Origin of the sequence: Thioalkalivibrio sp. ALJ24, from assembly GCF_000377785.1 — a bacterium.
Lineage (GTDB): Bacteria > Pseudomonadota > Gammaproteobacteria > Ectothiorhodospirales > Ectothiorhodospiraceae > Thioalkalivibrio.
Window position 1 is genome coordinate 279,268 of the sequence record NZ_KB898724.1, and the last position, 56,158, is coordinate 335,425.

The 56,158-nt window shown below is 69.4% G+C and carries 54 protein-coding genes; 19 read left to right on the plus strand and 35 right to left on the minus strand.

Going from position 1 to position 56,158, the window contains the following annotated elements:
• Positions 1-2 precede the first annotated feature (2 nt).
• From D571_RS0101325 to lipB, 3 genes are read left to right on the plus strand one after another with little or no spacing between them, the layout of a single operon-like run.
• Positions 3-914, plus strand: coding sequence for a D-amino acid aminotransferase (locus D571_RS0101325; protein WP_018934876.1), 912 nt, complete (start codon positions 3-5; stop codon positions 912-914).
• Positions 907-1,182, plus strand: a complete 276-nt coding sequence (locus tag D571_RS0101330; protein WP_018934877.1) for a YbeD family protein — start codon at positions 907-909, stop codon at positions 1,180-1,182. The genes D571_RS0101325 and D571_RS0101330 overlap by 8 nt, the downstream gene beginning before the upstream one ends.
• Positions 1,179-1,883 (plus strand): lipoyl(octanoyl) transferase LipB, encoded by a 705-nt coding sequence (lipB, locus tag D571_RS0101335; protein WP_038046592.1) that lies wholly within the window; start codon positions 1,179-1,181, stop codon positions 1,881-1,883. Before D571_RS0101330 ends, lipB begins: the two co-directional genes overlap by 4 nt.
• Positions 1,884-1,926: 43 nt before the next feature.
• Here the strand turns inward: lipB and lipA are convergent, their stop codons facing one another.
• From lipA to D571_RS0101365, 6 genes are all read right to left on the minus strand, one after another.
• A complete protein-coding gene (gene lipA / locus D571_RS0101340) occupies positions 1,927-2,895 on the minus strand; it encodes a lipoyl synthase (protein ID WP_018934879.1) in 969 nt (322 codons plus the stop codon).
• A 28-nt stretch (positions 2,896-2,923) separates the two neighbouring features.
• Positions 2,924-4,147, minus strand: coding sequence for an HDOD domain-containing protein (locus tag D571_RS0101345; protein ID WP_018934880.1), 1,224 nt, complete (start codon positions 4,145-4,147; stop codon positions 2,924-2,926).
• Positions 4,140-5,351, minus strand: coding sequence for an HDOD domain-containing protein (locus tag D571_RS0101350; RefSeq protein ID WP_018934881.1), 1,212 nt, complete (start codon positions 5,349-5,351; stop codon positions 4,140-4,142). The genes D571_RS0101345 and D571_RS0101350 overlap by 8 nt, the downstream gene beginning before the upstream one ends.
• A gap of 101 nt (positions 5,352-5,452) precedes the next feature.
• The gene (locus tag D571_RS0101355; protein ID WP_018934882.1) at positions 5,453-5,962 is read right to left on the minus strand and encodes a hypothetical protein; all 510 of its coding nucleotides are present in this window, start codon (positions 5,960-5,962) and stop codon (positions 5,453-5,455) included.
• Entirely contained in the window at positions 5,959-6,363 is a 405-nt protein-coding gene (locus D571_RS0101360; protein WP_018934883.1) for a hypothetical protein, read from the minus strand. The genes D571_RS0101355 and D571_RS0101360 overlap by 4 nt, the downstream gene beginning before the upstream one ends.
• Positions 6,364-6,381: 18 nt before the next feature.
• Positions 6,382-6,624 carry a BolA family protein gene (locus D571_RS0101365; RefSeq protein ID WP_018934884.1) on the minus strand — a complete coding sequence of 81 codons (243 nt, stop codon included), beginning with the start codon at positions 6,622-6,624 and terminating at the stop codon, positions 6,382-6,384.
• 276 nt (positions 6,625-6,900) lie between these two features.
• Here D571_RS0101365 and D571_RS0101370 point away from each other — a divergent pair, with 276 nt between their 5' ends.
• The 5 genes from D571_RS0101370 (at position 6,901) to D571_RS0101390 (ending at position 10,495) form a co-directional block, all read left to right on the plus strand.
• Positions 6,901-7,653, plus strand: a complete 753-nt coding sequence (locus D571_RS0101370) for an MBL fold metallo-hydrolase (RefSeq protein ID WP_018934885.1) — start codon at positions 6,901-6,903, stop codon at positions 7,651-7,653.
• Positions 7,654-7,844: 191 nt separating this feature from the next.
• A complete protein-coding gene (gene ribE / locus D571_RS0101375) occupies positions 7,845-8,330 on the plus strand; it encodes a 6,7-dimethyl-8-ribityllumazine synthase (RefSeq protein ID WP_018934886.1) in 486 nt (161 codons plus the stop codon).
• Positions 8,331-8,340: 10 nt separating this feature from the next.
• Positions 8,341-8,880, plus strand: coding sequence for a transcription antitermination factor NusB (gene nusB, locus D571_RS0101380; RefSeq protein ID WP_018934887.1), 540 nt, complete (start codon positions 8,341-8,343; stop codon positions 8,878-8,880).
• 31 nt (positions 8,881-8,911) lie between these two features.
• On the plus strand, positions 8,912-9,907 hold the full coding sequence (gene thiL, locus D571_RS0101385; protein ID WP_018934888.1) for a thiamine-phosphate kinase: 996 nt from the start codon (positions 8,912-8,914) through the stop codon (positions 9,905-9,907).
• Between the two features lie 54 nt (positions 9,908-9,961).
• The gene (locus tag D571_RS0101390) at positions 9,962-10,495 is read left to right on the plus strand and encodes a phosphatidylglycerophosphatase A (RefSeq protein ID WP_018934889.1); all 534 of its coding nucleotides are present in this window, start codon (positions 9,962-9,964) and stop codon (positions 10,493-10,495) included.
• 17 nt (positions 10,496-10,512) lie between these two features.
• On the opposite strand, the gene D571_RS0101395 is transcribed toward D571_RS0101390, so the two are convergent.
• From D571_RS0101395 to D571_RS0101405, 3 genes are all read right to left on the minus strand, one after another.
• Positions 10,513-11,406 carry an MBL fold metallo-hydrolase gene (locus D571_RS0101395; protein ID WP_018934890.1) on the minus strand — a complete coding sequence of 298 codons (894 nt, stop codon included), beginning with the start codon at positions 11,404-11,406 and terminating at the stop codon, positions 10,513-10,515.
• On the minus strand, positions 11,403-12,275 hold the full coding sequence (locus tag D571_RS0101400; protein ID WP_018934891.1) for an HDOD domain-containing protein: 873 nt from the start codon (positions 12,273-12,275) through the stop codon (positions 11,403-11,405). Before D571_RS0101400 ends, D571_RS0101395 begins: the two co-directional genes overlap by 4 nt.
• A 220-nt stretch (positions 12,276-12,495) precedes the next feature.
• A complete protein-coding gene (locus D571_RS0101405; protein ID WP_018934892.1) occupies positions 12,496-14,136 on the minus strand; it encodes an HD family phosphohydrolase in 1,641 nt (546 codons plus the stop codon).
• Positions 14,137-14,296: 160 nt separating this feature from the next.
• On the opposite strand from D571_RS0101405, the gene D571_RS0101410 reads away from it, so the two are divergent.
• Positions 14,297-14,794 (plus strand): HPP family protein, encoded by a 498-nt coding sequence (locus D571_RS0101410; protein ID WP_018934893.1) that lies wholly within the window; start codon positions 14,297-14,299, stop codon positions 14,792-14,794.
• An 8-nt stretch (positions 14,795-14,802) separates the two neighbouring features.
• Here D571_RS0101410 and D571_RS0101415 read toward each other — a convergent pair whose 3' ends face one another.
• The 8 genes from D571_RS0101415 to dksA all read right to left on the minus strand — a co-directional run bounded on the left by D571_RS0101415 (position 14,803) and on the right by dksA (position 25,682).
• Positions 14,803-18,654: an AAA family ATPase gene (locus tag D571_RS0101415; protein WP_369773850.1), complete on the minus strand. Its 3,852-nt coding sequence runs from the start codon at positions 18,652-18,654 to the stop codon at positions 14,803-14,805.
• 63 nt (positions 18,655-18,717) lie between these two features.
• Positions 18,718-19,203 carry a hypothetical protein gene (locus D571_RS0101420; RefSeq protein ID WP_026287491.1) on the minus strand — a complete coding sequence of 162 codons (486 nt, stop codon included), beginning with the start codon at positions 19,201-19,203 and terminating at the stop codon, positions 18,718-18,720.
• Between the two features lie 67 nt (positions 19,204-19,270).
• Positions 19,271-19,819 carry an RNA 2',3'-cyclic phosphodiesterase gene (gene thpR / locus D571_RS0101425; protein ID WP_018934896.1) on the minus strand — a complete coding sequence of 183 codons (549 nt, stop codon included), beginning with the start codon at positions 19,817-19,819 and terminating at the stop codon, positions 19,271-19,273.
• Positions 19,819-21,135: a sigma-54 dependent transcriptional regulator gene (locus D571_RS0101430; protein ID WP_018934897.1), complete on the minus strand. Its 1,317-nt coding sequence runs from the start codon at positions 21,133-21,135 to the stop codon at positions 19,819-19,821. Before D571_RS0101430 ends, thpR begins: the two co-directional genes overlap by 1 nt.
• On the minus strand, positions 21,132-24,068 hold the full coding sequence (locus D571_RS0101435; protein WP_018934898.1) for an ATP-binding protein: 2,937 nt from the start codon (positions 24,066-24,068) through the stop codon (positions 21,132-21,134). The genes D571_RS0101430 and D571_RS0101435 overlap by 4 nt, the downstream gene beginning before the upstream one ends.
• On the minus strand, positions 24,058-24,228 hold the full coding sequence (locus D571_RS14415) for a hypothetical protein (RefSeq protein ID WP_018934899.1): 171 nt from the start codon (positions 24,226-24,228) through the stop codon (positions 24,058-24,060). The genes D571_RS0101435 and D571_RS14415 overlap by 11 nt, the downstream gene beginning before the upstream one ends.
• A 1-nt stretch (position 24,229) precedes the next feature.
• Positions 24,230-25,165 carry a tRNA glutamyl-Q(34) synthetase GluQRS gene (gene gluQRS, locus D571_RS0101445; protein WP_018934900.1) on the minus strand — a complete coding sequence of 312 codons (936 nt, stop codon included), beginning with the start codon at positions 25,163-25,165 and terminating at the stop codon, positions 24,230-24,232.
• A gap of 67 nt (positions 25,166-25,232) precedes the next feature.
• A complete protein-coding gene (dksA, locus tag D571_RS0101450) occupies positions 25,233-25,682 on the minus strand; it encodes an RNA polymerase-binding protein DksA (protein ID WP_018934901.1) in 450 nt (149 codons plus the stop codon).
• 125 nt (positions 25,683-25,807) lie between these two features.
• Here dksA and D571_RS0101455 point away from each other — a divergent pair, with 125 nt between their 5' ends.
• Entirely contained in the window at positions 25,808-26,578 is a 771-nt protein-coding gene (locus D571_RS0101455; RefSeq protein ID WP_018934902.1) for an HAD family hydrolase, read from the plus strand.
• A 92-nt stretch (positions 26,579-26,670) separates the two neighbouring features.
• On the opposite strand, the gene D571_RS0101460 is transcribed toward D571_RS0101455, so the two are convergent.
• The 9 genes from D571_RS0101460 to metG all read right to left on the minus strand — a co-directional run bounded on the left by D571_RS0101460 (position 26,671) and on the right by metG (position 35,591).
• Entirely contained in the window at positions 26,671-27,360 is a 690-nt protein-coding gene (locus D571_RS0101460) for an electron transport complex subunit E (RefSeq protein ID WP_018934903.1), read from the minus strand.
• Complete coding sequence (gene rsxG / locus D571_RS0101465) at positions 27,357-28,043, minus strand: electron transport complex subunit RsxG (protein ID WP_018934904.1); 687 nt, start codon at positions 28,041-28,043, stop codon at positions 27,357-27,359. Before rsxG ends, D571_RS0101460 begins: the two co-directional genes overlap by 4 nt.
• Entirely contained in the window at positions 28,040-29,101 is a 1,062-nt protein-coding gene (gene rsxD / locus D571_RS0101470; RefSeq protein ID WP_018934905.1) for an electron transport complex subunit RsxD, read from the minus strand. The genes rsxG and rsxD overlap by 4 nt, the downstream gene beginning before the upstream one ends.
• On the minus strand, positions 29,101-30,831 hold the full coding sequence (gene rsxC, locus D571_RS0101475) for an electron transport complex subunit RsxC (RefSeq protein ID WP_018934906.1): 1,731 nt from the start codon (positions 30,829-30,831) through the stop codon (positions 29,101-29,103). Before rsxC ends, rsxD begins: the two co-directional genes overlap by 1 nt.
• A 10-nt stretch (positions 30,832-30,841) precedes the next feature.
• Positions 30,842-31,414: an electron transport complex subunit RsxB gene (gene rsxB, locus D571_RS0101480; RefSeq protein WP_018934907.1), complete on the minus strand. Its 573-nt coding sequence runs from the start codon at positions 31,412-31,414 to the stop codon at positions 30,842-30,844.
• Between the two features lies 1 nt (position 31,415).
• The gene (gene rsxA, locus D571_RS0101485; RefSeq protein WP_018934908.1) at positions 31,416-31,994 is read right to left on the minus strand and encodes an electron transport complex subunit RsxA; all 579 of its coding nucleotides are present in this window, start codon (positions 31,992-31,994) and stop codon (positions 31,416-31,418) included.
• A 107-nt stretch (positions 31,995-32,101) separates the two neighbouring features.
• Positions 32,102-32,842, minus strand: a complete 741-nt coding sequence (locus D571_RS0101490; RefSeq protein WP_018934909.1) for a hypothetical protein — start codon at positions 32,840-32,842, stop codon at positions 32,102-32,104.
• The gene (mtnB, locus tag D571_RS0101495) at positions 32,839-33,462 is read right to left on the minus strand and encodes a methylthioribulose 1-phosphate dehydratase (protein ID WP_018934910.1); all 624 of its coding nucleotides are present in this window, start codon (positions 33,460-33,462) and stop codon (positions 32,839-32,841) included. The genes D571_RS0101490 and mtnB overlap by 4 nt, the downstream gene beginning before the upstream one ends.
• An 80-nt stretch (positions 33,463-33,542) precedes the next feature.
• Positions 33,543-35,591 carry a methionine--tRNA ligase gene (metG, locus tag D571_RS0101500; RefSeq protein WP_018934911.1) on the minus strand — a complete coding sequence of 683 codons (2,049 nt, stop codon included), beginning with the start codon at positions 35,589-35,591 and terminating at the stop codon, positions 33,543-33,545.
• A 556-nt stretch (positions 35,592-36,147) separates the two neighbouring features.
• Here metG and apbC point away from each other — a divergent pair.
• Together apbC and dcd are read left to right on the plus strand one after the other, a co-directional pair.
• Positions 36,148-37,239, plus strand: coding sequence for an iron-sulfur cluster carrier protein ApbC (gene apbC, locus D571_RS0101505; protein ID WP_018934912.1), 1,092 nt, complete (start codon positions 36,148-36,150; stop codon positions 37,237-37,239).
• A gap of 19 nt (positions 37,240-37,258) precedes the next feature.
• A complete protein-coding gene (dcd, locus tag D571_RS0101510; protein ID WP_018934913.1) occupies positions 37,259-37,825 on the plus strand; it encodes a dCTP deaminase in 567 nt (188 codons plus the stop codon).
• A 17-nt stretch (positions 37,826-37,842) separates the two neighbouring features.
• On the opposite strand, the gene D571_RS0101515 is transcribed toward dcd, so the two are convergent.
• Complete coding sequence (locus D571_RS0101515; RefSeq protein ID WP_018934914.1) at positions 37,843-38,772, minus strand: patatin-like phospholipase family protein; 930 nt, start codon at positions 38,770-38,772, stop codon at positions 37,843-37,845.
• A gap of 41 nt (positions 38,773-38,813) precedes the next feature.
• A complete protein-coding gene (locus tag D571_RS0101520; protein WP_018934915.1) occupies positions 38,814-39,245 on the minus strand; it encodes a hypothetical protein in 432 nt (143 codons plus the stop codon).
• A 144-nt stretch (positions 39,246-39,389) separates the two neighbouring features.
• Between D571_RS0101520 and D571_RS0101525 the strand changes: the two genes are divergently transcribed.
• Entirely contained in the window at positions 39,390-39,866 is a 477-nt protein-coding gene (locus D571_RS0101525) for a YbhB/YbcL family Raf kinase inhibitor-like protein (protein WP_018934916.1), read from the plus strand.
• Between the two features lies 1 nt (position 39,867).
• Here D571_RS0101525 and D571_RS0101530 read toward each other — a convergent pair whose 3' ends face one another.
• The 4 genes from D571_RS0101530 to D571_RS0101545 are packed head-to-tail and all read right to left on the minus strand — an operon-like array spanning position 39,868 to position 44,883.
• The gene (locus D571_RS0101530; RefSeq protein WP_018934917.1) at positions 39,868-40,977 is read right to left on the minus strand and encodes an RNA ligase; all 1,110 of its coding nucleotides are present in this window, start codon (positions 40,975-40,977) and stop codon (positions 39,868-39,870) included.
• Positions 40,978-41,027: 50 nt separating this feature from the next.
• Complete coding sequence (locus D571_RS0101535) at positions 41,028-42,689, minus strand: Na/Pi cotransporter family protein (protein ID WP_018934918.1); 1,662 nt, start codon at positions 42,687-42,689, stop codon at positions 41,028-41,030.
• 33 nt (positions 42,690-42,722) lie between these two features.
• Entirely contained in the window at positions 42,723-44,120 is a 1,398-nt protein-coding gene (locus D571_RS0101540) for an MBL fold metallo-hydrolase RNA specificity domain-containing protein (protein WP_018934919.1), read from the minus strand.
• A 40-nt stretch (positions 44,121-44,160) separates the two neighbouring features.
• Positions 44,161-44,883, minus strand: a complete 723-nt coding sequence (locus D571_RS0101545) for a hypothetical protein (RefSeq protein WP_018934920.1) — start codon at positions 44,881-44,883, stop codon at positions 44,161-44,163.
• Between the two features lie 70 nt (positions 44,884-44,953).
• Here D571_RS0101545 and D571_RS0101550 point away from each other — a divergent pair, with 70 nt between their 5' ends.
• The 5 genes from D571_RS0101550 (at position 44,954) to D571_RS0101570 (ending at position 51,633) form a co-directional block, all read left to right on the plus strand.
• The gene (locus D571_RS0101550) at positions 44,954-46,219 is read left to right on the plus strand and encodes a methyltransferase domain-containing protein (RefSeq protein ID WP_018934921.1); all 1,266 of its coding nucleotides are present in this window, start codon (positions 44,954-44,956) and stop codon (positions 46,217-46,219) included.
• A gap of 55 nt (positions 46,220-46,274) precedes the next feature.
• Positions 46,275-48,683, plus strand: coding sequence for a DNA translocase FtsK (locus D571_RS0101555; RefSeq protein ID WP_018934922.1), 2,409 nt, complete (start codon positions 46,275-46,277; stop codon positions 48,681-48,683).
• 97 nt (positions 48,684-48,780) lie between these two features.
• Positions 48,781-49,440 (plus strand): outer membrane lipoprotein chaperone LolA, encoded by a 660-nt coding sequence (lolA, locus tag D571_RS0101560; protein WP_018934923.1) that lies wholly within the window; start codon positions 48,781-48,783, stop codon positions 49,438-49,440.
• Between the two features lie 63 nt (positions 49,441-49,503).
• Entirely contained in the window at positions 49,504-50,904 is a 1,401-nt protein-coding gene (locus D571_RS0101565; protein WP_018934924.1) for a replication-associated recombination protein A, read from the plus strand.
• Positions 50,905-50,943: 39 nt separating this feature from the next.
• A complete protein-coding gene (locus tag D571_RS0101570) occupies positions 50,944-51,633 on the plus strand; it encodes a TVP38/TMEM64 family protein (RefSeq protein WP_018934925.1) in 690 nt (229 codons plus the stop codon).
• Positions 51,634-51,667: 34 nt separating this feature from the next.
• On the opposite strand, the gene D571_RS0101575 is transcribed toward D571_RS0101570, so the two are convergent.
• Both D571_RS0101575 and D571_RS0101580 read right to left on the minus strand, forming a co-directional pair.
• A complete protein-coding gene (locus D571_RS0101575) occupies positions 51,668-52,720 on the minus strand; it encodes an alpha/beta fold hydrolase (protein WP_018934926.1) in 1,053 nt (350 codons plus the stop codon).
• Between the two features lie 19 nt (positions 52,721-52,739).
• Positions 52,740-53,546, minus strand: coding sequence for a RibD family protein (locus D571_RS0101580; RefSeq protein WP_018934927.1), 807 nt, complete (start codon positions 53,544-53,546; stop codon positions 52,740-52,742).
• Between the two features lie 105 nt (positions 53,547-53,651).
• Here D571_RS0101580 and ribA point away from each other — a divergent pair, with 105 nt between their 5' ends.
• On the plus strand, positions 53,652-54,797 hold the full coding sequence (gene ribA / locus D571_RS0101585) for a GTP cyclohydrolase II RibA (RefSeq protein WP_018934928.1): 1,146 nt from the start codon (positions 53,652-53,654) through the stop codon (positions 54,795-54,797).
• Positions 54,798-54,821: 24 nt separating this feature from the next.
• On the opposite strand, the gene D571_RS0101590 is transcribed toward ribA, so the two are convergent.
• Positions 54,822-56,081: an adenosylhomocysteinase gene (locus tag D571_RS0101590; protein ID WP_018934929.1), complete on the minus strand. Its 1,260-nt coding sequence runs from the start codon at positions 56,079-56,081 to the stop codon at positions 54,822-54,824.
• Positions 56,082-56,158 lie beyond the last annotated feature (77 nt).

A 56,158-nucleotide genomic window follows, 5' to 3' on the forward strand; every position in this document is an offset into this window, starting at 1 on the left:
TCATGAGCGTCGCGCTGTTCAATGGCGAATTCCTGCCGCTGGAGTCGGTACGGATTTCGCCGCTGGATCGGGGCTTCCTGTTCGGGGACTCGGTTTACGAGGTGATCCCCAGCTATGGCGGCCGGTTCTTTCTGCTCGATGCGCATCTGGACCGTCTCGCGCGCTCGCTGGAGGCGATTCGCCTGCCGGATCCGCTCGATCGTGCGCAATGGGAAGAACAGCTGACCGCGCTGCTGCACCACAACGGCGCCGGGGCGGGGGCGGCGGAGGGTGCGGACGGTCCGCCGCCGGATCTGGGGGTCTATCTGCAGGTCACTCGCGGCGTGGCCCCGCGTGATCATGCCTTTCCCGAGAACCCCCGGCCCACGGTGCTGGGCATGGTGAGCCCGATCCGACCGCTGGCCCCGACGGTGCGCGAAGAGGGCCTGAACGCGGTCACCCGCACGGATGATCGCTGGGGCCGCTGTGACATCAAGGCCACGACCCTGCTGGCGAACGTGCTGGCGCGTCAGGAAGCGGCGGAGGCCGGCGCGGCGGAGGCATTGCTGCTGCGCGACGGTCGCCTGACCGAGGGTGCGGCCAGCAACGCCTTCGTGGTGCGCGACGGGACGGTGATCACGCCACCGCTGGATCCCGGCCTGCTGCCCGGCGTGACGCGCGGCTTCGTCCTCGAGCTGGCCCGGCGCGCGGGCCTGCCGGTGGCGCAGCGGGCGGTAACCGATGCGGAACTGCGCGCCGCCGACGAGGTCTGGCTCAGCAGTTCCACCCGCGAACTGCTCCCGGTGACCCGCATCGACGGCCAGCCGGTGGGCAGTGGCCGACCGGGCCCCGTGTGGGCCCGTCTGCACGCCGACTACCAGGCCGCCAAGGCCGAAGCCACGCGCCAACCGCCGGAGGCCCTGTCCCATGAGTGATGAACAGGAACGCGAGACCCTGATCGAATTTCCCTGCCGCTTCCCGATCAAGGTCATGGGGGATTCGCACCCCGAGCTGATGGAAGCGGTCGAATCCTGCGTGAAAGAACACGTGGATGACCCGGACGACGCGGTGATCCAGCAGCGCGCCTCCAGCGGCGGCCGCTTCGTCGGCATCACCGTGACCTTCACCGCGACCAGCCAGCTGCAGCTGGACCGTCTTTACCGGGCGTTGGGGCAGTGCAACCGGGTCCGGATGATCCTCTGAGCCGGGTCCGGATCTGCCAGCTCGGCGAGCAGCCCTACCTGCCGGTCTGGCGGGCGATGCGGCTGCATGCGAGCGAGCGTGGCCCGGACACCCCGGATCAGCTGTGGTGCGTGCGCCACCCGCCGGTCTTTACCCAGGGGCGCAACGGTCGCGCCGAGCATCTTCTGGATCCCGGTGCGGTGCCGGTGGTGGGCATCGACCGTGGCGGCCAGGTCACCTGGCACGGGCCGGGCCAGCTGGTGGTGTACACCCTGCTGGACCTGCCGCGTCGCGGCCTCGGCGTGCGCGCTCTGGTCGAGCGTCTGGAACAGGCGGTGATCGACACCCTGGCGCACTGGGACATCGCGGCGGCGCGCCGGTCGGGCGCCCCCGGGGTCTACGTGGGAGACGCCAAGATCGCCGCGCTGGGACTGCGGGTGCGCCGCGGGATCAGCATCCATGGGCTGGCGCTGAACGTGGACCCGGCGCTGTCGGCCTTCGGTCGAATCCATCCCTGCGGTTACGCCGGGCTCGCGACCACCTCGGTGGCCGCGGAGGGCGGTCCTCGGGATCCGGAGGTCGTCAGGCGGGCGCTGCTGCGGGCGCTGCTCGCGCGGCTGGCCGTTGACCGGGATGCGCCGCCGCCCGTCGGCGAGCCCGCGGCGGAACTGCCGCAGGAACTGATCCGCTGCCTCGCACGGCCGCTGGCTACGCCGGCCTGACCCGGCCCCGCGCAAGGCGGACAGGGCCGGGCACTCAGGGAGTTCAGACCGCCTCGGACGCCTCGGTGACGCCCTGCGCCTGCAGGTCGGCGTGGTAGGAGGAGCGGACCATGGGGCCGCTGGCCACCTGCCGGAAGCCCATCTCGCGGGCGCGCTCGCCAAGCTCGTCGAACTCGTCCGGCGTGAGGAAGCGGGTGACCGGCAGGTGGTGCCGCGAGGGCTGCAGATACTGGCCGAGGGTCAGCATGTCGCATCCATGGTCGCGCAGATCCTGCAGGACCTGCAGCAGTTCGTCGCGTTCCTCGCCCAGACCCAGCATCAGCCCGGACTTGGTGGGGACGCCCGGATGCTGCTCCCGGAAACGACGAAGCAGGTCCAGCGACCACTGGTAATCGGCGCCCGGGCGCGCCTCGCGGTACAGCCGCGGCACGGTCTCGAGGTTGTGGTTGAAGACGTCCGGCGGGGCCTGGCGCATGATCTCCAGCGCGCGATCCATGCGCCCGCGGAAGTCGGGGACCAGGACTTCGATCTTCGTTTGCGGGGTGCGGCTGCGGATCTCGCGGATGCAGTCGACGAAGTGGCCGGCGCCGCCGTCACGCAGGTCGTCGCGGTCCACGGAGGTGATCACCACGTACTTCAGGCCGAGGACCTCGATGGTCTCGGCCAGATGCCGGGGTTCTTCCGGGTCCAGGGGGTCCGGGCGGCCGTGGGCCACGTCGCAGAATGGACAGCGCCGGGTGCAGACCTCGCCCATGATCATGAACGTGGCCGTGCCATGGTTGAAGCATTCACCAAGGTTGGGGCAGCTGGCCTCCTCGCACACGGTGACCAGTTTCTGTTTGCGCAGCAGGCCCTTGATGCGCTGGACCTCGGGGCGCGCCTGGCTCTGAGCGCGGATCCACGAGGGTTTGCGCTGCGGACGCGTGGTCGGGTTGATCTTCACCGGGATGCGCGAAACCTTGTCGGCGGCGCGCTGTTTTTCGCCCGGCTGGGGGCGGCGGGTTGCGGTCATGGTTCGGGTTCCTGCGGCCTTCGGTGGATTACTCCGGCGAGAGTACCTGCATCAGCGACTCGATCCGCGGCCGGGCCTTCTCGACCGCGGCCAGGTTGCCCTCGTCATCCAGGCTGAAGCCGAGGCGCCGGATCGCCTGGAGGTTTTTCAGCGGGATGGCCCGTGCCCTTTCCGCCTCGGAAGCATCACGCAGACAGGCGTTGCGCGCGATGCGCACCAGGTCGGTCAGCGATGCCGCGTCGGGCTCTTCGGGTCCGCCGGAATCACGGATTGCCGCAATGATATCGGATGCCAGCCCCCATTGCTGACCAACCAGTTCGCCGGTCATGGATTCCAGGCGCCGGATCATGTGCTCCACCTTGACGGCATCGGGCTGATCCTTGCTGGCGGCGATCTCCCCCAGCACCGGCAATGCACCCACGCGATGCAGCAGGCCGGCAAGCAGGGCACGCTCGCGGTCGGCCGCGCCCGATTCCTCGGCCAGCACGTAGGCGATGGCGGAGACCCGGGTGGACTGGCGCCACAGCTGCTCCATCAGGGCCCGATAGGGGCTCTTGCGGTCGATGAAGACCTGGCGCGCCGCCAGTGCGAGGACCAGCTGTCGGGTGCGTTCCAGCCCCAGACGGGTGATGGCGTCGCTCAGTCGGGCGATCTCGTAGCGCGAGCCCATGGCCGGGCTGTTGGCGACCGCAAGCAGGCGAGCGGTCACGCTGGGGTCGCGTTCGACGATCTCGGTCACCCGGGAGATGTCGATCTCGGGGTCTTCGATCGCCTGCTGCAGGTGCAGCGCCACGTCGGGCAGCTGTGGCAGGGCGAGGTCGCCGGTCTGGGTCTTCTGGAAGAGGGTGGCCAGCAGGGAACCTTCCTCGGCCGAGAGCTCGACCTCGCCGACCTCCATGGCATCACCGGCGTAGTTGAGCTGGGTCTCGTAGACGTTGCGGTCGAAACGGACCAGGGTGCTGGGCTGCGCGGCCACCGCATGGCTGCGGTAGTCGTGCTGGGCAAACAGCGGTTCCAGTGCCGCCTTGTCGCTGTCTGCGACCGAGCGAGCCTTGTCGCCGCGGGCGATTACCAGCTTCCCTTTCAGCAGGAACAGCAGGTGGCGGTATTCCTCGCGTGCATAGACCTTCTGCCCCGGTTTGAGGTCGACCACCCGGGCATGGCGGATCAGCTCGCGGCGGCCGCTTTCGCCCATATCCGCGAAGGGCTTCAGGCGCGGTACGACGGGATCCAGGGTCAGGGCTTCATGCATTGAACAGGAGCTTCAGTTCGTTGAGGTCGTCGTTGCGTTCTTCCAGGAACGGAATCGGGTCGCCGGTGGCCGGCGGTTCGATCCCGAGGACCTCGAAGGCCGCCACTTCGCCGGCATCCGGGTGCGGTTTGTCGCTGTAGCGCAACGCGGCCCACTCGGCAACAATGCAGATGCTGGCGTAATCCGGCTGCGGGGCGCGATAGGACCAGTCGTAGGCATGTTCGGCCACGGCCACGAGATCTTCACCCAGGTCCCAGTAGTTGATGACCAGCACCCCCGCAAGGTTCCGCAGGCGGTTGACCAGGGCCTGCAGGCGTTCGGCGCTCGGGTGTTCCTCGCGCATCTCGGCGAACTGGATGATGGGGACCGCGCCGATGCCCGCCACCAGCCCGCCCAGCAGGGCACGTTCACGGTCGAGCAGGCGCAGGGAATCGGCCAGCAGATAGGCGAACGCGGAATTGAGCACGCCTTCGCTCCACACCTCGGTCATGGCCTCGCGGGTGGCGGCGTGCTTCGCCTTGAAGGTCTGGCGCAGGGCCATGTTCATCGCCAGCATGCGAGTATTGCGAAAGCCCAGCCGGGTGACCGCCTCGCGTACCGACTGGATCTGCTGTGCGCCACGAAACAGCGGGCTGTTGGTGGCGTGCAGCAGGGCACCGGCGATGGTGCCGTCGCGCTGGATGACCTCGGTGAGATCGTCAATGTCCGCCTCCGGATCGTTGGTCAGTTCCTGGATCCGCAGGGCGACCTCCGGCATGGTTGGCAGTTCCAGCCGGTTACTGGTGATCAGGTCGTAGAGCTCGCTGAAGAAGGCGCCCTCGGTGTCGTCCAGCTCGGTGTCGCTGACCACCAGCGAGGAGGAGTGGGCCCGTTCGAGGGCCGTCCTGGGCATGGCCAGAATGCGGCACGGCTGCTCCGTCAGTACGAAATCCTGATGGCCGGGGCTGCCCTCGAACAGTTCCAGCGGGGTGTCCTCGTCGGCGCCATCAAGGCGGACCCGCTCCGGGGTCCCGCCGACCACGCGCACCAGCTGGCCCGAAAGCAGGAACAGGTGGTGTTCGTCGACGGCGTCCGGGCGCAGACGTTTGCCGGCCGGCAGCTCCCGTACCTCGCACTGGGCGGCGACCTCCTCTCGAGCTCGCTCTGACAGTCCGGAAGCGGGATCGAGCTGTTCGAGCAGCGGGCTGAGGGTCGCTGTATCCATGGGCTGGGCCGTAATCCGTACGCGTTCCGAACAAACTTTGATTATATCACTGTTTGCGCAACCAACCGCGAGAGCGGTGCGGGTTTTCCGCGGGGGAACGCTCAGGCGCGGCGGGGCTGTCCGGTCAGGCGGTCATCGGCGTCGATCAGGCCGTGTTGCAGCAGGAAGGCCCGGGCGTCGCCGGCATCCTCGCGAAACCAGGCCGTGGTGCTGCCCAGGCGGAAGCTGTAGCCCCAGGCATCCATGTCCCGCATCAGCCGTTCGCGGCCCACCCCGGGAAGGTTGTCGGCCAGCAGGATCTGCAGATAGCACACGCCGCATTCCTCGAGATCGTCACCCCCGGCGTTGGTGTGCAGGCTGGCACGGCGTGCCGGGTCCATGCACAGCGTGTGGCCGGCCTCGTGCAGGGCAGAATGGAGCGGGGTATCCGGGCGCACATGCACCCTGTGGCCGATGATGCCGGCCTCCGGCTCGCCCCACCAGGAGCCCGGGAGCGGGGCCCCGGCCGGGTGCATCACCAGCTCCAGACCGTAGTGGTCCAGCAGCGCGGCGAGGGCATGTGTCAGCTCCGGGGCACCGCAGTACAGGATGTCGTCGGACCCGGGGGTCATGGGTCGGCGTCGTGGCCCAGCCCGCGCTGCCGACCGGCGGCCCGCCGTGGGCACTCGTCGGGGTGCTCGCGACACCACCGGTCGACCCGCTCGGTCAGGTCGTCCTGAAAGCACAGCAGGTAGAAGCGGGCCTGCTCGCGGTTGACGATCTCCGGACGCCCGAGGGCATCGACCACGCCTGTCCGCAGTGCGGCGATGATGGCGTTCGCAGCCTTTTTCTGCGGCCAGGAGGTGATCTCCTGCCAGGCCCGGGGTTCGAAGTACAGGCGCAGCAGGTCGGGCCGGGTGGTCAGCAGCATGCGCGTGACGTTGCGCAGCGTGGTCTCGGCCTCGCCCCAGTCCTCTACCAGTCCGCCTTCCAGCAGGCGATGGATCTCCTCGCGACCCTTGGGTGACAGCATGACGGCGACGCTGGCCGTTCAGCCTTCCGCCTCGGCTTCCTCCGGCGTCAGGGCAACGATCGACAGGGCGTGCAGTTCGCCGCTGTCGATCTTCTCGCGTACGGTGGCGTAGACGGTCTGGTGTTTCTTCACGCGGGACATGCCCTCGAACTGCGGGCTGATGACCCGCGCCTCGAACTTGCCTTCACCCCCGGTCACTTCGACCGACCGGGCATCGGGCAGGCCCGCGCGGATGAGTTCGGCAACCTGACTGGCTTCCATGGGGATTCTCCTGATTGAATGCACTGTCGGCACGGGATCCGGACCGCGATGATAGCGGTCGCCCGCGGACGACAGAAGAGCCCCCGCATGCGGGGGGAGACCCGGGGCCCGAAGCGGTGGAACTTGAGGCGGCCTGCAGGGCTCCACCGCACATGGAAACGTCGCGTGGCGCCGGATGGCGGGCAAAGCCAGCACTCGCGGTGTCGGTGGTTGGTCACGCGCTCATGATACGGGCTAGTATTTCAGCAAGTCCTAATACACGTCGGAGGACACGACATGATCTTCAAGCAGCTGTTCGAACCAGAATCCTCGACCTACACCTATCTGCTGTCCTGCCCGGATACCGGCAAGACCGCGCTGATCGATCCGGTCCTCGAAACGGTGGACCGTGATCTGGAGGTCCTGCAGCAAATGGGCCTGAGCCTGGATTACGCGATCGAGACCCATATCCACGCGGACCACATCACCGGCGGCAAGATGCTGCGCGAGAAGACCGGCTGCCAGCTGGCCGGCCCGGCGCTGGACGAGCTGCCCTGCCGCGATATCGGCATCCGCGAAGGCGAGCCCTTCCGCGTGGGCAACCTGGTCGTGAATCCGCTGTTCACTCCGGGGCACACCGATACCCACCATGCGTATCTGCTGGATCACGTGGGGCTGAAGATGCTGTTCTCGGGTGATGCGCTGCTGATCGAGGCCTGCGGCCGGACCGACTTCCAGTCGGGTGACCCGCACACCCTCTATCGGTCGATCCACGACAAGTTCTTCACCCTGCCGGACGAGACCCTGGTCTACCCCGGTCACGACTACGAAGAACGCCAGATCACGACCATCGGGCAGGAGAAGATGCGCAATCCGCGTCTGGGCAAGGACAAGCCGGAAGAAGAGTTCGTGAAGATCATGAACGAGATGGATCTGCCCTATCCGAAGAAGATCGACTGGGCGCTGCCTGGGAACGAGGGCTGCGGCATCTGCCCGGACAACATGCCGGAGGACAAGAAGCACCTGTGCGATTCGAACGCTCAGGGTTGAGGCCCTGAGCCACGGCAGGCGGCGTCCGCGGGCGCTGTCTGCCGAAGGCGTTTCCCGACCCGGCCGTCGGGGCCGTGAGCCCCGGCGGGCCGGGTTTTTTCTTTCGGTGGCACCGCCGCGACAGTGCTACACTGTGCGTTTTCGTTGTGACCTTCGCGATCGCCGCATCGCGACGCAAAAGGGAAGACCCCATGCACGAGATCGAGACCCTGGAAGGGCAGTTCACCGACGCCGGCGGGCGTCGTTTTGGCCTGCTGCTGGCGCGTTTCAACAGCCTGGTGGTGGAGCGGCTGCTGGAAGGCGCGGTGGATACCCTGCGCCGCCACGGCGTGCCGGACGCGAACATGACCATCGCCCGGGTTCCCGGGGCCTTCGAGCTGCCGCTCGCGGCCCGCACCATGGCGGGCTCCGGCCGCTACGACGCCATCATCGCCCTGGGCTGCGTGATCCGCGGGTCCACGCCGCATTTCGATTATGTGGCGGGCGAGGCCGCCAAGGGTCTGGCCCAGGTACAGATGGAGGCCGACCTGCCGATCAGCTTCGGCGTGCTGACCACCGATTCCATCGAACAGGCCATCGAACGCGCCGGGACCAAGGCGGGCAACAAGGGGGCGGATGCCGCCATGGGGGCCATCGAGATGGTCAGCCTGATGCCGCGCCTGCGTACCGGTGCCTGAGCGGGATGCCGTGAACGCCGTGACTGAATCCAGCAACTCCGGTTCTTCCGACCGTCCCCCGCGCGAGCAGGCCCGCGCCGGCAAGGGCGGCCGCAAGCAGCGCCCGCGCAGCACCCCCGAGCAGCGGGCGCGGCACGCGCGCTCGGTCGCGCGCCGCCGCGCGATGCAGGCGCTCTATTCCTGGCAGCTGACCGGGGACGACCCGAAGAATATCCTGCTCGCCTTCCGCGAGGAGGACGAGCACGCCAAGGCAGACGCGGAGTACTTCCGCGAACTCCTGATGGGCGTGACCCGGGCGCACGCGGAACTGGACGCGCGCATGCAGCCCTGGCTGGGGCGCGAACTGGATCAGCTCGACCCGGTGGAACACGCGCTGCTGTGGATCGGCCAGTGGGAGCTGGCCGAACGCATCGAGCTGCCCTATCGGGTGGTGATCAACGAGGCCGTGGAGCTGGCCAAGCGCTTCGGCGCCGAGCAGTCCCATCGCTACGTCAATGGCGTGCTGGACCGTCTGGCCGCCGAGCTGCGCAGCGCCGAGATCCGTCGCTGAGGCGGGTCCTCCACCATCCGGTGCGCGGCGCATGGCGTCCCCGTCCCTGTCCGAATTCGATCTGATCCGGCGTTACTTTCGGCCGGCCGGCCCCTACGGGGATCCGGTCGCGGACGCGCGCGTGGTCCTCGGTGTGGGGGACGATGCCGCATTGCTGCGCCCGGACCCCGGCCACGAGGTGGTCGTCAGTACCGACACCGTGGTGGAGGGCCGGCATTTCTTTCCCGACCATCCGCCGGCGAGCCTCGGGCACAAGGCCCTGGCCGCGAGTCTCAGTGACCTGGCGGCGATGGGTGCGGAGCCGCTGGGCGTGTTGCTGTCGCTGGCGGTTCCGCAGGCCGAAGATGCGTGGCTGAGGCCCTTCAGCGAGGGATTTCTGCGGCTGGCGCGGGAAACGCGCGCTCCGCTGGTGGGGGGCGATACCGTGCGCGGTCCGCGGTCCGCCGGGGTCACCGTGCTGGGCCAGGTGCCCGCGGGATGCGCCCTGCGTCGCGACGGGGCCCGTCCCGGTGACCGGCTGGTAGTGACCGGCGAGCTGGGGGGTGCCGCGGCCGGTCTGGCGGCCGAGACGCGGCGCCGCGAGCAGGGTGCGGCTCCGCCGGATGCCGGCGCCACGGTCGTTCAACGGCTGTTCTGGCCACAGCCCCGACTGGCGGCGGGGCGCGTGTTGCGGGACCATGCGCGGGCCGCGATCGATCTGTCCGACGGTCTGCTCGCCGATCTTGGCCATGTCTGCGCCGCCTCCGGCTGCGGGGCCCGCGTCGACTCGCCCTCGGTGCCGCTGGATCCTGTTCTCGCCGGGGCGGATGCGGCGCTGGCGCGGGACTGGGCGCTGGGAGGGGGCGACGATTACGAGCTGCTGCTGGCGGTGCCGCCGGAGGTGGAGCTGGCGCCGCTGGCGGAGGCGGCCGGTGTTGCGCTTCACGTGATCGGGGAGTTCACCGCAGGCGATGCAATCCGCGTGGTGGACGACGCGGGGGCGACCCTGGACGCCGGGCGTCCGGGGCACGATCATTTCGCGGACTGACTGAACACCGAGACGAGGGCCGACCCCATGGTTCCAGGGATGACGAAAACGACGATGCCGTCGGCACGCACCGTGTTCGGCGACCCCATCCACCTGCTGGCCTTCGGCTTCGGCTCCGGGCTGTCGCGCTGGGCCCCCGGGACCACCGGATCGCTGGCGGCGCTGGTGCTGTATTTCGCTATCATGAACTTCCCCGAGTGGGCCTATCTGGCGATCACCGTCATCGTGACCATGGCCGGGTTCCACATCTGCGGGGAGAGCGCACGTCGCCTGGGCGTGCACGACCATTCCGGGATCGTGTGGGACGAGTGGGCGGGGATGCTGGTGACCCTGGCCTTCATTCCGCCCGGGATCACCCTGGCCGGTGACCCGACCGGCCTGGTCTGGGTTGCGCTGGGTTTCTTCCTGTTCCGTCTGTTCGACATCCTCAAGCCCTGGCCGGCGCGTTATTTCGACGAGAAGTGGCACGACGGCACCGGCATCGTGATGGACGACGTGGTGGCCGGGCTGTACGCGGGCCTTGCCCTGATGCTGATCGTGCTGGCGGCGCAGGAGACCGGACTGGCGGTGGGTGCCCCGCCGGCCTGATTCGAGGGCCGCAGGGTCTACAGCGTTACCGTAACGCCCTCGCGAGCGAGGTGGATGGCCGGCTCCTGCGCGGGGTCGGGCGGCGGGTTGCGTTCCAGGGCCTCGGCGAACACGCGGTCGAGTTCGTCGTCGTCGCGGGTGGGCTCGTGGTGGGTCAGCCACACCTGTCCGACCCCGGCTTCACGCGCGGCCCGGATGCTGGCGTCGAAGGTGCCGTGGCCCCAGCCGGTGCGCCGGGGGTATTCCTCCGGGGTATAGGCGGAGTCGATGATCAGGGCATCGGCCCCGCGGAAGAAATCGATGATGGCCGCGCGTCGTTCCTGCACCAGCGCCTCGTATTCGGCGTGGCCCTCCTCGCCGGGGGCATGGATGTTGTACGGCCATTCGTGGTCGCCGGTGAACACCAGCGTGCGGCCGCCGGATTCGAGGCGATACGCGAAGTCGAGCACCGGGTGGCCCATGATCATGGAGGTGACGGTTACGCTGCCTGCCTGCGTGGTCTCGCCCTCGCGCAGCGTGACATAGTCCATGGTGGCGGCCAGCTCGTTGTTGCGCACCGGGAAGAATGCGTAGTCCATCTGACGCGAGAGGACCTCGCGGATGTCACGCTGGTTGACCGGGTCCGCCGCACCATGGATGCGGATGCGGTTGCCGGCCACGAAGATCGGGATGAAGAACGGCAGTCCCTGGATGTGATCCCAGTGGGTGTGGGTGATGAAGATGCTGGCTTCCAGTGGCATGTCCGCAAGCAGCTGCCGCGCCAGCTGGAAGATGCCGGTACCGGCGTCGAGGATGATCAGCTCGTCATGGGCTCCGCGCACCTCGATGCAGGTGGTGTTGCCACCGTAACGCAGGGTCTGCGGTCCGGGCACGGGAATGGAGCCGCGTACGCCCCAGAATGTAAACTTCATGGCCGCTCGTCCTGTGACTGCATGAAATGGCGGACGTGTTCCAGCTCCGGTCCGAGGTCGCCCAGGGCCTCCATCAGCTCCGGCAGGTCCGCGCCGAAACGTTCGCGAATGCCCGCCGGAAAAGGTTCCACCACCGGGTTCCCCGAGTCTCCGAAGTCCAGACGGCGCACGATCTGGTTGGCCGCGAACACCGTGTCCCGCAGCAGTGACCACTCGCCCTGCCGGTCGGGACTGTGGTGATAGCGTACCGCACCGGACAGGATGCCGGGCAGGCGCCAGTGCCCCATCAGCAGCCCGCCCAGCTCGGCATGGTCCACCCCGAGCAGACGCGCCTCTTCCGCCTGCAGCGGTGCCGATCCCCCCGCCGCTGCAGCGAGCACCGGTCGGTAGTCCTCCCCGGCATGGCGGGTCAGCACGATCTTGCCGAAATCGTGCAGCAGGCCGGCGACGAAATGATCGGTGGTCTCGCCTTCGGGGACTTCCACGAGACGTGCGAGACGGCGTGCGATGGTGGCCACGCCCAGCGAATGTTCGAGGAAGCGGCGGGTGTCCATGCCGGCATCGTTGCGGGCCGGCAGCATGCCCACTGCGGTGATGCTGATGGCCAGATTGCGCAGCGTGTTGAGGCCCGCGACCACCAGTGCCCGGGATACCGAACTGACCGGACGTTCCAGGCCGAACCACGGGGAATTGACCAGCTTGAGCACCCGCACGGTCAGCACCGGGTCGCGTTCCAGCGTTGCGACCAGCTCGCGCGCGGAGCTGTTGGGGTCTTCCGTCAGCTCGAGGATGCGCTGGACCGATGCCGGAAAGCCCGGCATGCGGTCAACCAGTCGGGTGTAGCGCGTGAGGCATTCATCCCCGGGCATGGCATGTTCTCCTGCGCTTTCTCGGTGGGGTGTTCATTGGCGCTTGCCGACCACGGTCCCGGCCCCATGGTACTGGCTGTCGGCCTCCGGGCGTGAGGCGGAGTTCACGGCATGGTCCGTCGACCGACTGAACCCGCGGCGCCATTGCGACTCCATTCATCCGCGTTGGCCATGCCGGTGTGGATGTCGGTCGCGGGTCGCGCAGACCAGCGGCAAGGGTTCAGTCGCGCCACAGGCCGGGCAGGCGGGCGGTGTCGACCTCGTCGATCTGGCGCGGGTCCAGCTGCTGCTCGGCATAGCGCCGGTAGACCCCCTCGTCGATGAAGACCCGGAACAAGTCCGGGTCGAGCTGGCCGTCCTCGACCATGCGCCCCATGATGGTCAGGGCCTGCGACAGGGGCATGGGCTGCTTGTACGGCCGATCGGGGGCGGTCAGCGCCTCGAACACATCGGCGATGCCCATGATGCGGGCCGGGATCGACAGCTGTTCGCGTGTGAGCCCGCGCGGGTATCCGCGTCCGTCCATGCTTTCGTGGTGGCCCAGCGCGTACTCCGGCACCCGCCGCAGATGGGCGGGGAAGGGGAGTTGCTCGAGCATCTGCATGCCCACGGTCATGTGACCCTCCATGATCCCGCGTTCCTCGTCATTGAGCGTGCCGCGCCGGATGCACAGGTTGCGGATCTCGTCCTCGTCCAGCAGCGGGCGGCGATTGCCGTCCAGACTGTCCCAGCCGCGATTGGCCAGGGCCTCGATGCGGGCGATGTCCTCGTCGGTCATGAATTCGCCGCCGGTATTGGATCGGCGCAGGAATTCGAGATCCCGGGTCAGGGCCTCGCGGCGTTCGGCGCTGGCGCGATCCACCTCCTGCAGGGCCTGTTTGCCGCCCGTCTGGCGGGCCAGGGCCTCGCGCAGCTGGCGGATCTCGTGGTCGCGCGCGAGGATCTCGAGCCGGTCCCCGATGGCGTCGACGCGGTCGAAGATGCCCTCCAGCTTGGTCGACTTCTCCATGACGTGGTGCGGCGTGACCACCTTGCCGCAGTCGTGCAGCCAGGCGGCGGTGCGCAGTTCGTAGTAGTCGTCGTCCCCGAAGTGGAAATCGCGCACTGCGGGATCGCGCGACTCGCTGGCCGCCTCGGCCAGCAGCAGGGTGGCCTCGGGGACCCGCCGGCAGTGGGCCCCGGTGGACGGGGACTTGGCATCGATGGCGGTGGCGATCACCTGCACGAAGTGATCGAACAGTTCCCGCAGCTCGTCGATCAGGCGCTGGTTGGTGAGCGCCACGGCGGCCTGCGAGGCCAGTGAGCGGGCGAGGTCACGGTCCTGTTCATCGAAAGGCCGGATGTCGCCGTCGACGGTCTTGTTCAGCAGCTGCAGGGCCGCGATCACCTGGCCTTCGTGGTTGCGCAGGGGAACGCTCAGAACCGAGCAGGTGCGGTATCCCGTGCGCTGGTCGAAGGCCCGGGTGCCGGAGAAATCGAAGCCCTGTTCGCGGTAGGCGTCGGCGATCAGGGCCGTGCGGTCGTTGAGCACCGACCAGACCACCACCGCCTGATCGTTGGGCTCACCGTCCTCGCGGTAAAGCGGGACCGGGGGCAGCTGGCCATCCACCGGATCTCCGGTGCCGCCGAGATGCAGGTCCAGGGTGTCGTTCTGCACCAGCGCGAATTCGAGCTGGTTACGTCCGGGTTCCAGCAGATAGATCGATCCGGCATCCGCGCCGGTCAGCGCCCGGGCGTTGCTCAGGATCTGTTCCAGCAGTTGCGGCTTGTTGCGCTCGGCCGACAGCGCAACGCCGATCTCGTTGAGACGGCGGACGCGTTCCAGCAGCGCATCCCGGGCGTGCTCGGTGGTCTGCGGCATCTCCCCCATCCGGCCCTGTGCTTCAGGCCGCGAGCATGGACCGGGCGCCCGACGAGGTCCAGCACCCGCACACCCGGTGCGTGCCGGCCTTGCCACGACAGATGCCCCACGGTCGGAATTTCCCTAAACTTGCGGCCTTTGTGACCCCCGGGCCGAAACGGTGAGATTCTACCTCATTGACCGTCAGTTTTTCCGTCACCCGCAGCATTATCTGCGTCAGGTCGGCGTGGCCTTTCTGGTCATCGCCGGTCTGGTGGTCGGTCTGGGGATGGTCACCGAGGTGGTGGTGGTCGCCGCCATCGGCTCCAGCGCCTTCATCACTTTTGCGATGCCGCATTATCCGACGGCGGTGGCGCGCCGTCTGGTCGGCGGGCACCTGCTGTGCATTGCCGTGGGGTGGCTGTGGTCGGTGCCGTATGCCGCGGGCTTTTTCGGAGGGGGCGATGCGGCCCTGGCGATGGCCGCCGGGGCGGCGCTGGCGAGTGCCAGTCTGCTGATGCTGATCACCGACACCGCCCATCCTCCGGCGGCCGGCAACGCGATCGCATTCGCCATCCTCGGGATGTCCCTGCCCCACGTGCTGTTCTCGGTAGTGGCGGTGGTGCTGCTGGCCCTGATCCGCTATGTGCTGCGCGGCTGGCTGCGTAATCTGGTCTGATCCCGGGTTCAGGTCCCGTGCGGGCGTCCGAGGCTCAGGGCCTCGGCCCCCGGATGGCCGATGATGCACTGGTCGACGCGCCGCAGTTCCCGTCCGGCCCAGTGCTGCCAGCGGGGATCGCTGGCGTGGCGGCGGATGTCGAGCAGGACCTGACGTTCCACGTTCGGATTACCCTGCCTGCGGGCCTCGGCCCGCGCCCGTTCCATCTCCTGCCAGCCTTCCGGGTCACGCCCCGTGCTGATCTCCAGCAGGCTGCGGGCCCGCTGGTGTCGGATCGTGGGCTGGAAGCACCGGTCGCCGCGCTGCAGGCAGCTCTGCAGCGCGGCATCGGCCACCGCCATGCGTTCGTGCGGATCGTCCCGGTCGCTGAAGCGCAGGGCATCCAGCAGGAACAGCCGGAACAGGGTGCTTACACCGTCCATCACGCCGCGCATGGCCTCGACCTGCTCGCGGAGCACCTCCACTGCCTGCGGATCCCCCAGGCGCGCGCGGGCCCAGCCCGACACCGCGATGGCACCCGTCAGCCACAGCGGATAGTCGTAGGCCTCGGCGATGTCGTACGCCTTGCGCGAGGCCGCCAGGGCCTCCTGCGGGCGATCGGCGAAGAAGCCCAGTGCCGAGCGGTAGCTGTAGACGAACGCCTGCGTGGGCCGGTGGTCAACCTGGTCGGCCCGCTGACAGGCCTGATCCATCTCCACCCAGGCGCGTTCGTGGTTGCCGGCGAACAGCAGGGTCCAGGACATGAAGGCCCTTGCGACGATGGCGGGGTTCTCCGTGTGGCGGGTGACCAGACGTGTGTGGTCGGCGGGTCGGTCCAGTTCGAGTGCGCGCGTCTGGTACTCCAGCGCCTGCCGGAAATGCCCGGTCCAGAAATGCGTGTTGCCCTGCACGTAGCGCGCGGCGAGCCGCAGCAGGCGGTCACCCGAACGCTCGGCCACTGCCTCGATCTCGTTCGCCAAGCGTTGCGCCTCATGGAAGTCCTGGCAGGAACCGGCCCCGTGCCACAGTCCCGACAGAACCCGGAAATGCTGCACCGGATCGCGCTCCGGATCTGACAGCTCTGCGGCCTGTTTGAACAGGGCGTGGGCCGACCTCGAGCCGTAGCCCGCGAGGGCGAGGTTGGCGGTGCCGAGGCCGCTGAGTGCACGCAGGGTGTCGGCCTCGTTGCTGGCGGCGCTTCCGGACAGGTCGTTCTGCAGGCAGTGCAGGGCGTCCTGGAAATGCTGCGCGGCCTCGGGGAGCATGCTCCGGGCGAAGGCCTGCTCCCCGGCTTCGAGCCATTGTGTCACCGCTTCTCGGTAACGTCCGGCCTGATGCAGATGGAGGGCCACCTCCGCGCCGCTCGGGCTGCTGCCGGGGTGTTCGGCATCCTCCTGGAGCAGGTTCGCCAGCCGGTCGTGCAGCCGGGCCCGTTCCGAGCGCAGCATCGCCTCCAGGGCACTCTGGCGGAACAGCGCATGGCGGAAGCGGAACAGGGTGCCCCCGGCGGCCCCGACGGCCTCCACGATGCCCTTGCGCATCAGGCGCCCGAGTTGCTGGCGGACCTGGTCGGTGGAGCGTTGCACCAGACGGGCGAGGGTGTTGATGCTGAAGTCCCGTCCGATGACCGCGGCTGCCCGCGCCAGATCCCGCGCGGGTCCCAGCTGCTCCATGCGCGCGATCAGCAGGTTGGTCAGTCCGGGGGGCAGATCGTCTCCCGGGCTGTCGGGATCGCGGTCCTCCAGGGCGAAGCGAGTCAGCTCCTCGAGGAACAGGGGCACGCCTTCGCCCCGCGACACCAGCTCCCGGCGTATGGTCGGCGAAAGGGCGCCGTGCGGGTCGAGGGCGGCGACCAGCTGACCGGCGGCTGCGTGGTCCAGACCCTGCAGCACGAGGGACTCTACCTCCACGTCGCGCCAGGCACTGCGATAGCTCATTCGCGCGGTCAGGACCGCCATGAACGCGGTGTCCCGGGCGCGATGGTGCAACCGGCGCAGGAATTCGGAAGTCCCCGAGTCAATCCAGTGCAGGTCGTCGACGATCAGCAGTGAAGGCTGCGGGCGGATGGCGGCATTTGCCAGGTCGACCAGCGCGTCCAGCAGGTGGTCGCGGTCGATATCACCCGCGCGGAACAGTTCCCGGTCGGGCGTGGCCGGTTCGGTCAGCCAGCGGGCAATGCCCAGCGCGCGTCCGGACGGCTGGCCGTGTTCGCGAAAACGCCGCGCCAGCCAGCGCGCTGCGGCGTGTGGGCGACTGCGGGCGCGGGCCCACTGGCTCAGCAGCTGACGGACGGGCCCCAGCAGCTGGCGCGACGTGTCCTCACGACACTTGAGGGCCACGGTGGCTGCGCGGTCTCCGCACTGCTCTGCCAGACCCCGGGCCAGGCGACTCTTGCCCATGCCGGCCTCGCCCTGGATCAGCACCCATCGGGCGGCGCCCGCCCGGGCCTGCTCCCATTCGCCTTGCAGGCGTTGGAGCTCCGCATCGCGACCGACCAGCGGTGCCAGCCGCGTCGGGGAACGCGCGTCGACGCGGTCCCGCGGACCCGGATCACGGGTCACCCGGAAGCCACCCGGACGCTGCTCCATGGGCTCGAATTCAAAGAAGCCGTCGAGGTGTTCGCGCAGCACCGCCGAGGTCCACACCAGCCCCGGCCGCAGCGCGCGGGCGATGGCCTGGATACGGGCGGTGAAGCGTCCGGCCGGATCGGGGATCTCGGGATCGGCCCCGGTGACCACGGTGTCGATATCGACCGCGATCCGCAGTTCGACCCCGGGAGGCGCCGTCTGCAGGGCCTGCCACGCCGCTCGCACCGCATCCACCATTGCCTCCTCGCGTCCCGCCGGGTACCCGAAGTAGGCCAGCAGGCCCTGTCCCGGGGCACGCACCACATGCCCGTGATGGGTCAGGAACAGTCCGTCCAGCGATTCCAGCGCCGCATGGATTCGGTCGCACTGTTCTTCGATATCCAGGGTTTCCGGTGCCTGCAGGTCGCACACCACCAGAACCAGGTGGCGCCGTTCCTGACGCAGGGGGGTCGCGGGCAGCGAGGAGGGGTCCCCGGTGGCGACATCGTAAAGCCCGTCGAGCTGTTCGCGGATCTCGGCCAGGGCCGGATCCGGGGCGCGGCCCTCGGTCTCCTCCAGGCCCTGTTGCAGACGACGAAAGTGTTCTTCCGCACGGGCCGGCTGCCCGGCCAGCAGCAGGCCACGGAGGAAGGTTACGTTCAGGGTCTCGTCGAGTGGTTCCAGATCGAGCAGACGACGAATCTCGGGGATCCCGCGTTCCGGTTCGCCAGCGCGGCGGAGGAGTTCCAGCACCCGTTCGGCCGTGGACCGGGCGCGGGCCCACAGGGTGCCCTGGCGCTGCCGCACCCAGGCCTCGAGCCCGGGCAGGTTGTCGTTCACGGGTGTGGTGGCGAGGAAATGGCCGCGGTACAGCCGCAGGCGCGCCAGTTCCCGCTCGGCCAGGGTCAGGATCCGTTCGGTGTCGCCTTCTTCGGCCGGCACCGGGTCCGGCGTCGGGTCGTGAGCGAGCTCGAGGAAGTCGACGTGGCACTGTTCGTCCACGCGGAAACCGACATCGCGGGTCCCGGCCTGCAACTTGTCCGCCAGGCTGTCGCCCAGCTGGCGGCGGATCTGGAACAGGCCCTGGCGCAGGTTGACGCGGGCACCGTTGAGGTCGAGATCGGGCCAGAACAGGGCGGCAAGATCACGCCGGGGGACCTGTCGCGGGCTTTCGGCGATCAGGTGGACCAGCAGGAGCCCGGCCTTGGTCCCGGAAAGGGCGGAGACTTCGCGCCAGTCCACACTGACCCGGGCAGAACCGAGCGTCGTGATTTCCAGTTGCGCCAATGCATGCCCTCCCGCAGCGAGTGGCATCATATCAGGGTTCCCGGGTCGACTGAATGACCCTCACGGGAGGCTGGTTTGTAGCGGGTCCCGTCAGTCGATGCGGATGGTGGTGTAGCCCTGGCGCTCGTAGCCCATGATCGACAGGAAGGTATTGCCGACCAGTTCGATCCCGGGCAGCAGATCCCCGGCCTCGAGGTCGAAGCGGCGGGTCGCGATGGAGCAGGCCTCCATGTGCACGTTGTCCAGTTCCAGCAGTGCGTCCAGGCGTTCGTGGAGACGTTCCACGTTGGCCACGTCGGCGAAGTCCAGATGATCGGTGGACTCGGCCACCAGGCCGGCGGCCCCGCCGCGGAAGGCGAAGACCATGTGCGGTTCGAGGCCCTGACGCTGCATGTCCTCGCGGGTTTCGAGGATCACGTCCAGACGGCCCATCAGCGCCTCGGGGTCGCCCAGGGTGACGTCCCACAGGATGCGTCCTTCGTCCATTCCCTCGATCGCACGTTCGTCACCGGGCTTGTCGGCGGCTGCGGGCAGGGCCCATGTCAGCAGGAGCAGGCCCAGCAGGGGCAGAGTCATCAGAGCACGGGGCAGGTGCGTGACGGTCAAGGGACGGCGGGACATGGCGAACCTCCGGGGTGCGGGTCTATCCCGAGGATAGCAGGTGCCGCTCGGCGAGCACGCGATAGGCGCCGGGCCGGCCGTCGCGGCCGGACTCGATCAGCACCAGATGATCCGCGTGCCAGTGCACCGGTTGCTGCGGCCCGGGGGCCGGCGGCGGGGTCGTGGCATGGCGACGCAGGGTCACATGCGGACGGAACGGGCGCTCCTCCAGCGCGATGCCGGCCGCGCGGCAGGCCCCGGCGGCCGCCAGAGCCAGTGCCTCCAGTGCCGGCGGGGTGTGCGCGGGACCGATCCAGCCAACCCGGGCCCGCCGGAAATGACCGTAGCGATCCAGGCACAGCTCGGCCGCGCCGTCCGGGAAGGTCTCCAGGGCCTCGGCCAGCCGGTCGGCGATCGTGACCGTGACGTCGCCGGCGAAGGCCAGGGTCAGGTGCAGGTGCGCATGCGGTACGGGGCGGCCCGGGCCCGGAAGATCCCGGGCGAGGGCATGCAGGGCGTCGCGGGTGGCGGGGTCGGGCCACAGGGCGAAGAAGACCCGGCGGCGGCTCGGGGCGAGGGTGTTGGCGGACATCAGGGACGGGGCAGGTTGTCGCGCTGACGGCGTTCCCACAGGGTCTTGCGGCTGATGCCCAGGGCCCGGGCGAGCTCGGTCTCGTTCATGTGTCCCTGATTTTCCAGTACGAACTGGCGAAAGTAGTCCTGCAGGCTGGTGTTACCGGGGGCCTCGCCGGCTGATTCGCCCGCGCCCGGTGTGGCGCCGCCGTCCAGGCCCAGGTGCCCGGGTTCGATCTGCCCGTCCGGGGCGAGGACCGCGCCGCGCTCCAGCGCATTGGCCAGCTCGCGCACGTTGCCCGGCCAGGCGTGTCGGCGCAGGGCCTCCAGTGCCGCCGGGGTGAGCGCTACCGGGCCCCCGGCCGGGTTGTTCCGGGCGAGGAAGTGACGGGCCAGCGGTTCGATGTCCTCGGGCCGTTCGCGCAGCGGCGGGATCGTCAGTTCCAGGACCCGCAGGCGGTAATAGAGATCGGCGCGGAAACCGCCGTCGCCGATCATGCCCTCCAGATCGCGGTGGGTGGCGGCCAGCAGGCGCACGTCCACCTGCTGCTCCTCGCTGGCCCCCACCGGGCGGATCTGTCCGTCCTGCAAAAAGCGCAGCAGACGGGCCTGGGCGGCCGGGGCGAGCTCGCCGATCTCGTCGAGGAACAGCGTGCCGCCGCGCGCGCTGGCGATCAGGCCGGTACGTGCCTGCACCGCCCCGGTGTAGGCGCCCTGGGCATGGCCGAACAGCTCCGCCTCCACCAGGCCCTCGGGGATGGTGGCGCAGTTGACCGCGACGAACGGCCCGTCGGCGCGCGGGCCGAGGCGATGCAGGGCACGCGCGGCCAGCTCCTTGCCGGTGCCGGATTCCCCCCGCAGCAGCACGGTGGATTCGGTGGATGCGATGCGGCGGATCTGCTCGCGCAGGGTGCGGATGCCGGCGCTGTCGCCCTTCAGTCCGAGGTCGTCCCCGTCCTCGCCGGGCGTGCCCGCGGGTTCGGTAACGGCCCGCTCGCGCAGGGTGGCGCGCAGCGTCAGCAGCAGGGCGTCGTGATCGAACGGTTTGGCGATGTAGTCGGCCGCCCCGTTCTTCATCGCCTCCACCGCCGAAGGTACCGAGGCGTAGCTGGTCATGATGACCACCGGCGCCCGGGTCTCGCCCAGCAGCTGCGTGCCCTCGCCGTCGGGCAGGCGCAGATCGGCCAGCAGCAGGTCCGGCTCGCCGCCCTCCAGCCGCTCGCGGGCCCGGGCGAGGTCCTCCGCCGTCTCCACGGTCAGGCCGTGGTGGGTCAGATAGCGGCTGACGGCACGCCGGATCGGGGCCTCGTCGTCCACCAGCAGGATGCGGGTCATGACGGATCTCCTCCCGGGAGCGTGAGCAGGAAGCGGGCGCCGCCCTCGGGGCGGTTGGCGGCCGTCAGGGTACCACCGTGGTCCTGCACGATGGAGTAGGCGACCGGCAGGCCCAGGCCCGTGCCCTTGCCGGTGGGCTTGGTGGTGAAGAACGGCTCGAACAGCCGGTCGAGGCTGTCGGGGTCGATGCCCGCGCCCTCGTCCTCCACCGCGACCCGGATGCGGCCGTCGCGGCGTTCCGCGCTCACGCGCACCGTGGCCCCCTCGGGCGAGGCCTGTTCGGCGTTGGTCAGCAGGTTGATGAACACCTGCAGCAGGGGCCCGCGGGCCCCGCGGACCTGCAGCCCCGGGGTGTCGAGCCCGGAGGTCACGAAATGCAGGTCCTTGCGGCCAGCCAGCCGGGTCAGGCGGATGGCCTCATGGATCAGTTCCCCGGGGTCGAGGTCCTCGAAGCGGCTGCCGGCCGGTTCCTCGGCATGGGCGAAGGTGATCAGCGACTGCACGATGTCGTTGATGCGCCGGGTCTGCGCAAGGATGTCATCGGCGATGGCGCGGATCTCGTCGGGATCCTGCTCCAGCGGCAGAGTCTGCGCGAGCGAAGCGATGCCGGTCAGCGGATTGCCGATCTCGTGGGCGACCCCGGCAGCGAAACGGCCGATGGAGGCCAGCCGGTCGCCGTGGGCGATCTCGGCTTCCAGCTGGGCGCGGTCGGTGACGTCCTCGATCAGGATGATGCGGCCCTCGCGCCGGCCCGCAGAGTCCAGCAGGTCGGACTTGTGCAGGTTCAGACGGCGCCCGCCGTCTTCCAGTTCCAGGTGCAGCTTGTACCACTGGCGGTCGGAGCTTTCGATGAACGCGGTCAGCAGGCCGCGCCAGGGCCGCGGCAGGCTGTCCAGCGGATGCCCGGTGGCGGTGTCCGGCGGGATGCCGGTGAGCCGGCCGAGGGCCTGGTTCCAGCCGGTGATCTCGCCGCTGGCGGTCAGGCTGGCCACGCCCAGCGGCAGCTCGTGCAGGATCTGGCGGTGAAAGCGCCGCAGCGCGTCCAGCTCCGCGGCCAGCCCGGACAGTGGCAGGGCGCGGGTCTCCAGCTGTTCTTCCACCCGCCGCAGGCTCTCGCCCAGGGTATGGCGCCCGGCGGCATCCAGACGCAGGTGCTGGTCGACGATCATGCGCGCCAGTACCGGGCCCAGCAGCCCGGACAGGTTGCGTTCTATGCGTTCGCGCAGGCGTCGCAGGTCGCTGCGCGAACGCGTGTGTCGCGGCAGGCCCAGCTCGTCCAGCGCCCGCTGCATCTCGTGGCGCGCGGGTCCCGGACCCAGGGTGGCGGCCAGCGCGGTCTCCATCTCGCCAACGTCACCGGCCAGTGGCAGGCCGCCGCCGGCGGTCGTGGTCTCGCCCGGGCAGCACGCACGTCCGGCCTCCGTTTCCTCCGCATTCGGACGGGTCAGCAGCGAAACCGCCACGAACAGGACCGCATTCAGGCCCAGGCTGAGGGTCAGGGCGAAGCTCCACGGATCCGTCGCCTCGGCCCGCAGCACCGCCTGCGGGTCCGGCAGGCCGGGCAGGATGCCGGCACTGCCCAGCAGCGGCATCACCAGGGTAAACAGCCATGCGGCGATGCCTGCGCTCAGGCCGACCAGGAAGCCGATGCGGGTGGCGCGGGGCCAGAACAGCAGGCCGGCCAGCCCCGGCAGCAGCTGGGCCACGGCCGCGAACGAGATCAGGCCCAGTTCCACCAGGCCTTCCACCACCTGCAGCACCCCGTAGAAGCCATAGCCCAGACCGATGATCAGGACTACCCACACGCGCCGGGCCCATAGCAGCCGGTGATACAGGTTGCTGCCCGGGGCGTCGTCTTCCTGCAGGCGGCCGATGGGGGTGAGGTAGTTGGTGCCCATGTGGGCCAGGGCGAGGGTGGTCACGATCATCATCGCACTGGCGGCGGAGACCCCGCCGATGAACACCAGCAGCGCCAGCGACGCCGAATCCAGCATGCCGGCGATGCCGATGGCGTAGTAGTTGGGGTCAATACCCAGACCGGCCGCCTCGCCGGCCCAGTAGAGCACCGGCATCGGCAGGTTCAGCAGCAGCAGAAAGGCCGGGAAGGCCCAGGCCGCGCGGTTCAGGGCGCGCGGATCGATGTTCTCGGTGAACAGCATGTGGAACTGCCGCGGCAGCAGGAACGCGGCGGCGAAGGCCAGCACCATCATCGCGAACCAGCCGCCCTCGCGCACCGGGGCGTAGAGTGCCTCGGTGGCGCCGGGGTTGGACTCCAGCCAATGATTCAGCCCCGACGGACCGCCGAACACCGCGAACAGCGCGACTGCGGCGATGCCGAGGATCGCGATCAGCTTGATCACGGACTCGAAGGCGATCGCCAGCACCAGCCCGGCGTGTTTCTCGCGCGGGGCGATGTGGCGGGCTCCGAACAGGATGGCGAACGCGGCGATGGTGGCCGAGAAGGCCAGTGCCAGCAGGTGCGGCGGGGTCTCGGCGGTCAGCACCGCCGCCGACTCGGTCACCGCCTTGATCTGCAGCGCGATGTAGGGGAGCACCCCCGCGAGCATGAACAGCGCGACCGTCGGACCGGTCAGGCGGCTGCGGTAGCGAAACGCGAACAGGTCCGCCAGCGAGCTCAGCTGGTGTTCGCGGGTCAGGCGCAGCAGCGGGCGCAGCAGCCACGGGGTCGCGGCGAAGGCCAGGGTCACCCCGAGGTAGATGGTCAGGTACAGATAGCCCTGTTCCGCGAGAAAGCCGATGTTGCCGTAGAACGTCCAGGAGGTCGCATAGACCCCCAGCGACAGGCTGAACACCCACGGGCTGGCCGCCCACCGGGCGACCCGGGGGATGCGGTCGGCGACGAAGGCGATGCCGAACAGCACCGCCAGATAGGCCACGCCCACCGCATAGATCAGCCCCAGGCTAAGGGTCACGCCGCCGCCCCGTGGCCAGTGCCACCACCAGGATGAACCCGGCCCAGATCGCGAACGGCCACCACCATGCGGGCGCGGCCCCGGCCAGCCACGGCACCAGCGGGCTGAAGAACAGCAGCACGCCCAGCAGCGTGATCAGGACGCCGTGCGAGGTGTCCATCTCAGTCCGTCGCCTCCGCCGGCCAGTGCAGTTCCGTCTGCAGCGGCAGGCGCCGTTCCAGAGGCCGGTGCTGCAGGCGCTCGAGGGCCTCCTGCAACTGGACCTCCGGGGCATCCGGGCAGTGCGGATCGGAGGGGGTGAGGTCGATCATTTCCAGCAGCCGTGCCAGCACCGCGCGGGCGGCGTCGTCGCGCACCGCGGCGGCCCCGGTGTGCTTGGACAGCTTGTCGCCGTCGTCGCTCACCAGCACCGGGTGGTGGGCATGCGCCGGCGCGGCCAGCCCCAGTGCCGCATACAGCTGCAGCTGACGGGCGGTCGATCCCAGCAGGTCGATGCCGCGTACCACGTCGGTTACGCCCAGCTCGTGATCGTCGATCACCGTCGCCAGTTGATAGGCATGCAGGCCGCCGGCGCGGCGGATCACGAAGTCGCCGCCGAGCGCCACCAGATCCAGACACAGCGGTCCCTGATACCGGTCTTCCATGGACCAGTGCCGGGTCACGGTGCGGGCACGGATCGCACGGCCCTCGCGTCCGGCGGGCAGGCCCGGGCGGCAGGTGCCCGGGTAGACCGGGCCCTCCCAGCCGGCCACGCCGGCGGCCCGGACCTCGCGCCGGGTGCAGGCGCAGGCAAAGGCATGGCCGGATCGCAGCAGGTGGTCGACGGCTGCGGCGTAGGCGTCGTCGCGGTTCGACTGGCGGGTGACCGGACCGTCCCAGTCCAGGGCCAGGGCGTCCAGGGTGACGAGGATCGCGTCCTCGGCTCCGGCGCGGACGCGCGGGAGGTCGATGTCATCGATGCGCAGATGCCAGCGCCCGCCGGCCGCGCGGGCGTCCAGCCAGGAGATCACGGCGGCCAGCACGGAACCGGCATGCAGGGGGCCCGAAGGGGTGGGCGCGAAGCGGCCGACGTACGGGCGGTCGGGCGCGGATGACATGCCGGGCGAAGCGGGGGACGGGCGGGTGCGGCCCGGTGCGGGCCGCACCGGGTCGCGCCGGGTCCCGTCACGCCATCTGCTTTTCCTTGATCTCGGCGAGCTGCTTGCAGTCGATGCAAAGCGTGGCCGTCGGACGGGCCTCCAGCCGACGGATGCCGATCTCCACGCCGCAGGCCTCACAGTAGCCGTAGTCGCCGCTCTCGATCGAGCGCAGGGCCTCGTCGATCTTCTTGCTCAGCTTGCGTTCGCGGTCGCGCTCGCGCAGCTCCAGCCCGAATTCCTCTTCCTGGGTCGCGCGGTCCGCCGGATCGGCGAAATTGGCCGCGTCCTGGCGCATGTGCCCCACCGTGCGATCCACCTCCTGAGCCAGTTCCTCGCGCCACGCCTCCAGAAGCTGGCGGAAATGCTCGAGCTGGTCCGGATTCATGTACTCTTCGTCCGGCTTCGCCTCGTAGGGCGCGATGCCCCCGGCGACCATGTGTTTCGTGGACGGCTTGCGGTCGGCGTCTTCAGCCATGCGGGTACTCTCCGGCTCGAAATGAAGGCGCACTTAGTACCAGAGACCGGGGGCGCAGGCAAGCCGTATGCCATCTTTTCATTTCATCAACATGTTCTGATTCACGCGTGGAGGCACTGATTCTCATGGCAACCCTGCAGGCCCTGATCTTCGACGTCGACGGCACCCTGGCCGACACCGAGCGCGACGGCCACCGGGTGGCCTTCAACCGGGCCTTTGCCGAGGCCGGACTGGACTGGGAATGGAGCGTGGAGCGCTATGGCGAGCTGCTGCGCGTGACCGGCGGCAAGGAACGCATCCGCCAGTACCTGACGGAAGACCACCCCGGGGTGCTGGAAGAACCGGGTATCGATGACCGCATCCGGGCCCTGCACGAGGCCAAGACCCGCCACTACGTCGCGATGCTGGAGGGCGGTGCGATCCCGCTGCGCCCGGGGGTAGAGCGCCTGCTGGACGAGGCCGCCGCGGCCGGGCTGCGCCTGGCGATCGCGACCACTACCACACCGGCGAACGTGACCGCGCTGCTGCGCGCGACCCTGGGCGAGGACGGGCCGGCGCGCTTCGAGGTGATCGCGGCCGGGGATATCGTCCCGGCGAAGAAGCCGGCGCCGGACATCTACACCCATGCGCTTGCGGAGATGGGCCTGACGGCCGCGGAGGCGCTGGCGCTGGAGGATTCGGACAACGGCGTGCGCTCGGCACGTGATGCCGGGCTGGAGGTGGTGGTCACCACCAACGATTACACCCGTGACCAGGATTTCAGCGGGGCGCTGGCGGTGCTGGACGGCTTTGGCGAACCGGGCGCCCCGGCGCGGTCACTGGCCGGGGCCGAGCTGCCCGGCGACGTGGTGGACGTGGCCACCCTGCGCCGCTGGTTCGACCACGCCCGGCCGTGAAATCGGCCGGAGGGCCGGCCTCCTACCGGTGGCAGGGTTTCATCCGTCGTAGGAGGCCAGCCTCTGGCCGATCCAGCGCGGCCGATCCGGCCCTAGCCGGCGGAAGGACCGGTCTCCGCCGCGGCGTCTTCGGCCGGCTCGGGGCCGCTCTCCATGGCTGCGTCGATCCAGTTCTTCACCGCGATCAGCAGGCCCATGGCGAGGAAGGCCCCGGGCGGCAGCAGCGCCAGCAGGAAGCCGTGTTCCTCGGGGAAGAACTCGATCCGCAGGGCATGGCCCCATTCGCCCAGCAGCAGGTGGAAGTCGGCGAACAGCGTGCCCTGGCCCAGCAGCTCGCGCAGCGCGCCCAGCGCGATCAGCACGCCGGTGAAGCCCAGCCCCATCATCAGCCCGTCCAGCGCGGCGCGCGGGACCGAGTTGCGCGAGGCAAAGGCCTCGGCGCGGCCGATGATCGCGCAGTTGGTCACGATCAGCGGGATGAAGATCCCGAGGATCAGGAACAGGCCGTGGAACCAGGCGTTCATCGCCAGTTCGATCGCGGTCACGATGGACGCGATGATCAGCACGTAGACCGGGATACGGATCTCCGAGCGCACGTGCTCGCGGATCAGCGACACGATCACGTTGGAGAGCAGCAGGGTCAGGGTGGTGGCGATGCCCAGGCCCACGGCGTTGACCACCGTGCCGGAGATCGCCAGCAGGGGGCACAGCCCCAGCAGCTGCACCAGGCCCGGATTGTTGTGCCACAGACCGTCACGGATGATGTCGGCGGGGGTGCTCATGGCGTTGTCTCCTGATCATCGTCGGGCGTGAGCGGCTCGATCACGGCCGCTCCCTCGCCGGGTTCGGTCGCCAGCAGTTCCTCGCGATGGGCTTCAAAATACTCCAGTGACCGGCGAACCGCATGCACCACTGCGCGCGGGGTGATGGTGGCGCCGGTGAACTGGTCGAAGGCGCCACCGTCGCGGCGCACGGTCCATTCGTCGGGCGGCGGGTCGCCCAGGCGACGGCCCTCGAAGTCGTGGATCCAGTCCGAGCGTCCGGCCTCGATGGCATCGCCCAGGCCCGGCGTCTCGCGGTGTTCCGAGACCCGCACGCCCAGCAGTTCGCCCTCGCGGTCGATGCCCACCAGCAGGTGGATATCGCCGCTGTAGCCGTCCGGGGCGACTGCGGAGACCACCAGGCCGATCACGTCGTCGTCGGCGTCGCGTGCAAACCAGGCCGGCAGGTTCGTGCCGCCGAGGTCCTCGTGGCTGAGGGTCGTGGTGTCGGTTACCGGTTCGTTGACGTAGTCCAGCTCGCCCAGCAGATCGGCGATGCGCTGGCGGTTGACCTCCATCCGGTTGGCCTCGATGCGCGCCTCGGTCCCGCTCTGCACCAGCGCGACCAGCCCGGTGCCCACCCCGGCGAAGGCGGCCAGCAGTGCGGTGGTGATCGCGATGTCTCGAGGACTGAGCCCGGTCACGGTCCGGCCCCCGGGGGTGGTCCGTTACCGCTTGAATGGCCGTAGATGCGTGGCCGGGTGAAGTGATCCAGGGTGGGCGCGACCATGTTCATGAGCAGCACCGCGAAGGCCACCGCGTCCGGGTAGCCGCCCCAGGCGCGGATCACGTAGATCAGCAGGCCGATGCCGGCACCGTAGAGGATGCGCCCCAGCTTGGTGGTGGCCGCGGATACCGGGTCGGTCGCGATGAAAAACGCCCCCAGGATTACCGCGCCACTGAACACGTGGAACGCCGGCGAGGCGTGGGCGCCGGGATCCAGGATCCAGAAGAACCCTGCGGGGATGGCCACTCCGAGGATCACCGCCAGCGGGATCTCCCAGCGGATCACGCGGCGGAACAGCAGGTACAGCCCGCCCAGCAGGAAGAAATTGCCGATCCATTCCCAGCCGGTCTCGGTGAAGCTGCCGAACACCGGGCTGGCGGTGACCTCGGAGACCGTGCGCCCGGAGACCAATCCCTCGCGCAGCGCGTCCAGCGGTGTGGCGCGCGTGATCGCATCCCATTCCATCCCCGCCGGCAGACTGCCGGTGAGCACTGTCTGCAGGCTCTGCCAGAGCCCCAGCGGCATCTGCGGCAGGGTCTCGGGGGCCGGCCACAGTGCCATCTCGCGCGGGAACGAGACCAGCACCACCACGTAGCCGACCATCGCCGGATTGAACGGGTTGTAGCCCAGCCCGCCGTAGAGATGTTTGGCGACCACGATGGCAAAGGCGATGCCGATCAGCGTGATCCAGAACGGCGCCAGCGGCGGGATGGCCAGGGCGAACAGCCAGCCGGTCACGATGGCCGAGTTGTCGGCCAGGGTGGGCCCCACCGGGCGCCGGCGCAGGGCGACCATGGCCGCCTCCAGCGCCACCGCGAAGCCCACCGCCAGGGCGACGTTGATCAGTACCCCCCAGCCGAAGAACCAGGTCATCGCGAGGGTACCGGGGATCAGGGCCAGCAGGACCTGCTGCATCACCCCGCCCACCGAGTGGCGCGGGATCACGTGCGGCGAGGATTCGGTGCGAAAGCGCATCAGCGTCCGTGCTCCTGGCGGTCGTCCGTGGCGTCGGTGGTGTCCGCAGCATCCGTGTCTTCGGAGCGGCCGGTCGCGCCGGTCTCCGCGGGTTCGGTTCCCGGGCCGGTGTCGTCGGGGGTGTCGGAGTGGTTCCCGGAGTGGCCCTCGGGAGCATCCCCGGTGGAACCCTCGGAAGAATCGGTGGCGTCCGCCTGGCCCTTGCGCGCCGCCTTGCGTGCCCGCGAGCGTTCCAGCGCCGCCTGGATGGCGGCCTGCTTGTCGTCGTCCTGGCCTTCCTTGCTCTTCACCGCGGCCTTCTTCTTCGCCAGTTTCTCGGCCTTTTCGCGCTCCTCGCGTTCCAGCCGGGCCTGACGGAATTCGTAGCGGTCGCGTGCCACATCCGATTTCTGGCGTTCCTTCTCGCGGGTCCAGATCTCGTGCTTGGCATAGCGGTAGTACTGCACCAGCGGGATGTTGCTGGGGCAGACATGCGCGCAGCAGCCGCATTCGATGCAGTCGAACAGGCCGTAGTCCTGGATGGCGTCAAAGTCCTTGGCCTTCGCCTGCCAGTACAGCTGCTGCGGCAGCAGCCGGGCAGGGCACACCGCCGCGCATTCGCCGCAGCGGATGCAGGGCATGCGCGGGCCGGGGGAGGGGGTGTCCTGCGGGCGTGTGGCCAGCAGGCAGTTGGTGCCCTTGATCACCGGCAGGGCGTCGTCGTGCACCGCGAAGCCCATCATCGGCCCGCCCATCACCAGCCGGTCGACCTCGGCGTCGTAGCCGCCGGCCGCGGCCACCAGTTCGGCGAACGGCGTGCCGATCAGCGCGTTGACGTTGCGCGGCCTGTGCACTCCGGGCCCGGTGACGGTGACCATGCGCGAGACCAGCGGCCGGCCCTGGATGACTGCGTCGCAGATCGCGCGGAAGGTCCCCGGGTTGTGGCAGACCATGCCCAGATCGGCCGGAAGCCCGCCGCTGGGGACCTCGCGACCGGTCAGGACCTGGATCAGCTGACGCTCCCCGCCGGTGGGATAGATGGTGGGGATGGAGACCAGCTCCAGGCGGTCCGCCAGTTCCGCGGGCGCGGTCTCGGTCAGGACGCGCATGGCCTCCGGCATGCTGTCTTCCACCGCGAACAGGATACGCTCCACCCCCAGCAGGTGGGCGACGATACGGATGCCTTCGAAGACCGCCTCGGGCGCGGTGCGCATCAGCATGTCGTCGGCGCTGATCCAGGGTTCGCACTCGGCGCCGTTGACGATCAGGGTGTGGATGTTCTGCCCGGCACGCGGGTTGAGCTTGACCGCGGTGGGGAACGCCGCCCCGCCCAGGCCCACCACGCCCGCCTCGCGGATGCGCTCGCGCAGCCGGCGGCTGTCGCGGGTGTCCCAGTCCAGCCATGGCTCCATGCGGGTGTCGCCCCATTCGTCGCGGCCGTCTGCGCGGATCACCACGCAGGGGGCGGACAGGCCCGAAGGGTGCGGGACCGGGTACTCGCCGATGTCCTCCACCACGCCCGAGGTGGGGGCGTGCACGTGCGCCGCGATGTAGCCGGCGGCCTGACCGATGCGCTGGCCCTTGGTCACGCGGTCGCCGACCTGCACGCAGGGCTCGGTGGGATCGCCGATGTGCTGGCACAGCGGGACCGTCAGGCGTTCGGGCACGCCCATGGTCAGCACCGGCTCGGCGGTGCTCGCTTCCGTGTTGTCGGCCAGTTTCAGGCCGCCATGAAAACGGTGCAGCTGCATGGTTGCGGTATCAGGCGGAGGCCCGCGGTTCGTCGCGCGGCCGTTCGATGGGCGAGGGTTCGGGTTCCGACCAGCCCCATTCGCTGATGTCGGTCTCCACCGGCACCATGTAGATGCAGTCCACGGGGCAGGGTTCGATGCACAGCTCGCAGCCGGTGCATTCTTCCTCGATGACGGTGTGCATCTGCTTGGCCGCGCCGACGATCGCATCCACCGGGCAGGCCTGGATGCACAGGGTACAGCCGATGCACAGGTTCTCGTCGATCACCGCGACGGTCTTTTCCTGTTCCTCTTCCTCCAGCGGCTTGGGCTCGCGGTCGAGCAGATCGGCCAGGGCCTGAACCGTGGCCTGCCCGCCGGGCGGGCAGCGGTTGATGTCGGCCTCGCCGGCGGCGATGGCCTCGGCGTAGGGGCGGCAGCCGGGGTAGGAACACTGCCCGCACTGGGTCTGTGGCAGCAGCGCGTCGATCTGGTCCACCACCGGGTTGCTCTCCACGCGAAAGCGCTGCGCGGCGTAGCCCAGCACCAGGCCGAACAGGCCGGCCAGCGCGGTGATGGCGAGTATGGCGATCAGGATATCCATGTCAGGTGGTCACCAGCCCGGAGAAGCCCATGAAGCCCAGCGACATCAGGCCCGCGGTGACCATCGCGATCGCGCTGCCACGAAACGCCACTGGAACGTCGGCGACCGCGATGCGTTCGCGGATCGCCGAGAACAGGATCAGCACCAGCGAGAAGCCGACCGCCGCGCCAAAGCCGTACAGCGCCGACTCGACGAAGTTGTGCGCCTCCTGCACGTTCAGCAGGGCCACGCCCAGCACCGCGCAGTTGGTAGTGATCAGCGGCAGGAAGATCCCCAGCACGTTGTACAAAAGCGGCGAGGTCTTGCGCACCACCAGCTCGGTGAACTGGACCACGGCCGCGATCACCAGGATGAACGCGATGGTCCGCAGGTATTCGAGGTCCAGCGGGGCGAGGACGAATTCGTTGATGACATAGGAGGTCACCGCCGACAGCGTCAGCACGAAGGTCGTGGCCAGGCCCATGCCGGTGGCCGTCTCGACCTTGCGCGAGACCCCCATGAACGGACAGAGACCCAGGAACTTCACCAGGACGAAGTTGTTCACCAGGATCGTGCTGATGAGGATCAGTACGTATTCCAAGTCGGCTCCCGCCCGTGATTTCCGAGTAAAAGAGTCAACATAGTATCGACCCCGGTGGATGGCACCTCAACCCTGCCCCGGCCACGGTCTTGCGCCGGGCTGCCGGTTCAGGTGGTGCTGCCCCAGTTGGCGGCCAGTTCGGCCAGGGTGGCGATCGGATGATCGCTGGCTGTGTCCGTCCCGGTCGCCGACCCGCCGGACGCCGGCAGGCATGCGGTTCGCAGCCAGCCCTGGCGCGCGGCATCCAGCTGACGGCTGTCCGGTGACAGGACCAGCACCTGTTCGGGCTCGAGGCCGCTCTCGGTTACCAGACGACCGAAGCTGCCGGCATCCCGCCGACCGCCCATGCGGGTGTCGAAAAAGCCGGCCAGGCGGGCCTCGAAATTGCGGTCCGGGCCGCGCCGCAGCCATTCGCGCTGGGTCGTCACCGGTGTGGCGCCGAAGCTGTAGATCGCGATGCCGGCCCGCGCCAGCCGTGTCAGGGCGGCTACCGTGTCCGCGTCCAGCTCGGGGCGCAGGGCCCCCTGTTCCAGGATCTCGGTCCAGATCAGGCCTTCGAGCTGGCGCAGCGGGCTGATGTCCTGACCCGCGCGGATCCAGGCGTCGATGCGCACGCGCAGTTCGGCCTCGTCCATCTCGCGCCCGGCATAGGCCCGCAGGTCGGCCAGGGTGCGCCGCACCAGCGGGTCGTCCGCGCGCTGTTCCAGGAACGGGCCCAGCTCCTCGCGGGCGCGTGGTTCCAGCGTGGCCGGCAGCACGTCGACCGGGGCCAGCACGCCCTCGAAGGCGAGCACCACCGCGCGCGGCGCGGGATGCGCGGGTTCGGTGCGGATCGCCTGCGTGTTCATGGGTGCAGCTGACGCGCGAGGATCTCGCATTCGAACATGAATTCGAAGGCCTCGACCCGCTGGATCGCGGTCTCCACCGTGTGGCTCCAGGTGTACAGGCCGTGGCCGGCGATCAGGTAGCCCGCCAGGTCCGGCTGCTGGCTCATGCGCGCGTCCACCTGCGCGGCCAGTTGCTGCACGTTGGGGTCGTTGGCGAATACCGGGATGTCGATGCCGTCGGCGGGGTTCTCCACCACCGGCAGCTCGCGCAGGACCTCGTAGTCACTCAGATGGAATCCGCCCGGGAGCTGGCGCGAGAGCACCGTCGCGTTGGCCGAGTGGGTGTGCAGGACCGCACCCAGATCCTGGTCGCGGCGGTACATGATGATGTGCAGGAAGGTCTCCGGCGAGGGCGTGCGCTCGGCCGGCGACAGCAGGTTGCCGTCGAGGTCGACGATGATGAAGTCGTTCTCGTCGAGCATGTCCTTCTGGCGTCCGGGGGCCGAGACCACGATGTGGCGGTCGTCCAGGCGCGCGGAAAAGTGCCCGGCGCGGGCGGGCAGCCAGCCGCGGGCCGCGAGACGCGCGCCGGCGTCGGCGAGCAGGCTCACCTGGGCCTTGAATTCGAGACTGTTTTCCATGCGTCCCTTGTTGGCAAAAGGCGGTCAGCTTACGCGAGCACCGGATGCAAATCCATGATCGGCGTCAGCGGCAGGCGCGACTACTTGATGCGCATGCCCGGCCGGGCCCCGTCGTCGGGGCTCAGGATCCACAGCTCCTCGCCCCCGGGACCGGCGGCCAGCACCATCCCTTCGGAGACGCCGAAACGCATCTTGCGCGGGGCGAGGTTGGCGACCATCACGGTGTGGCGGCCGACCAGGTCCTCGGGGGCATAGGCCGACTTGATCCCGGCGAAGACCTGGCGGCGTTCGCTGCCGATGTTGAGTTCCAGGCGCAGCAGCTTGTCCGCGCCCTCCACGTGTTCCGCGACCTCGATGCGGGCGACCCGCAGGTCGACCCGGGCGAAGGTGTCGAAGTCGATGGTGTCGGCGATCGGGTCCACCGCCGGGTCGGGTTCCGCATCCCCGGTTGCCCCGCTCGCCTCGGCCTCGCCGCCGCCAAGCGACGCCTTCGAGGCCTCCAGAAGGCCTTCCACGGTGCTCCCTTCGATGCGCGTCATCAGCGGCTTGAAGCGTTCGATCCGGCCGCCGGTCAGGGGGCGCGCGCGTGCCGTCCAGGAGAGGTCGTCCTCGCGCAGGAAGGCTGCCGCTTCGTTCGCCAGCTTCGGCAGCACCGGTGCGAGATAGATGATCAGTATGCGGAACAGGTCCAGCCCCTGGGTGTTGATGGCCTGCACCTCGGCCTCGCGCCCGGGCTCCTTCGCCAGCACCCAGGGCCGGGCCTCGTCGATGTACTGGTTGGCCTGGTCGGCCAGCGCCATGATGCGGCGCATGGCCTGGGCGAATTCGCGGTTCTCGTAGGCCGCGGCGATCGCCTCGCCCTCGTCGACGAACGCCTGGTGCAGGTCGGGGCGCGGCAGTTCGGCGGCCAGCTGGCCGTCGAAGCGCTTGGTGATGAAGCCGGCACAGCGGCTGGCGATGTTGACCACCTTGCCGACCAGATCGGAGTTCACCCGCTGGATGAAGTCGTCGAAATTGAGGTCGAGGTCGTCGACCCCGGCACCCAGCTTGGCGGCGAGGTAGTAGCGCAGGGCCTCGGGATTCAGGTGGTCGAGGTAGTCGCGGGCGCGGATGAAGGTCCCGCGCGACTTCGACATCTTGGCGCCGTTGACGGTCAGAAAGCCGTGGCAGAACACCGCCGAGGGCGTGCGATAGCCCGCGCCGTGCAGCATGGCCGGCCAGAACAGGGTATGGAAGTAGGCGATGTCCTTGCCGATGAAATGGTAAAGCTCGGCATCGGAATCCGGCCGCCACCAGGCGTCGAAGTCCTCGCCGTGTTCGCGCGCCCAGGCGCGAAAGCTCGCCATGTAGCCGATGGGCGCATCCAGCCACACGTAGAAGTACTTGCCCGGCGCCTCGGGGATCTCGAAGCCGAAGTAGGGCTCGTCGCGGGAGATGTCCCAGTCGCTCAGCCCGGCCTCGAACCATTCCTCCAGCTTGTTGCGGATCGCGTCCTGCAGGCGTCCGGAGCCCGTCCATTCGCGCAGGAAGGCCTCGAAGTCGGCCAGGCGGAAGAAGAAATGTTCCGACTCGCGCGACTCGGGGGTGACCCCGCTGATGGCCGACACCGGCTCCTGCAGCTCCATCGGGCTGTAGGTCGCGCCGCAGGCCTCGCAGGAGTCGCCGTACTGCTCCTCGGCCCCGCATTTCGGGCAGCGGCCCTTCACGAAGCGGTCGGGCAGGAACATCCCGGCCTCGGGGTCATAGGCCTGATCGATGGTGCGGGTGGCGATATGCCCGGCGTCGCGCAGGGCGCGGTAGATCTCGCCCGCCAGTTCGCGGTTCTCCGCCGAATGCGTGGAATGGTAGTGGTCGAAGCCGATGTGGAACTCGGCGAAATCCGCCTCGTGCTCCTCGCGCACGCGCTCGATCAGGGTCTCGGGTTCGATGCCCTCGGCGCGCGCCTTGAGCATGATGGGCGTGCCATGGGCATCGTCCGCGCAGACGTACACCACCTCGTGGCCACGGGCGCGCTGGAAACGGACCCAGATGTCGGTCTGGATGTACTCCACCAGATGGCCGAGGTGGATCGGTCCGTTGGCGTAGGGCAGGGCGCTGGTGACGAGGATCTTGCGCGACGTGTCGGTCATGGGCTCGGATTCGGGGGGTTCGGCGGAAACCGGACATTGTCCGGTGTGGCCGACGGTATGTCGAGCGTTGGTGTGTCCGGGGCGCCGGCCGCCGGGCCTGGCCGCTCTTCCGTTCCGTGCCGATCTGGCTGCCGTGGCTGCGCCCGGCCCCAACCGGGGGGAACCGGGGGCTGTCAAGTCCCGTTCTTGTCCACAGAACCTGTGGATAACTTTGTGGGTAACGCCGTGGCATGTCTCCGCAGCCCTTGTCCGGGCGCGCTTTTTTCCGGATTGGTCAAAAATCGTCCACCAATACAAAAATCTTTAATAAACAAGTATTTAAAAAATACATGTTCAGTGTCATGAAGGGTTTTTTCGGTATCCCGGGCGATCGCGCGGGCCGAGCGCCCGGGATGTGCACAAAATCGACAATGTGTCCCTCTCGGGGCTTGACAGAACACGTCCGGGACCCGGGCCAGCGACCCCGATGGGATGTTCGTCGTGCGGCAATTGGCGTCCCCCGTCCGGGGCAGTAGAATCGCGCGATCACACCCCACTCAACGGAAACCGGGCAACCATGGCTGAACTGACGCGCGAGCAGATCGAATCCGCCCTGAAACAGGTTCAGGACAAGTACCTCGAGACCGACCTGGTGAGTGCCGGGCAGGTGAGGGACATCCGCATCGACGGCTCGCGGGTCGCGGTGGAGCTCGAGCTGGGCTATGCCGCTTCCGGCTACCACGACGAGCTGCGTACCGCAGTGGAGCAGGCGGTGCGCGGAGTGAACGGCGTTGGCGCGGTCGAGGTGAACGTGGGCTGCAACGTCACCAGCCACGCGGTCCAGAAGAGCCTCAAGCCGATGTCCGGGATCAAGAACATCATCGCCGTGGCCTCGGGCAAGGGCGGTGTCGGCAAGTCCACCACTGCGGTCAATCTGGCGCTGGGCATGGCCGCCGAGGGCGCGCGCGTCGGGATCCTCGACGCCGACATCTATGGCCCTTCCCAGCCACGCATGCTGGGCATCAAGGACAAGCCGGAGTCGAAGGACGGCAAGCACATGGAACCGCTGGAGCGCCACGGCGTGCAGGCGATGTCCATCGGCTTCCTGATCGACGAGGATACGCCGATGATCTGGCGCGGGCCGATGGTGACCCAGGCGCTGGAGCAGCTGCTCAACGAGACCAACTGGCAGGACATCGACTACCTGATCATCGACCTGCCGCCGGGCACCGGGGACATCCAGCTGACCCTGTCGCAGAAGATCCCCGTCTCCGGCTCGGTGATCGTGACCACCCCGCAGGACATCGCCCTGCTGGACGCGCGCAAGGGCCTGCGCATGTTCGAGAAGGTCGAGGTCCCGGTGCTGGGCGTGATCGAGAACATGAGTATCCACATCTGCTCGAAATGCGGTCACGAGGAGCACATCTTCGGCCAGGGGGGCGCGGAGAACATGTCCGAGGAATATGGCGTGGACCTGCTGGGGGCGCTGCCGCTGGACATCCGCATCCGCGAGCAGGCCGACGGCGGCGAGCCCACCGTGATCGCCGATCCCGACGGCCGCATCGCCGAGATCTACCGCGAGATCGCGCGGCGCACCGGGGCGAAGCTGGCGGAACAGGCGAAGGACTACAGCAGCAAGTTCCCCAACATCGTGATCCAGAACAATTGATGATGGCGGGCGTTCAGGGATGACCATCAAGTCCGATCGCTGGATCCGCCGCATGGCCGAGTCCGAGGGGATGATCGATCCCTTCGAACCCGGCCAGATCCGCTATCGCGAGGACCAGCGCATCGTCTCCTACGGCACGTCCAGCTATGGCTACGACGTGCGCTGCTCGGATCACTTCAAGATCTTCACCAACATCAATTCGAGCATCGTCGACCCCAAGGGCTTCGACGAGGGCAGCTTCGTCGACGTGCATGCCGACGTCTGCATCATCCCGCCCAATTCCTTCGCGCTCGCGCACACGGTGGAGTACTTCCGCATCCCGCGCGACGTGCTGACCATCTGCCTCGGCAAGTCGACCTACGCCCGCTGCGGCATCATCGTCAACGTGACCCCGCTGGAACCCGAGTGGGAGGGCCACGTGACGCTGGAGTTCTCCAACACCACGCCGCTGCCGGCCAAGGTGTATGCCAATGAAGGCGTGGCGCAGATGCTGTTCCTGCAGTCTGACGAGGAGTGCGAGACCTCGTACAAGGACCGCGGGGGCAAGTACCAGGGCCAGCGCGGGGTCACGCTGCCGCGCACCTGAGACTGGCCGGGGTTTTCTTACCGCTCCAGCGCGAAACGCCGCTCGGCCAGCTCGTAACCCAGATCGATCATCTCCCGCGCACGGTGGAAATCGAACACCCCGCAGGCGTTCACGGGTACCTCGATCAGGTGCTCGGGGTTGTAGGCGGCCACGCGGAAACGCGCGATGCTGCCCTGCATGGCCTCGATGGAATGCGAGACCATGTCGATCAGGCCCAGCGCCCGCGCCTCCTGCTCCTCGGTCAGACGCGAGTCGGTCTCGCCCAGCCCCAGTCGCCCCTGCCAGTCCTGCAGCCAGGAACCGATGCGGTCGGGCAGCACGTCGCGCGCGCTGCGCAGGCCGTCGCGCAGGCGAGTGGTGGCGGAATCCCCCTGATGAGACCCGGGGGAGCCACGTTTCGGGCCCAGACGCTCGTCCACCCGTCCGTTGAGGCTGACCGCGATCGTGACGTCGCTGTCGTCATACAGGGTCGGCGCGATGGGGACCGGGTTGAGCAGGCCGCCGTCCACCAGCAACCGCCCGTTCAGGCGCACCGGCGTGAAGACCGTGGGGATGGCGATGGACGCGCGAATCGCGTCGAACAGCGCCCCTTCGTTGAGCCACACCTCCCGCTCGCGTTCGATGTCCGTGGCCACCGCGGTAAAGCGGATGGGCAGATTGCGGATGTCGGTATCGCCCAGCATCTCGCGGAGCTTTTCGATCAGGCGTTCACCGCGGAACAGACCGGCACCGGAAAACGAGAAATCCAGCAGCCGCCAGACGTCCTGGCGCCGCAGGGTGCACACCCATTCCTCGTAGGTGTCCAGCTGCCCGGCGGCATAGATGCCGCCGACCACCGCCCCCATGGAGGAGCCGGCAATCGTCCGGATCTCGTAGTTCGCGTGGTCTTCCAGCCAGCGGATGACCCCGATCTCGGCGAGACCGCGGGCCCCGCCGCTGCCGAGCACCAGCGAGACGGTCCTGGGTGGTTTCGGCACGGCGCGGTTCCTCAGTTCCGTTCGGGGTCAAGCAGATGGTCGTGCAGGGCGGTGGCCTGTTCGCCGGCCGGCTCCTCGATGCGGATCTGCCAGACGGCGGCGGGGTGGTCCGGCGACCAGTCGCTGAACACGATCAGCCCGGCGTACGGGCCGGATCCGGTGATTCGGCCGTGGACCAGACGGCCTTCGTCGTTCGCCTCCAGCCGGATGCTGAACTCCGCGGCCGGGGCCGGGAGGATCCAGTGGCCGTCGCGGCCATGCTGGAGAAATTCCTCGTCGGAAGGCAGGACCGAGTCACCGAAATGGCGGACCAGCAGGGGCTGCGCGAGCCGGTGCGGGAGGCCCAGTACGGTCTCCACGCGGGCACGGCCGCGATCCACGGCGCGCGCGGCGTCGTCCAGCGGGTCCCTTCGACGGAATAAATTGCGCAGCCGGCTAAGCATCACGGCCCGATGATCCCCGAGTCCCCGCAGGGCTGCAAACACGCATCCCGGGGGCGGGGAATGCCACAGGGTGCGGGTTGGGGCTGGCGTGTGAGCGGGCGGGCGTCTACGGTGGGAGGGGACATTTTCCGGCAGGAGGTCTTCATGGGTTTTGCCCTTTCCGAGATGCAGCTGAGCAGTCCCGAATTCGGGCCGCGCGGGCCCATCCCGGCCCGGTACACCGGCGAGGGCGAGGATGTCTCCCCGCCGCTGGCGTGGCGCGGCGCACCCGAGGGGACCCGTGGATTCGCGATCCTCTGTCACGATCCCGATGCCCCGCTGGTCAAGCCCGGGTCTTATGGCTTCGTGCACTGGGTACTGTACAACCTCCCGCCCGATGTCACCGAGCTGGAGGCCGGTACCTCGCTGGGGACCACCGGGCACACGGACTTTGACCGCAACGGTTACGGCGGGCCGATGCCCCCGGGCGGTCATGGGGTGCATCACTATTTTTTCTGGGTCATGGCCCTGGATGCCGATCTGCAGGCCCCGCCCGGACTGACCATGGAGCAGTTCCTGGAGCGTGCCGAACCGCACGTGATCGCCATGAACCGGCTGGTGGGTACCTACACCCGCGACTGATTCAGTCGAACTGGGAGTCGCCGCGCAGGGCCGAGGCCAGGGTGCCGGTCATGCGGTCGAAGCGGCGCTCCAGATCCACCCGCCAGTAGCCCTCCCGCGCGCCCGATTCGGGCTGCGGGCTGGCGGGGTCGACGCGCACGTGGCGCCCGCCGGTGGCGCGCATGTGCTCGATGAAGCGCAGGGCGTTGGCATGCTCGCGGAAACGGCAGCGGTAGTGCTGACCGACGTGGCCGATCCGCTCGCTGGAGGCCACCGCGTCGGCCATGCCCTCGAGGAAGGCGCGCCCCAGGGCGCGCTCGATCTCCGGATCCCCGGTACGTCCGTGCTCGGTGAGGAAGATCGCCAGGCGCATCAGCCGATGGGTGAAATACTCCGGTGGCAGGTCCAGCAGCTGTCCGCCGCAGACCCGGATGTCGTTGATGCAGGACCGGCCGGTCACGTATTTGGCGCGCACGCCGTTGTCCTCGGCCTTCAGCACCAGTCCTTCCACGCCGCGCGAATCCAGCTCCAGGATCTGCTCGCGCAGGGGCTCGGGATCGTCCGGGTGGAACCGCCCGTGCTGCGGCGGCAGGGGCAGAGCAAAACGTTCGGCCATGCCCCGGGTCTTGGCATGCGGCAGGAAGCCCGCGTGGTCGCGGCGCATCATGTCGAACACGAACACTCCGATGTCGTCCTCCACCTGGGCGCTGGTGCCCTCCATGTACGGGGTGTCGGGCCCGGCGATCTCGGCGCACAGGATCAGCTCCGGGTCTTCCTCGAATACCCGCGGATCGATGAAATCCGGCACCCGGTCGGTGGCGAACGGGCACACGAAGCCGCCGCGCGAGAAGGCGTAGATCGCGTCGCCCTCGCGCAGGATGCGCACGTTGAAGCCGTCGATCTTCTCCTCGGCGTGGAACGGTCCGTCGAACTGGCGCGGCAGGCCGGCGGCCAGCGACTGGATGCGGGCGATGGACGGGTAGGCGGGCAGCACGCGCCCGCCCGGCAGCACCACGCTGCCGCGTGCGAAGCCGCCGACGCTCTCCAGCAGGCGGTAGGAGGTCAGGTCCGCGAACTGCTGCTCGCGGGCGCGGCCCTGTTCCAGGGCCTGTTCCAGGGTTGCGGCGTCCATGCCCCAGTGTATCGCCCCGGCTGCGGGCGCGTACATCGCGCCGGCACGCCTCAGCCCGGCCCGTTGCCGGCGAGGGCGTGCAGGGCGGTCCCGCGCTCGTGCGCCCGGGCTGCCTGACCGGCCAGGCGCCGGGCGAGGCTGATGATACGCAGCTGGCGGTCCATCTCCGCCATCGACAGCGCGCCGAAGGTGCCCTCGCGCAGCAGCGCCGCCTTGAGTTCCTGATAGGCGGCTTCAACGTCCTCCACCGCGCGGGACACCTCCTCCGCGGGCGTCCCGGCCGTCTCCTCGTCGGCCTCCAGGCGGGCCCAGTCCAGGGCGCGGATCACGCGGCCCTGCCAGGCACGGCGCCGCGCGGTCATCTCCGCAGTGGTGTCGTCGCTGGCGTTACGGCGCAGTTCGGCGATCTCGGCGGCGCGCGCGGCGATGTCCTGATGGTAGCGGGCGACCCGCACCGCCTCGGCGATCCCTTCGGCCGTGGCGTCCGCCATCGATACCCGACCGGCGCGGTTCGCGAACTCGCCGATGGCCTCCACCAGTCGTTCGACGACGTCGAGCCGCTGACGCAGGCCCGATTCGGCCGGCGGGGTCTCGGCGAGGGCGTCGCGCGCCATGCGGTAGGCCAGTTCGCCGGCGCGGTCGACCTCCATGGTGAGTGACTGCAGGGCCAGTTCCGGGACCCGGGCGCTGCTGTCGTCGAGGTGGCGGGGCCGGGCCTCGTCCAGATCCGCGCCGCCGAAGTGGCGCTGCAGCCGCCGGATCATCGGTCGGGCCAGCGGGATCATCAGGATCACGCCGAGCACGTTGAACGCGGTGTGGAACAGCGCCAGCAGCATGGCCGGGGCGGGGGCGGCCTCCGGTCCGCCCCAGGTCCATTCAATGGCGGCAAGGAACCATGGCAGCATCAGCAGGGCCACGATCGCGGTCAGGCCGTTGAACAGTACGTGTGCGGCGGCCACGCGCTTGGCGTTGGCGGTGGCGCCGATCACCACCAGCACCGCCTTGACCGTGGTCCCGAGGTTGGAGCCGATGACCGCGGCGGCGGCCGCCTCCAGGGGGATCGCGCCGCTCATCGCGGCGGTCAGGGCCATGGCCATGGCCGCCGACGAGCTCTGCATGGCCAGCGTCAGCAGCATGCCGATGGCGACCATGATCACCAGGCCGAGGAAGCCGGGGCGTGCCAGCGCCCCCAGGTCCACGGTGTCGCCGAGATCCACGAAAGTGACCCGCAGCACGTCGATGCCGAGGAACAGCAGGCCGAACCCCGCGAGCGCGAGCCCCAGGTAGGGCAGGCGCGTGCCGCGGGTGATGATGTACATCAGCGCGCCCGCGCCAATCGCCGGCAGGGCAAAGGCCTCGATGCGGATCTCAAGCCCGAGGATGGACACCAGCCAGCCGGTCACGGTGGTGCCCACATTGGAACCGAAGATGACCCAGACCGACTGGCCGAGGGTCAGCAGGCCCGCGTTGGCGAAGCCGATGATCGCCAGGGTGACGGCGCTGGAGGACTGCACCAGCGCGGTCACGCCCACGCCGGTGGCCAGCGCCCGGCTGCGGCTGCGGGTCCAGCTGCCGAGGATCCGGCGCAGGGCCTTGCCCCCGGCGGTGCGCAGACCGTCGGTGAGCAGGTGCATGCCCAGCAGGAACAGGCCCAGTCCGCCGAGGAAGCCGGCGATCAGCGCGAGGGCGCCGGTTTCGGGGGCACCGGTCATGGGTGTGCCCCTGCGCCCGGGATCGGGCGGCGGCTACAGCTCGATGGTGTCACCATAGTCCGGGATGCGGGCATCCAGTTCGCGGTCGCGCAGGGCCTTTGCCAGCGCCTCGCGCGCCTCCGGTTCGCCGTGTACCAGATGGAAGACCGGCCGTTCCCGAAAGGCCGCCGCCCAGTCGATCAGCTGTGACTGGCCGGCATGCGCGGAGAGCCCGCCCAGGGTGTGCACATGGCCCTTCACCGCGATGTCCTCGCCATGAATCTTCACCGAACGGGCCCCATCCACCAGTCGCCGACCCAGGGTCCCGGCGGCCTGAAAGCCCACGATGACCAGATGCGTGCTGCGGCGCTCGAGGTTGTATTTCAGATGGTGGCGGATGCGCCCGCCGTTGCACATCCCGGCCCCGGCGATGATGATCGCGCCGCCGGAGATGCGGTTGATGGCCATGGATTCTTCCACCGTGCGGGTGAACTGCAGCGGCGGGAGGTATTCCCGGGTGTTGCCGTTGGCCGCCTCATGCAGGCGGTCCAGGTCCTCGGAATTGAGGGCGTCGCGGCAGCGTGCGTACAGCTCGGTGACGCGGATGCCCATCGGGCTGTCGAGGAAGATCTTCTGCTGCGGCACGCGCCCGGCGTGGTGCAGCAGGCCGAGGTGATAGAGGATCTCCTGGGTACGGCCCACGGCGAAGGCCGGGATCAGCACGTTGCCGCCGTCGTCCCAGGCCTCCTGCAGGATCTGCGCGAACTCGTCGATGGTTTCTTCCAGCGGGCGATGGTCGCGGTCGCCGTAGGTACTCTCCAGCAGGACGTGGTCGGCGCGTTCCAGACGCTCCGGGTCGTGCATCAGGGCCGAATCGGGGTTGCCGAGGTCGCCGGAGAAGACCAGCCGCCGCTCGCGGCCGCCGGAGGATACCACCAGCTCGACGATCGCGGCCCCGAGGATGTGGCCGGCGTCGTGGAAGGTCAGGCGCGCGCCGCCCTCCAGATGCCGGGTTTTCCCGTAGTTCAGGGTCTCGCACAGCTCGAGCGCGGTCTCCACGTCCTGTTCGTCGTACAGCGGTTCCAGCAGCTCGCGGTCGTTGCGTGCGCGCCACTTGTTCTCCCACTCGATGTCCTTCGCCATCACGAAGGCCGAGTCGCGCAGCATGATGTCCAGCAGTTCGAGGGTGCCGGGGGTGCAGTAGACCGGCCCGCGAAAGCCGTCGCGTACCAGTTTCGGCAGCAGGCCCGAGTGGTCCAGATGGCCGTGCGACAGGATCACGGCGTCGGTGTTCGCGGCCACCTCGGCCAGCGAGGCGCGATTATGCTCGTCGGCGTCGCTGCCGCCCTGCTGCATGCCGCATTCGAGCAGGTAACGGGCGTGGTCGGTATCGATGCGATAGCGCGAACCGGTGACCTCGCCGGTGGCGCCCTGAAAGGTAAGCTGTGCCATGCCGCGCAGTGTACCGGCTTTGCCCGGGCGGGCGCAGGGGTCAGTCGTCGCCGTCTTCCAGCAGCCGATCGATCTGCTCCGGCTTGAGTCCGGCCACCCCGCGCAGCGGCAGCACCAGCCCCAGGCCGCGCCCGTGCGCGGTGAGCCCCAGCTCGGTGTCCAGCGTGGTGCGCAGGCGTTCGGCGTGGCCGGTCTCCAGTACCGCCAGCAGCAGGGTGCGGGCACCCTCGTAGTGCAGGCTGAGGATGCGCGGATGGTGGTCGGTGGTGGCGTTGCGCGCGTCCATGAGCGTCAGCCCGGCGCCGCCGCCCCGGCGCACGATCTCCACCGCCGCATCGCGATCGGCGTCCGGGAACATCACCGCCAGCAGTGCCAGCGGCAGCTCGGTGGCCGTCGGGGGCGGTTCGTGTCCGGGCGAGGCCGGGACCTGCGCCCGGGCACTGGCCATGTCCAGCAACGCCTCGGTGTCGTCGGAGGCTTCCAGGGTGAAGGCCAGCCCGTTGTAGGGCTGCAGCAGGTCGAGTTCGAGGTTCAGTCGCCGCGCGATGCGCTCGGCGCGCGCCGGATCGGTCTTCCAGAAGCACACCGATTCCAGTCCCTGGTAGGTCACGCCGAAAAAGCGCATGTGCTCGGGAAAGCCGATGCCGAAGCCTTCGTGCAGCGAGGGTTTCGGTGCGCCCTCCTCGGCGGCGATATGCACGGCACGTTCCTCCAGGTCGCCGGCGATCACGGCGACGAGCAGGGCAGGCAAAGGCTCGGTCATGGCTCCCTCCGGGTGGCCGCATACGGGCGGTTCGCCGCATGATAACGCAGGGAATCGAAAGGAGAGCGCCGTGCTGGATCCGTTTGTACCCGAGTCGAACATTGTCGAGATCCCGGATGCCGGGGCACTGTCGGCAGGAGGGGCGGCCGATGTCGGCTGGACGCTGGACTGGAGCAGCGGCGAGGCCCGCCATCGCGAATGCCTTTACCTCCCGCGCCTGGATCCCGAACGGGATCTCTCGCCTGCCGGCATGGGTTCCGGCCTGATCGGCAGCTCGCCGGGCGAGGTCTGCGAGTGGCCGGTGGCGTCCCTGATCCCGGCCGCCGATCCCGCTCGGGTCGTGGAGTTGCCGCCGACGGCCTTCAACCGGCGGCTGCGGCGCCACCGGGTGGTCGAGCCGCGGGCCGGAAGGTTCTATCCGCGGGCGTTCATCGCCGGGCATGCCGGGATCGAGAAAGGGGACCGGGCCCTGTTTCGCGTGGGGGCCCTCGAAGAGGACCACCTGCTGGCGGACCTGAACCACCCCCTCGCGGGGCGCGAGCTGCGTCTGACCGGTCGGGTGCTGTGCGTACATCCCGAAGGCCGCGAGGGGTCCCCGGTCGACGTGACCGGGCGGCTGACCGAACGCGGGCCCGGGATGCAGGCCCGCTGGCGCGGCGTGCCGACGGATTTCTGGAGCGGTGGCGCCTGCGAGCGGGAGGATCCGGCGGACGATGCGGCGTTCTACGCCCGGCCGCGCATGGTCCACCATCTGGATGCCACCGCGCGTGCCGGGGTCGCGGCACTGTACGCCGCGCTGGTGCCGCCGGGGGCGCGGGTCCTGGATCTCATGGCGAGCTGGGCATCGCATCTGGACGGGGTTGCCGAACCGGAGGCGGTCGTCGGTCTGGGCATGAACCGGGAAGAGCTGGCCGCGAACCCGCTGCTGAACCAGGCCTTGGTGCAGGACCTGAATACCCATCCCCGCCTGCCGTTCCCGGCGGACAGCCTGGACGCCGTGGTCTGTACCGCTTCGGTCGAGTATCTGACCCGGCCCGGCGCGGTCTTTGCTTCGGTGCGGGAGGTGCTGCGTCCCGGTGGCGTGTTCGTGGTGACGTTTTCGGATCGCTGTTTTCCCACCAAAGCGATTGCGGTCTGGGAACGGCTGTTCGACTTCGAGCGCATGGGGCTGGTGCTGGACCGGTTCCTGGAGGCGGGGTTCGTGGACCCGGCCACGTTCAGCCTGCGCGGTCTGCCGCGGCCCGCGGACGACCCCTACGCCGGACGCCTGGATCACGCGGATCCGGTGTTTGCGGTCTGGGGCACAAGTCCCCACGGGGACGCTCTGAACCGGTAAACTGCACCCTGATTCGAGATGCCCGCGCTGGCGGGCCGGCACCGACGGGGAGCGCATGGCCGCAAGCAAGGCCAAATCCACAGGCAAGGGGCAGAAATCCGGCCCGAAGTCGAGTCCGAAGGCCGATCAGGGCGCGGGCGCGAACAAGGGGCGCGGCCGCGCCGCCCGGACGGCGGAATCTCCGGGCCCCCCCACGCTCAGCGGGCAGCTGCTGCGCGGGCTGCGCGAGGGCGCGCTGCTGATCTTCGGCATGCTGGCGTTGTACCTGCTGGTGGCGCTGATCACCTACCACCCCGGGGACGCGGCCTGGTCGACCACCGGCGACGGCGGCGGGACGCGCAACCTGGGCGGGACCGCCGGGGCGTGGTTCGCGGATATCGCCTTCCATCTGCTGGGCTACCTGGGCTATCTGATCCCGCTGGCGGTGGCCGGCATCGGCTGGTGGCTGTTCCGTCACCGTCGGGATGCGCGCATGGCCAGCCCGCTGGAGGTGGCCCTGCGCGGTACTGCACTGGTGGTGGCGCTGATCGCCGGCTCGGCGCTGGCGGCCCTGCATCTGCTGCCGGGGGCGATGCCGGTGCACGCCGGCGGGATCCTCGGCGACCTGTTCGGGGGCTGGGCGGTCGCCGGGCTGGGGCTGGTCGGCGGCACGCTGGTGCTGCTGGCCCTGTTCCTCGCCGGGGTCACGCTGTTCACCGGGCTGTCGTGGTTTGCGCTGATGGACGGTCTGGGGCGTGCGCTGGTGCGCGGCTGGGAGGCCGCGAGAGCGCGGCTGGAGCTGGCGCGCGATCGCCGCATCGGCCGGCAGCAGCGGGCCGGGCGCGAAGAACGCGTGGAGAAGGAGCGCAAGCGCACCGCCGACCGTCCGCCGAAACGGGTGGAGCCCAAGGTCGAGGCCCCGCCGCCCAGCCCGCGGGTGGAGAAGGAAAAGCAGGTCCCGCTGTTCACCGCCGGCGAGGGCGCCGATCCGATCCCGCCGCTGGGCCTGCTGGACGAACCCCCGGCGGCCTCCGAGGGTCATTCGGAAGAGGCGCTGCAGGCACTGTCGCGACAGGTCGAGCTCAAGCTGAAGGACTTCGGCGTGGAGGTCGAGGTGGTCGCGGTGCAGCCGGGGCCGGTGATCACCCGCTTCGAACTGCAACCGGCCCCGGGGGTCAAGGCCTCGCGCATCTCCGGCCTGTCCACCGACCTGGCGCGTTCGCTGTCGGTGATCGCGGTGCGCATCGTCGAAGTGATCCCCGGGCGGTCCACCGTGGGGCTGGAGATCCCCAACGACAACCGCGAGATCGTCGCGCTCAGCGAGATCCTGCGTTCGGAGAAGTTCGACGCCGGCAAGTCGCCGCTGACCATGGCCCTGGGCAAGGACATCGGCGGCGCGCCGGTGATGGCCGATCTGGCGAAGATGCCGCATCTGCTGGTGGCCGGCACCACCGGTTCCGGCAAGTCGGTGGGCGTCAACGCGATGCTGCTGTCGCTGCTGTACAAGGCCACGCCGGAAGAGGTGCGGCTGATCCTGATCGACCCCAAGATGCTGGAGCTGTCGGTCTACGAGGGCATCCCGCATCTGCTGTGCCCGGTGGTTACCGACATGAAGGACGCCTCCAACGCCCTGCGCTGGGCGGTGGGGGAGATGGAACGGCGCTACAAGCTGATGTCCGCGATGGGGGTACGCAACATCGGCGGCTTCAACAAGAAGGTGCGCGACGCGCGCGCCGCCGGCGAGCCGCTGAAGGACCCGCTGTTCGACCCGGCGCAGTCGGTCACCGAGACCGAGGCGCCGGACCTGGAGCCGCTGCCGTTCATCGTGATCGTGGTCGACGAGTTCGCCGACATGATGATGGTGGTGGGCAAGAAGGTGGAGGAGCTGATTGCGCGCCTGGCGCAGAAAGCGCGCGCGGCCGGGCTGCACCTGATCCTGGCGACCCAGCGGCCGTCGGTGGACGTGATCACCGGCCTGATCAAGGCCAACATCCCCAGCCGCATCGCCTTCCAGGTGTCCTCGCGGGTGGACTCGCGCACCATCCTCGACCAGATGGGGGCGGAGCACCTGCTGGGGCATGGCGACATGCTCTACCTGCCGCCGGGCAAGGCCATGCCGGAGCGCGTGCACGGGGCGTTCGTGGGCGATAACGAGGTGCACCAGGTGGTGGAGTACCTCAAGTCCACCGGCGAACCCGACTACAACGAGGCGATCCTCGACGAGCCGGAGGCCGGCGCGGCGGCGATCCCGGGTCTGGAATCGGGTGAAGGGAACGATTCGGAAGCCGATCCGCTCTATGACCAGGCGGTGCAGATCGTCACCGAGTCGCGCAAGGCCTCGATCTCGTATGTGCAGCGACGGCTGAAGATCGGGTACAACCGCGCCGCGCGCATGGTCGAGGACATGGAGGCCGCCGGGCTGGTCAGCCCGGTGCAGTCCAACGGCAACCGTGAGGTGCTGGTGCCCGACCGCTCGCAGGAGTGACGACCCCGCCGCCGCAGTCATCCGGGGTTAAGCCGGGCACACGCAATCTGTCGATCCAGAAAGACTCAACGGAGACCGCATGAAACCGCGATCCCTCATGACCCGCGGTGGCCCGCAGTGCGGGTCGCTGTCCCTCTACCGCCTCCTCGCCGCCGCGCTGGTGGCCCTGCTGGCGACGCCGGCGGCGGCGGGCGACGATGCGCGCCTGGCACTGGAGCGTTTCATGTCCGGACTGGAGGGGTTCTCCGCGGAGTTCACCCAGACGGTCAGCGACGAGACCGGCTTCACCCTGCAGGAATCCGATGGCGTGATGCACCTGGGGCTGCCCGATCGGCTGTACTGGGAGGTGCGCGAGCCGTTCCCGCAGGTGGTGGTCAGTGACGGCGAGGAGCTGTGGACCTATGACCCGGATCTGTCTCAGGCCACCGTGCGCCCGCTGGGCGACGCCCTGGACGCCACGCCGATTGCCGCCATCAGCCGGCCGGAAGAGCTGGATACGCATTTTCACAGCCAGGTGCTGCCGGTGGAGGACGCCTCGGCCCTGCGCCTGCGCCTGATTCCGCGCAATGAACATGCCGATTTCACCCGCCTGGAGCTGGACCTGACCCCGGACGGCGATCTCGCGCGGATGCGCTTCGAGGACCTGTTCGGGCAGGTGACCGACGTGCGCTTCGAGTCCAGCGAGCGCAATCCGGATCTGGACGCCGACACCTTCCGTCTCGACGTGCCGGAGGGGACCGACGTCTATCGCCCCTGAACGTTCCCGAGCGCCCCGGAGCATGGATCCCGGCGGCCGAGCCAGTGGCGTTACAATCCCGCCATGAGCGATCTGTTCGACAATGACCTGTTCGGCGGCGAGTCCGCCGCGGACCCCGGCCAGCCCGCCGATCCGGGGCCGGCGCCCGCCGCCCCGGCGGCGCCGGATCCCGCCGCGCCGCTGGCCGAACGCATGCGGCCGCGGCGACTGGAGGCTGTGGTGGGGCAGGACCATCTGGTCGGACCCGACGCCGCCCTGCGCCGCGCGATCGAGGGAGGCCAGACCCCGTCGATGATCCTGTGGGGGCCGCCCGGCTGCGGCAAGACCACGCTGGCGCGGCTGGTGGCCGAGGCCGGGGCCCAGCGCCTGGTGACCCTGTCGGCGGTGCTGGCCGGAGTGAAGGACGTGCGCGCGGTGGTGGACGCGGCGAAGACCCGCCGGCGCAACGGGGTGGGCACGCTGCTGTTCATCGACGAGATCCACCGCTTCAACAAGGGGCAGCAGGACGCTCTGCTGCCGCACATCGAGGATGGCACCCTCACGTTCGTGGGGGCGACTACCGAGAACCCGTCGTTCGCGCTCAACAGCGCGCTGCTGTCGCGGGCCCGGGTCTATCGCATGGAAGCGGTGGACGAGGCGGCGATCGAGGCCCTGATCACCCGCGCGCTGGAGGATCCGGAACACGGACTGGGCGGGCGCGGCCTGCGGCTGGGGGACGACGAGCGCCGGCGCCTGGCGCGAGCGGCCGATGGCGACGCCCGGCGGGCGCTGAACTGGCTGGAGACCGCCTCCGATCTGGCCAGCGACGGGATGATTACCGACGAGGCCCTGCGCGCGGTGATGGGCGTGCAGAGCCTCGCGTTCGATCGCCAGGGCGACGCCTTCTACGACCAGATCTCGGCCCTGCACAAGTCGGTGCGGGGCTCCGACCCCGATGGTGCGCTGTACTGGCTGGTGCGCATGCTGGATGCCGGCTGCGACCCCGACTATCTCGGCCGGCGCCTGTTGCGGATGGCCTACGAGGACATCGGCCTGGGGGCCACCGGCCTCGCCCAGCGGGTGCTGGTGGCCTGGCAGACCATGGAACGTCTGGGCCGCCCGGAGGGCGATCTGGCGCTGGTGCAGGCGGCCGTGGAACTGGCCGCGGCACCCAAGAGCAACAGTACCTATGCGGCCCTGGGCGCGGTGCGCAAGACGATCGCGGAGACCGGCAGCCCGGAGGTGCCGCTGCATCTGCGCAATGCGCCCACCGAGCTGATGCGCGCCGAGGGGTTCGGTGCCGGCTACCGCTACGATCATGACGAGCCCGACGGCATCGCCCGTGGCCAGACCTATCTGCCCGAAACGCTGCTGGAACGACGCTTCTATGCCCCCCGGCACGAGGGCACCGAGGCCACCCTGGCGCAGCGTCTGGAACGGCTGCGCGGGGCATCGGTCCCGCAGGAGGGGGGTGGCGATGGCTGAACCGCGGCTCGGAGACGGGGCTCGTCGGGAGGGAGACCGGTGAACGCCCGCGACCCGCGTCAGTGGCTGGTGGTGGCCGCGATCCTGTTCGCGCTGACCCTTGGCTGGCTGCTGCTGACCGGCACCATCCGCCCGCAGGATCTGCGGCTGCAGGACCTGGAGCAGTGGCTGGCGGGGTTCGGGGTCTACGCGCCGCTGGTGTTCGCGCTGGCGTTCGTGGTGCTGGCCATGCTGCCGCTGCCCAGTACCACCTGGATCCTGCTGGCGGGTGCGCTGTACGGCCCGGTGGCCGGCGGGTTCCTGAGTCTGGCGGCGGCCACCCTGGCCGGCGTCACCGCGTTCTCGCTGTCGCGGCATTTCCTCCATCCCTGGGTGGTCCCGCGTCTGGGCGACCGCGGGCAGCGGATGTGTGCCGACGTGCGCGCGGAGGGCTGGCGGGTGGTTGCCCTGACCCGGCTGGTGCCGGTGTTCCCCTATGCGCCCACCAACCTGGTCCTGGGCGTGACCGGGATCCCGGTAGGGGTCTTTGCGCTTACCACCTTCGTGACCCTGATCCCGAGTCTGTTCGCCTATGCCTGGCTGGGACACAGCGCGCGGGAGCTGGCCAATGGTCCGGAGGGGGTGGTGCAGGCGGGGCTGGCACTGGTCGCGGTGGTGGCCATGAGCATGCTGCTGCCGCGGTTCCTCGGTCGGCTGCTGCGCGGGCAGCACCGGGTGTCGCAGGGCTGAGGCACGACGGGTCTCTCCTCGGGGTCGAGGCGGCTCAGTCCTGGTCCTCGCGCACACGTTCGGCCAGGCTCGCGGCGCGGCCGTGTTCCCCGTGCGGCAGGGGGGCGGCAGGGTTGAGGATCCACGCGGCAATATCCTCGTGCGTCTGCCGGGCCTGCGTGTAGCGGGTCAGCAGATGGAAACCGTCCGGGTAATACACCGCCCGGTGCGCGGCGTCGGGAGCGGCCTCGGCGAGGGTCCGCAGCAGGTCGATCACGGGTTCGTGGGGGATCAGGTCGTCGCGGCCTCCGTACAGCACGAGGCTCGGCGGTGGCAGGTCGGGGGCGGCCGCGCGTGCACGGTCCATCAGAGTGGTCAGGCCGTCCAGGCTGTCGATCCGCGCGTCGGCGCGTACCCACGGGTCGCGGCGCAGCCCGGCGGCCACCATCGGATCGTCGGTGGGACGGATGTTCAGGTGCGCCGCATCCTCGCCGGAGAGGCGCAGCCCCGGAAACAGGCGCGATGAGGTCCACAGTGCGAACCGCTGATACCACGGCATCGCGTCCCGGGCCCAGATCGCCGGGGCGATGAGGACCGTTCCCGCGACGGCCGGCGCGTCCTCGCCGGTGACCGCCAGGGTCGCGACCGCCGCGCCCATGCTCTTCCCGGCCACGAACGGCGATTCGGGGTAGCGTTCTTCCAGGGCCCGCAGCAGGGCGCGCGCGTCCGCCGCCATCGTCGCGTGGCCGGCCCACTGTCCCGCGGATTCGCCGGCGCCGAAGCCACGCTGGTCCGGCGCATAGACCGCGATGCCGCGTGCCGCCAGGGGGCGGGCAAGGGCGTGCATGCTCCCGCCGTAATCGTTGAAGCCATGCAGGGCCAGGACCACGGCCTCGGGTTCCGTCGGGCCCCAGCGGCGCAGGGGCAGTTCGTAGCCGTCCGGCAGCCTTGCGTGATTGCCGTGCAGCACCGCGGGCTCATCGGAGACCGCTGCGGACGCCGCCGGAGATTCGGGTTCGGCGGGCGTCGCGCCGCAGCCGCCGAGCGCCAGCAGGGCAGACAGCAGGAGTGCGGGGGCGGGGATCAGTCCACGGGCGGGGCGGGGCATGGGCGCGTCGGGGGCGGGCTCAGGGCTTGCTTCGCAGGTCGAGGTCGTAGAGGTTGTCCCCGCCGAGGCGGAATTCGCGGTAGGGCGGGCGCAGCGCTCCTTCCAGCGAGTCGATGGGCGGCAGGGAGATCCCGGGGCGGCCGGAGCCGATGATCATCGGGGCGATGGTCAGGTGCAGGCGGTCCAGGGTGTCGGCGGCGAGAAAGCGCGAGACCGTGCGGCCGCCGCCTTCGATCAGGATGCGCTTCAGGCCGCGGGACTCGAGGTGGTCGCGTACCCGGCGCGGCGGAAAGCGCTCGACCTGCTCGCCCTCCATGATCACGGGTTCGGCAGGCAGCTCGGCTCGTCCCACGTGCGCGGGCAGGTGTTCCGGCCGGAATCCCGGCTTGTGCAGCACCAGGGTCGGCGGGCCACCCTCGGCGAATATCTGGTGATCGGCGGACAGGCGCCCCTCGGGGTCGAGCACCACCCGCACCGGATCGCGGCCCTCGACCTCGCGCACGGTCAGGCGTGGATCGTCCGTGGCGACGGTGCCGGCCCCGACCACCACTGCGTCCACCAGGGCCCGCAACCGGTGCAGGTGGCGGATGTCCTCCGGTCCGGTGACATACTGCGAGTGTCCGATGTGCGTCGCGATGCGCCCGTCGAGGCTCTGGCCCAGCTGCCCGAGGGCGATGCTCTCCGGTTCCAGGATCGGTCCGTACAGGTCGAGGACCTCGTGTGCAGCCGGGGCCAGGGGGCCCGGGAGCGGCTGGCAGGCGGCATTGCCACAGCGTGCCAGCAGCCAGCGCCAGGCCCGTGCTTCGGTGATGATTTCTTCGCTCATGGCTTCTCCCCGAGCAGGGTTTGGGGACGGCGGCAGGGCAGTTGCGGTAGTCTCATGACCAGAACGAACGAACCCATCCAACCGAACTCCGTATGGAAGTACCCGATGCACAATGCCGATCGCGGGATCTTTGACCTTCGCCGGGGCCACCCGATCCGGGTCAGTGGCTCCGGGGCGGACGTCCTTGCGGCGGCCGTGGAGGGCCTGACCCCGGGACAGCTCGATCGCCTGACCGTGATGACCGGTGAACCCCCGCGTCTGATTCTAACCCCGCACCGGGCATCGGCAATGGGCTGGCCGCAGCCGCTGGCGGAGGGCTGGGACGGCGTGGCGCTGGAGCCGGCCGCCGGGGCGGACCCGGAATCGCTGTTCATCCTCGCCAGTGCGCCCGAGGGCTCCGATGATGCCAGTTCCGCGGCGCGTCTGCTCGAAGGGGTGACGCCGCGGCGGGCGAGCGAGGCCGAGGCGGCCGCGCTGGAACTGGTGCGCGCCGGGCGGCTGCTGCCGGCGGTGGTCACCACGCCGGTGCCCGAACCCGAGCCCGAGGCGATTGCCTCGGCGGTGGCCGACGGCATGCTGCTGGATGTGGACGCCGCGCAGGCGCGCGAGGTGGCCGAGCATCCGCGCCTGGAGCTGGCGCATGTCAGCGAGGCCCCGGTGCCGCTGGCGGACGCGCCGGTGACCCGGTTCATGTTGTTTCGCGAAGGCAACGGGATCCAGGAGCACGTGGCGGTGGTGATCGGCGAGCCGAGTCGCTGGCCGGATCCGGTGCCGGTGCGCCTGCATTCGGCCTGCCTGACCGGCGACCTGTTCGGCAGCCTGCGCTGCGACTGCGGGGATCAGCTGCGTCGCGGGGTCAAGATGATCAACGACAGCGGTGGCGGGGTGCTGCTGTATCTCGCCCAGGAAGGCCGCGGCATCGGTCTGGCCAACAAGCTGCGGGCCTACACCATGCAGCATGCCGGCATGGACACCATCGATTCCGACTGCCAGCTCGGTTTCGGTGCCGACGGGCGCCGCTACGAGGCGGCGGTGGAGATGCTGGAGTTCCTCGGGATCGAGCGTGTGCGCGTGCTGACCAACAATCCCGCCAAGATCGAGGCCCTGCGCGCCGGCGGGATCGAGGTCGCTTCGCGCGAGCCGGTGCACGGCACCGTCAATCCGCACAACCTGCGTTATCTCAACACCAAGGCGGATCGCGGCGGCCACTGGCTGGAGGAACTGCTCGCCGCGGAGGCCGGGCGCGGCTAGCCTCCACGCGGGACGTGCACGTGCTCAGGCGCCCTTGATCTGATCTTCGCGCCAGGCGTCGAGGAAGCGCTGCTGCGACTCGGTCAGGGTGTCGAGACCGATGCCCAGGGTCTCCAGCTTCAGCTCGGCCACCTCGCGGTCGACCTGATCGGGCACCGGGTGGACGCCGGGGCCGAGGGCGTCGGCGCGCTCGACCAGATGGCAGGCGGCGACGATCTGCATGGCGAAGGTCTGATCCATCACCTCGGCCGGGTGGCCCATGGCGGTGGGCGTGGCCAGATTCACCAGCCGCCCCTCGCAGACCAGATGCAGGCGGCGGCCGTCGGCCAGTGTGTATTCCATCACTCCCGGGCGCGCCTCGCGCGGCGGCTCGACGCTCAGCCCCTCCAGCGCCTCGGCGTCGATCTCGACATTGAAATGGCCGGCGTTGGCCAGCAGCGCGCCGTCGGCCATCGCCTCGAAGTGCTCGGCGCGGATCACCTCGCGGTTGCCGGTGGTGGTGATGAAGATCGCCCCCCAGGCGGCCGCCTCGGCCATGGGCATTACCTCGAAGCCGGCCATGTGGGCGCGCAGCGCCTGACGCGGCTCGATCTCGGTGATCGCCACCCGCGCCCCCAGCGCCCGCGCCTTGGCGGCGATACCGAGGCCGCAGTCGCCGTAGCCGGCCACCACCACCCGCTTGCCGGCCAGCAGCAGATTGGTGGTCAGCAGCAGGTTGGTGAGTGACGACTCGCCGGTGCCGTGGATGTTGTCGAACTCGTGCTTCATCGGCGTGTTGTTCACCGCATAGGCGGGGAACGGCAGGGCGTCGGCGCGCGCCATCGCCTGCAGCCGCTGGACGCCGGTGGTGGTCTGCTCGCACATGCCGATGAAGCCGTCGAGCAGCGCCGGGCGCTGGTGGACCAGCCGCGCGGTCAGTTCGGCGGCGTCGTCGAGGATGAAGGTCGGGGCGTGGTCCAGCGCCTGCAGGTGCAGCGCCTCCAGCTCCGCCTCGGAGACCCCGCGCCGGGCATAGCCGGTGATGCCGTCCTGCTCGTTGAGGGCGGCGACCACGTCGTCCTGGCTGGAGCCCGGCTCGCTGCCGGTGAACACCACCTCGGCGCCGGCGGCCGCGAGCGTCTCGACGAACACCCCGGTCTTGGCTTCGACGTGGGAGCAGACCGCCAGGGTAATCCCGGCCAGCGGCCGGCTCTGGCCCAGCCGGTCGCGCAGGGCCGCGTGTACCGGCATGTGCGCCCGCGCCCAGTCCAGTTTCTGCTTGCCCTGTTCGATGTCCGCGGCCATGTCGTCCTCCCGTCAATGCGAAAGGCGCGAGTGTGCCGCGCCCTGCGGGGGGCGTCCACCTTCCCGGCCCCGACCGC

Coding starts and splice junctions, on each gene's coding strand:
- D571_RS0101325 (WP_018934876.1), top strand. CDS start 3: ATGAGCGTCGCGCTGTTCAATGGCGAATTCCTGCCGCTGGAGTCGGTA.
- D571_RS0101330 (WP_018934877.1), top strand. CDS start 907: ATGAGTGATGAACAGGAACGCGAGACCCTGATCGAATTTCCCTGCCGC.
- lipA (WP_018934879.1), bottom strand. CDS start 2,895: ATGACCGCAACCCGCCGCCCCCAGCCGGGCGAAAAACAGCGCGCCGCC.
- D571_RS0101345 (WP_018934880.1), bottom strand. CDS start 4,147: ATGCATGAAGCCCTGACCCTGGATCCCGTCGTACCGCGCCTGAAGCCC.
- D571_RS0101350 (WP_018934881.1), bottom strand. CDS start 5,351: ATGGATACAGCGACCCTCAGCCCGCTGCTCGAACAGCTCGATCCCGCT.
- D571_RS0101355 (WP_018934882.1), bottom strand. CDS start 5,962: ATGACCCCCGGGTCCGACGACATCCTGTACTGCGGTGCCCCGGAGCTG.
- D571_RS0101360 (WP_018934883.1), bottom strand. CDS start 6,363: ATGCTGTCACCCAAGGGTCGCGAGGAGATCCATCGCCTGCTGGAAGGC.
- D571_RS0101365 (WP_018934884.1), bottom strand. CDS start 6,624: ATGGAAGCCAGTCAGGTTGCCGAACTCATCCGCGCGGGCCTGCCCGAT.
- D571_RS0101370 (WP_018934885.1), top strand. CDS start 6,901: ATGATCTTCAAGCAGCTGTTCGAACCAGAATCCTCGACCTACACCTAT.
- ribE (WP_018934886.1), top strand. CDS start 7,845: ATGCACGAGATCGAGACCCTGGAAGGGCAGTTCACCGACGCCGGCGGG.
- thiL (WP_018934888.1), top strand. CDS start 8,912: ATGGCGTCCCCGTCCCTGTCCGAATTCGATCTGATCCGGCGTTACTTT.
- D571_RS0101390 (WP_018934889.1), top strand. CDS start 9,962: ATGCCGTCGGCACGCACCGTGTTCGGCGACCCCATCCACCTGCTGGCC.
- D571_RS0101395 (WP_018934890.1), bottom strand. CDS start 11,406: ATGAAGTTTACATTCTGGGGCGTACGCGGCTCCATTCCCGTGCCCGGA.
- D571_RS0101400 (WP_018934891.1), bottom strand. CDS start 12,275: ATGCCCGGGGATGAATGCCTCACGCGCTACACCCGACTGGTTGACCGC.
- D571_RS0101405 (WP_018934892.1), bottom strand. CDS start 14,136: ATGCCGCAGACCACCGAGCACGCCCGGGATGCGCTGCTGGAACGCGTC.
- D571_RS0101415 (WP_369773850.1), bottom strand. CDS start 18,654: ATGCCACTCGCTGCGGGAGGGCATGCATTGGCGCAACTGGAAATCACG.
- D571_RS0101420 (WP_026287491.1), bottom strand. CDS start 19,203: ATGACTCTGCCCCTGCTGGGCCTGCTCCTGCTGACATGGGCCCTGCCC.
- thpR (WP_018934896.1), bottom strand. CDS start 19,819: ATGTCCGCCAACACCCTCGCCCCGAGCCGCCGCCGGGTCTTCTTCGCC.
- D571_RS0101430 (WP_018934897.1), bottom strand. CDS start 21,135: ATGACCCGCATCCTGCTGGTGGACGACGAGGCCCCGATCCGGCGTGCC.
- D571_RS14415 (WP_018934899.1), bottom strand. CDS start 24,228: ATGGACACCTCGCACGGCGTCCTGATCACGCTGCTGGGCGTGCTGCTG.
- gluQRS (WP_018934900.1), bottom strand. CDS start 25,165: ATGTCATCCGCGCCCGACCGCCCGTACGTCGGCCGCTTCGCGCCCACC.
- dksA (WP_018934901.1), bottom strand. CDS start 25,682: ATGGCTGAAGACGCCGACCGCAAGCCGTCCACGAAACACATGGTCGCC.
- D571_RS0101455 (WP_018934902.1), top strand. CDS start 25,808: ATGGCAACCCTGCAGGCCCTGATCTTCGACGTCGACGGCACCCTGGCC.
- D571_RS0101460 (WP_018934903.1), bottom strand. CDS start 27,360: ATGAGCACCCCCGCCGACATCATCCGTGACGGTCTGTGGCACAACAAT.
- rsxD (WP_018934905.1), bottom strand. CDS start 29,101: ATGCGCTTTCGCACCGAATCCTCGCCGCACGTGATCCCGCGCCACTCG.
- rsxC (WP_018934906.1), bottom strand. CDS start 30,831: ATGCAGCTGCACCGTTTTCATGGCGGCCTGAAACTGGCCGACAACACG.
- rsxB (WP_018934907.1), bottom strand. CDS start 31,414: ATGGATATCCTGATCGCCATACTCGCCATCACCGCGCTGGCCGGCCTG.
- D571_RS0101490 (WP_018934909.1), bottom strand. CDS start 32,842: ATGAACACGCAGGCGATCCGCACCGAACCCGCGCATCCCGCGCCGCGC.
- mtnB (WP_018934910.1), bottom strand. CDS start 33,462: ATGGAAAACAGTCTCGAATTCAAGGCCCAGGTGAGCCTGCTCGCCGAC.
- metG (WP_018934911.1), bottom strand. CDS start 35,591: ATGACCGACACGTCGCGCAAGATCCTCGTCACCAGCGCCCTGCCCTAC.
- apbC (WP_018934912.1), top strand. CDS start 36,148: ATGGCTGAACTGACGCGCGAGCAGATCGAATCCGCCCTGAAACAGGTT.
- dcd (WP_018934913.1), top strand. CDS start 37,259: ATGACCATCAAGTCCGATCGCTGGATCCGCCGCATGGCCGAGTCCGAG.
- D571_RS0101520 (WP_018934915.1), bottom strand. CDS start 39,245: ATGCTTAGCCGGCTGCGCAATTTATTCCGTCGAAGGGACCCGCTGGAC.
- D571_RS0101525 (WP_018934916.1), top strand. CDS start 39,390: ATGGGTTTTGCCCTTTCCGAGATGCAGCTGAGCAGTCCCGAATTCGGG.
- D571_RS0101530 (WP_018934917.1), bottom strand. CDS start 40,977: ATGGACGCCGCAACCCTGGAACAGGCCCTGGAACAGGGCCGCGCCCGC.
- D571_RS0101535 (WP_018934918.1), bottom strand. CDS start 42,689: ATGACCGGTGCCCCCGAAACCGGCGCCCTCGCGCTGATCGCCGGCTTC.
- D571_RS0101540 (WP_018934919.1), bottom strand. CDS start 44,120: ATGGCACAGCTTACCTTTCAGGGCGCCACCGGCGAGGTCACCGGTTCG.
- D571_RS0101545 (WP_018934920.1), bottom strand. CDS start 44,883: ATGACCGAGCCTTTGCCTGCCCTGCTCGTCGCCGTGATCGCCGGCGAC.
- D571_RS0101555 (WP_018934922.1), top strand. CDS start 46,275: ATGGCCGCAAGCAAGGCCAAATCCACAGGCAAGGGGCAGAAATCCGGC.
- lolA (WP_018934923.1), top strand. CDS start 48,781: ATGACCCGCGGTGGCCCGCAGTGCGGGTCGCTGTCCCTCTACCGCCTC.
- D571_RS0101565 (WP_018934924.1), top strand. CDS start 49,504: ATGAGCGATCTGTTCGACAATGACCTGTTCGGCGGCGAGTCCGCCGCG.
- D571_RS0101575 (WP_018934926.1), bottom strand. CDS start 52,720: ATGCCCCGCCCCGCCCGTGGACTGATCCCCGCCCCCGCACTCCTGCTG.
- D571_RS0101580 (WP_018934927.1), bottom strand. CDS start 53,546: ATGAGCGAAGAAATCATCACCGAAGCACGGGCCTGGCGCTGGCTGCTG.
- ribA (WP_018934928.1), top strand. CDS start 53,652: ATGCACAATGCCGATCGCGGGATCTTTGACCTTCGCCGGGGCCACCCG.
- D571_RS0101590 (WP_018934929.1), bottom strand. CDS start 56,081: ATGGCCGCGGACATCGAACAGGGCAAGCAGAAACTGGACTGGGCGCGG.